The organism is Burkholderia cepacia (genome assembly GCF_001039005.1).
Taxonomy (GTDB): Bacteria; Pseudomonadota; Gammaproteobacteria; order Burkholderiales; family Burkholderiaceae; genus Burkholderia; species Burkholderia theae.
Genome location: NZ_LDWR01000017.1, coordinates 1 through 57,671, shown reverse-complemented (window position 1 = coordinate 57,671; position 57,671 = coordinate 1). Strand labels below are relative to the sequence as shown.

Annotated in this window: 48 protein-coding genes (1 of these 48 running past the window's edge); 20 read left to right on the top strand and 28 right to left on the bottom strand. The window is 68.0% G+C overall.

Translation table 11 applies throughout. The features are described from left to right. Positions 1-28: the start of a class II aldolase/adducin family protein gene (locus VL15_RS10330; protein WP_048245385.1), read on the bottom strand. The gene continues 812 nt to the left of window position 1, outside the view; the window shows 28 of its 840 coding nt (coding positions 1-28); the start codon lies at positions 26-28; its stop codon lies off the left edge, out of view. A 20-nt stretch (positions 29-48) separates the two neighbouring features. Next, on the bottom strand, positions 49-1,134 hold the full coding sequence (locus VL15_RS10325) for an LLM class flavin-dependent oxidoreductase (protein WP_048245384.1): 1,086 nt from the start codon (positions 1,132-1,134) through the stop codon (positions 49-51). Positions 1,135-1,403: 269 nt separating this feature from the next. Here VL15_RS10325 and VL15_RS10320 point away from each other — a divergent pair, with 269 nt between their 5' ends. Continuing rightward, positions 1,404-2,744, top strand: a complete 1,341-nt coding sequence (locus tag VL15_RS10320) for an acyl-CoA dehydrogenase family protein (RefSeq protein ID WP_048245508.1) — start codon at positions 1,404-1,406, stop codon at positions 2,742-2,744. Positions 2,745-2,805: 61 nt separating this feature from the next. Here VL15_RS10320 and VL15_RS10315 read toward each other — a convergent pair whose 3' ends face one another. Continuing rightward, positions 2,806-3,780: a LysR family transcriptional regulator gene (locus VL15_RS10315; RefSeq protein WP_196319568.1), complete on the bottom strand. Its 975-nt coding sequence runs from the start codon at positions 3,778-3,780 to the stop codon at positions 2,806-2,808. A gap of 17 nt (positions 3,781-3,797) precedes the next feature. Here VL15_RS10315 and VL15_RS10310 point away from each other — a divergent pair, with 17 nt between their 5' ends. Next, positions 3,798-4,364, top strand: a complete 567-nt coding sequence (locus VL15_RS10310) for a cysteine dioxygenase (protein ID WP_048245382.1) — start codon at positions 3,798-3,800, stop codon at positions 4,362-4,364. Between the two features lie 104 nt (positions 4,365-4,468). After that, complete coding sequence (locus VL15_RS10305; RefSeq protein ID WP_048245381.1) at positions 4,469-6,094, top strand: rhodanese-related sulfurtransferase; 1,626 nt, start codon at positions 4,469-4,471, stop codon at positions 6,092-6,094. A gap of 74 nt (positions 6,095-6,168) precedes the next feature. Here VL15_RS10305 and VL15_RS10300 read toward each other — a convergent pair whose 3' ends face one another. Further along, positions 6,169-7,314, bottom strand: a complete 1,146-nt coding sequence (locus tag VL15_RS10300; RefSeq protein WP_048245380.1) for a glycerophosphodiester phosphodiesterase — start codon at positions 7,312-7,314, stop codon at positions 6,169-6,171. A gap of 370 nt (positions 7,315-7,684) precedes the next feature. Between VL15_RS10300 and VL15_RS10295 the strand changes: the two genes are divergently transcribed. Further along, positions 7,685-8,749, top strand: coding sequence for a phytoene/squalene synthase family protein (locus tag VL15_RS10295; RefSeq protein WP_048245379.1), 1,065 nt, complete (start codon positions 7,685-7,687; stop codon positions 8,747-8,749). 477 nt (positions 8,750-9,226) lie between these two features. Then, positions 9,227-10,441 (top strand): porin, encoded by a 1,215-nt coding sequence (locus VL15_RS10290; protein ID WP_048245378.1) that lies wholly within the window; start codon positions 9,227-9,229, stop codon positions 10,439-10,441. A 226-nt stretch (positions 10,442-10,667) separates the two neighbouring features. On the opposite strand, the gene VL15_RS10285 is transcribed toward VL15_RS10290, so the two are convergent. From VL15_RS10285 to VL15_RS10250, 8 genes are all read right to left on the bottom strand, one after another. Continuing rightward, positions 10,668-12,158 (bottom strand): efflux transporter outer membrane subunit, encoded by a 1,491-nt coding sequence (locus VL15_RS10285; RefSeq protein WP_048245377.1) that lies wholly within the window; start codon positions 12,156-12,158, stop codon positions 10,668-10,670. A gap of 10 nt (positions 12,159-12,168) precedes the next feature. Then, positions 12,169-13,323, bottom strand: a complete 1,155-nt coding sequence (locus tag VL15_RS10280) for an ABC transporter permease (protein ID WP_048245376.1) — start codon at positions 13,321-13,323, stop codon at positions 12,169-12,171. Beyond that, on the bottom strand, positions 13,320-14,279 hold the full coding sequence (locus tag VL15_RS10275) for an ABC transporter ATP-binding protein (protein ID WP_048245375.1): 960 nt from the start codon (positions 14,277-14,279) through the stop codon (positions 13,320-13,322). Before VL15_RS10275 ends, VL15_RS10280 begins: the two co-directional genes overlap by 4 nt. Further along, positions 14,276-15,241: an HlyD family secretion protein gene (locus tag VL15_RS10270; RefSeq protein WP_080970786.1), complete on the bottom strand. Its 966-nt coding sequence runs from the start codon at positions 15,239-15,241 to the stop codon at positions 14,276-14,278. The genes VL15_RS10275 and VL15_RS10270 overlap by 4 nt, the downstream gene beginning before the upstream one ends. After that, on the bottom strand, positions 15,238-15,915 hold the full coding sequence (locus tag VL15_RS10265) for a TetR/AcrR family transcriptional regulator (RefSeq protein WP_048245374.1): 678 nt from the start codon (positions 15,913-15,915) through the stop codon (positions 15,238-15,240). The genes VL15_RS10270 and VL15_RS10265 overlap by 4 nt, the downstream gene beginning before the upstream one ends. Positions 15,916-16,161: 246 nt before the next feature. Continuing rightward, the gene (locus tag VL15_RS10260; RefSeq protein ID WP_048245373.1) at positions 16,162-16,581 is read right to left on the bottom strand and encodes a cupin domain-containing protein; all 420 of its coding nucleotides are present in this window, start codon (positions 16,579-16,581) and stop codon (positions 16,162-16,164) included. Between the two features lie 10 nt (positions 16,582-16,591). Beyond that, positions 16,592-17,029, bottom strand: coding sequence for a carboxymuconolactone decarboxylase family protein (locus VL15_RS10255; RefSeq protein WP_048245372.1), 438 nt, complete (start codon positions 17,027-17,029; stop codon positions 16,592-16,594). Between the two features lie 94 nt (positions 17,030-17,123). Further along, the gene (locus VL15_RS10250) at positions 17,124-18,608 is read right to left on the bottom strand and encodes a PLP-dependent aminotransferase family protein (RefSeq protein WP_048245371.1); all 1,485 of its coding nucleotides are present in this window, start codon (positions 18,606-18,608) and stop codon (positions 17,124-17,126) included. 164 nt (positions 18,609-18,772) lie between these two features. Here VL15_RS10250 and VL15_RS10245 point away from each other — a divergent pair, with 164 nt between their 5' ends. Then, positions 18,773-19,690: a LysR family transcriptional regulator gene (locus VL15_RS10245; protein ID WP_048245370.1), complete on the top strand. Its 918-nt coding sequence runs from the start codon at positions 18,773-18,775 to the stop codon at positions 19,688-19,690. A gap of 140 nt (positions 19,691-19,830) precedes the next feature. After that, complete coding sequence (locus VL15_RS10240; RefSeq protein ID WP_048245369.1) at positions 19,831-20,580, top strand: SDR family oxidoreductase; 750 nt, start codon at positions 19,831-19,833, stop codon at positions 20,578-20,580. A 92-nt stretch (positions 20,581-20,672) separates the two neighbouring features. Here the strand turns inward: VL15_RS10240 and VL15_RS10235 are convergent, their stop codons facing one another. Beyond that, complete coding sequence (locus tag VL15_RS10235) at positions 20,673-22,310, bottom strand: glycoside hydrolase family 32 protein (RefSeq protein ID WP_048245368.1); 1,638 nt, start codon at positions 22,308-22,310, stop codon at positions 20,673-20,675. 157 nt (positions 22,311-22,467) lie between these two features. Beyond that, the gene (locus VL15_RS10230; RefSeq protein ID WP_048245367.1) at positions 22,468-24,066 is read right to left on the bottom strand and encodes a glycoside hydrolase family 68 protein; all 1,599 of its coding nucleotides are present in this window, start codon (positions 24,064-24,066) and stop codon (positions 22,468-22,470) included. A 172-nt stretch (positions 24,067-24,238) separates the two neighbouring features. Here VL15_RS10230 and VL15_RS10225 point away from each other — a divergent pair, with 172 nt between their 5' ends. From VL15_RS10225 to VL15_RS10205, 5 genes are all read left to right on the top strand, one after another. After that, positions 24,239-25,267 (top strand): substrate-binding domain-containing protein, encoded by a 1,029-nt coding sequence (locus tag VL15_RS10225; protein ID WP_048245366.1) that lies wholly within the window; start codon positions 24,239-24,241, stop codon positions 25,265-25,267. Positions 25,268-25,668: 401 nt separating this feature from the next. Beyond that, positions 25,669-26,355: a type 1 glutamine amidotransferase domain-containing protein gene (locus VL15_RS10220; protein ID WP_048245365.1), complete on the top strand. Its 687-nt coding sequence runs from the start codon at positions 25,669-25,671 to the stop codon at positions 26,353-26,355. Between the two features lie 149 nt (positions 26,356-26,504). Further along, positions 26,505-27,614, top strand: a complete 1,110-nt coding sequence (locus VL15_RS10215; RefSeq protein ID WP_048245364.1) for an NADH:flavin oxidoreductase/NADH oxidase — start codon at positions 26,505-26,507, stop codon at positions 27,612-27,614. 107 nt (positions 27,615-27,721) lie between these two features. Next, on the top strand, positions 27,722-28,792 hold the full coding sequence (locus VL15_RS10210) for an AI-2E family transporter (RefSeq protein ID WP_048245363.1): 1,071 nt from the start codon (positions 27,722-27,724) through the stop codon (positions 28,790-28,792). A 233-nt stretch (positions 28,793-29,025) separates the two neighbouring features. After that, on the top strand, positions 29,026-29,394 hold the full coding sequence (locus VL15_RS10205) for a hypothetical protein (RefSeq protein ID WP_048245362.1): 369 nt from the start codon (positions 29,026-29,028) through the stop codon (positions 29,392-29,394). 32 nt (positions 29,395-29,426) lie between these two features. Here VL15_RS10205 and VL15_RS10200 read toward each other — a convergent pair whose 3' ends face one another. Beyond that, a complete protein-coding gene (locus VL15_RS10200; RefSeq protein ID WP_048245361.1) occupies positions 29,427-30,221 on the bottom strand; it encodes an SDR family NAD(P)-dependent oxidoreductase in 795 nt (264 codons plus the stop codon). A 171-nt stretch (positions 30,222-30,392) separates the two neighbouring features. On the opposite strand from VL15_RS10200, the gene VL15_RS10195 reads away from it, so the two are divergent. Next, positions 30,393-31,238 (top strand): AraC family transcriptional regulator, encoded by an 846-nt coding sequence (locus tag VL15_RS10195; RefSeq protein ID WP_048245360.1) that lies wholly within the window; start codon positions 30,393-30,395, stop codon positions 31,236-31,238. A 12-nt stretch (positions 31,239-31,250) separates the two neighbouring features. Here the strand turns inward: VL15_RS10195 and VL15_RS10190 are convergent, their stop codons facing one another. From VL15_RS10190 to VL15_RS10160, 7 genes are all read right to left on the bottom strand, one after another. Continuing rightward, positions 31,251-31,838, bottom strand: coding sequence for a LysE family translocator (locus VL15_RS10190; protein ID WP_048245359.1), 588 nt, complete (start codon positions 31,836-31,838; stop codon positions 31,251-31,253). A gap of 99 nt (positions 31,839-31,937) precedes the next feature. Then, complete coding sequence (locus VL15_RS10185; protein ID WP_048245358.1) at positions 31,938-33,395, bottom strand: heavy metal sensor histidine kinase; 1,458 nt, start codon at positions 33,393-33,395, stop codon at positions 31,938-31,940. Then, the gene (locus VL15_RS10180) at positions 33,392-34,087 is read right to left on the bottom strand and encodes a heavy metal response regulator transcription factor (RefSeq protein ID WP_048245357.1); all 696 of its coding nucleotides are present in this window, start codon (positions 34,085-34,087) and stop codon (positions 33,392-33,394) included. The genes VL15_RS10185 and VL15_RS10180 overlap by 4 nt, the downstream gene beginning before the upstream one ends. 22 nt (positions 34,088-34,109) lie before the next feature. Then, positions 34,110-35,624 carry an efflux transporter outer membrane subunit gene (locus tag VL15_RS10175; protein WP_048245356.1) on the bottom strand — a complete coding sequence of 505 codons (1,515 nt, stop codon included), beginning with the start codon at positions 35,622-35,624 and terminating at the stop codon, positions 34,110-34,112. Beyond that, positions 35,621-36,850: an efflux RND transporter periplasmic adaptor subunit gene (locus VL15_RS10170; RefSeq protein WP_048245355.1), complete on the bottom strand. Its 1,230-nt coding sequence runs from the start codon at positions 36,848-36,850 to the stop codon at positions 35,621-35,623. Before VL15_RS10170 ends, VL15_RS10175 begins: the two co-directional genes overlap by 4 nt. Before the next feature lie 36 nt (positions 36,851-36,886). Beyond that, positions 36,887-40,054: an efflux RND transporter permease subunit gene (locus VL15_RS10165; RefSeq protein ID WP_048245354.1), complete on the bottom strand. Its 3,168-nt coding sequence runs from the start codon at positions 40,052-40,054 to the stop codon at positions 36,887-36,889. Between the two features lie 226 nt (positions 40,055-40,280). After that, entirely contained in the window at positions 40,281-41,036 is a 756-nt protein-coding gene (locus VL15_RS10160; protein ID WP_048245353.1) for a Crp/Fnr family transcriptional regulator, read from the bottom strand. 168 nt (positions 41,037-41,204) lie between these two features. Here VL15_RS10160 and VL15_RS10155 point away from each other — a divergent pair, with 168 nt between their 5' ends. Continuing rightward, positions 41,205-42,857 carry an acyl-CoA synthetase gene (locus tag VL15_RS10155; RefSeq protein WP_048245352.1) on the top strand — a complete coding sequence of 551 codons (1,653 nt, stop codon included), beginning with the start codon at positions 41,205-41,207 and terminating at the stop codon, positions 42,855-42,857. A 24-nt stretch (positions 42,858-42,881) separates the two neighbouring features. On the opposite strand, the gene VL15_RS10150 is transcribed toward VL15_RS10155, so the two are convergent. Both VL15_RS10150 and VL15_RS10145 read right to left on the bottom strand, forming a co-directional pair. Continuing rightward, positions 42,882-43,313: a YqaA family protein gene (locus VL15_RS10150; RefSeq protein ID WP_048245351.1), complete on the bottom strand. Its 432-nt coding sequence runs from the start codon at positions 43,311-43,313 to the stop codon at positions 42,882-42,884. Between the two features lie 54 nt (positions 43,314-43,367). Next, positions 43,368-44,024, bottom strand: a complete 657-nt coding sequence (locus VL15_RS10145) for a LysE family translocator (RefSeq protein ID WP_048245350.1) — start codon at positions 44,022-44,024, stop codon at positions 43,368-43,370. 285 nt (positions 44,025-44,309) lie between these two features. On the opposite strand from VL15_RS10145, the gene VL15_RS10140 reads away from it, so the two are divergent. Beyond that, positions 44,310-44,792 (top strand): Lrp/AsnC family transcriptional regulator, encoded by a 483-nt coding sequence (locus VL15_RS10140; RefSeq protein WP_048245349.1) that lies wholly within the window; start codon positions 44,310-44,312, stop codon positions 44,790-44,792. Positions 44,793-45,581: 789 nt separating this feature from the next. Here VL15_RS10140 and VL15_RS10135 read toward each other — a convergent pair. Further along, a complete protein-coding gene (locus VL15_RS10135; protein WP_048245348.1) occupies positions 45,582-47,231 on the bottom strand; it encodes an IclR family transcriptional regulator domain-containing protein in 1,650 nt (549 codons plus the stop codon). 177 nt (positions 47,232-47,408) lie between these two features. Here VL15_RS10135 and VL15_RS10130 point away from each other — a divergent pair, with 177 nt between their 5' ends. The 3 genes from VL15_RS10130 to VL15_RS10120 all read left to right on the top strand — a co-directional run bounded on the left by VL15_RS10130 (position 47,409) and on the right by VL15_RS10120 (position 51,339). Next, positions 47,409-48,368 carry an MBL fold metallo-hydrolase gene (locus VL15_RS10130; protein ID WP_048245347.1) on the top strand — a complete coding sequence of 320 codons (960 nt, stop codon included), beginning with the start codon at positions 47,409-47,411 and terminating at the stop codon, positions 48,366-48,368. A 182-nt stretch (positions 48,369-48,550) separates the two neighbouring features. Further along, on the top strand, positions 48,551-49,903 hold the full coding sequence (locus tag VL15_RS10125; RefSeq protein ID WP_048245346.1) for an MFS transporter: 1,353 nt from the start codon (positions 48,551-48,553) through the stop codon (positions 49,901-49,903). A gap of 83 nt (positions 49,904-49,986) precedes the next feature. Next, positions 49,987-51,339: an MFS transporter gene (locus VL15_RS10120; protein WP_048245345.1), complete on the top strand. Its 1,353-nt coding sequence runs from the start codon at positions 49,987-49,989 to the stop codon at positions 51,337-51,339. A 57-nt stretch (positions 51,340-51,396) separates the two neighbouring features. Here VL15_RS10120 and VL15_RS10115 read toward each other — a convergent pair whose 3' ends face one another. Both VL15_RS10115 and VL15_RS10110 read right to left on the bottom strand, forming a co-directional pair. Next, positions 51,397-53,199, bottom strand: a complete 1,803-nt coding sequence (locus VL15_RS10115) for a sensor domain-containing diguanylate cyclase (protein ID WP_230684420.1) — start codon at positions 53,197-53,199, stop codon at positions 51,397-51,399. A gap of 381 nt (positions 53,200-53,580) precedes the next feature. After that, positions 53,581-54,381: an SDR family NAD(P)-dependent oxidoreductase gene (locus VL15_RS10110; protein ID WP_048245343.1), complete on the bottom strand. Its 801-nt coding sequence runs from the start codon at positions 54,379-54,381 to the stop codon at positions 53,581-53,583. Positions 54,382-54,517: 136 nt separating this feature from the next. Here VL15_RS10110 and VL15_RS10105 point away from each other — a divergent pair, with 136 nt between their 5' ends. Both VL15_RS10105 and VL15_RS10100 read left to right on the top strand, forming a co-directional pair. Beyond that, entirely contained in the window at positions 54,518-55,477 is a 960-nt protein-coding gene (locus tag VL15_RS10105; RefSeq protein ID WP_048245342.1) for a GlxA family transcriptional regulator, read from the top strand. 460 nt (positions 55,478-55,937) lie between these two features. Beyond that, a complete protein-coding gene (locus tag VL15_RS10100; RefSeq protein WP_048245506.1) occupies positions 55,938-56,678 on the top strand; it encodes a hypothetical protein in 741 nt (246 codons plus the stop codon). Positions 56,679-57,156: 478 nt separating this feature from the next. On the opposite strand, the gene VL15_RS39860 is transcribed toward VL15_RS10100, so the two are convergent. Further along, positions 57,157-57,549, bottom strand: a complete 393-nt coding sequence (locus VL15_RS39860; RefSeq protein WP_080970783.1) for a hypothetical protein — start codon at positions 57,547-57,549, stop codon at positions 57,157-57,159. Positions 57,550-57,671: the final 122 nt, after the last annotated feature.

Below are 57,671 nucleotides of genomic sequence, written 5' to 3'. Positions count from 1 at the left end.
GGACGGGCGAGGAAAGAACGGCGGACATGGCGTATCGCTCCGTTGGCGTCATGCGGCGCGCCGTGCCGCGTCGCGTTCCGCGACAGCGCTGCGCACGCGCGGAATCAGTTCGCGGCCGTAGTCGATCGCATCCTCGAGCGGATCGAAGCCGCGGATCAGGAACGTCGTCACGCCGAGGTCGTAGTAGTCGAGCAGCGCGTCGGCGACCTGTTCGGGCGTGCCGACCAGCGCCGTCGAATTCGAGCGTGCGCCGGTGAGCTTTGCGATCTCGGTCCACAGTCGCTTGTCGACGCGCGAGCCGCGTTCGGCCGCTGCCAGCAGGCGGCGCGCGCCTTCGCTCTGCTGCGGGCCGCCGGCGCCGAGGCCGGCCGCTTCGCGCAGCCGGCGCGTTTCGTCGAGGATGCGGTGCGCGCGCGCCCACGCTTCGTCCTCGGTCGCGGCGAGGATCGGGCGGAACGACACGGAGAACCGCACCTGCCGGCCGTGTTGGGCGGCTTCGGCGCGCACGCGCGTCGTCAGGTCGCGCACCTGGTCGAGCGATTCGCCCCACAGCGCATAGACGTCCGCGTGCTTGCCGGCCACCGCGAGCGCGGCTTCCGATGCGCCGCCGAAATAGATCGGCACGTGCGGCTGCTGGAGCGGCTTCACTTCCGAAAAGCCCTGCTTGAACCGGTAGTGCGCGCCATCGTGATCGAACGGCTGCGTTTCGGTCCAGATCCGCCGCAGGATGCCGAGGTATTCGTCGGTGCGTTCATAACGCGCGTCGTGGTCGAGGAAATCGCCGTCGCGCTGCTGCTCGCTGTCCGAGCCGCCGGAGATGAAGTGCACGGCGAGCCGGCCGCGGCTGAACTGGTCGAGCGTCGCGATCTGCCGCGCGGCGAGCGTCGGCGCGGTGAAGCCCGGGCGATGCGCGAGCATGAAGTGGATGCGCTCGGTCGCGGCCGCCGCGAACGCGATCGTCAGCGTCGCCGACGGGCCGGTCGAGTGATGCGGCACGAGGATACGGTCGAAGCCGGCCGTTTCGTGGGCGCGCGCAAAGTCGCGCACATAGTCGGGATCGACCACGGGGCCGGACGCCGGATGGATTTCCGACTGCTTCTGGCTCTGGATCATGCCGATGAATTCGACGCTCATCTGGGTCTCCGGTGCAGGGACGTCCCGGCGCACGGCCGGGCAGGAATGGAGCGCAGGTTAACGCCGCGATCATGCGGAATGGAAATAATCAATCCCGATTTGAATATCAGATTTGCATGGTTTGGGCGGGTGCGCGGTGCGCATACGCTGTGGGCTCACGAACGATCGGGCGCGCGTTGGCGCCGTATCGTGCGCCGCGCATCGCGCGCCGATCGATCATCGCCATGGCCGGCATTGCCGCGCTTGCACTACCCAGGGAATCCGTCTCGATGTCCGCCAGCCTTGCCGCTTCCTCGCCGTCGCCGCAGCCGCCTACGCTGCGCCTTCTGCCCACCGACGATACAGACGCTGCCGACGACGCGCGCGTCGTCGCGCTGCTCGATCGCCTCACACCGGAACTTGCCGCCGATGCGGCCCGCAACGACGTCGACGGCCGTTTTCCGCACGAGAACTTCGCGCGGCTGCATCGTGCGGGGCTGATCGCGCAGGTCGTGCCGCGCGAGCATGGCGGCGCCGGTGCGACGCTCGCGCAGGCGAGCCGAATCGTCGCGGCTGTCGCGCGCGCCGATCCGGCGACCGCGCTGGTGCTGACGATGACGTATCTGCAGCATCGCGCGCTCGGCCGTGCCGACAACCGCTGGCCGGCACCAGTGCGGCGCGCGGTGTTCGACAGCGCGGTCGCGCACGGCGCGCTGATCAACGCGCTGCGCGTCGAGCCCGCGCTCGGTTCGCCGTCGCGCGGCGGCCTGCCGGAAACCGTCGCGCGCCGCGACGGCGACGGCTGGCGGCTGTCCGGCCACAAGCTGTACAGCACCGGGATTCCGGCGCTGCGCTGGCTGGCCGTGTGGGCGCGCACCGATGAGCCGGAGCCGCGCGTCGGCGTGTTCCTCGTGCCGCGCGACCGCGATGCGGATGGCGACCGGATCCGCGTGATCGAAAGCTGGAATCACCTCGGCCTGCGCGCATCGGGCAGCCACGAGGTCGTGTTCGACGACGTGCGGCTGCCGGCCGATCACGCGGTCGACGTGCGTGCGCCGCAAGCGTGGGCCGTGTCGGCCGCGACGCATGCGGATGCCGACGCACAGGCCGACCAGCAGGCGTGGATGGTCGCGCTGCTCGGCAGTCTGTACGACGCGGTGGCACGCGCGTCGCGCGACTGGCTGACCGGATTCGCGACGACGCGTGCGCCGAGCGGGCTCGGTGCGCCGCTCGCGTCGCTGCCGCGCGTGCAGGAGGCAGTCGGCGAAATCGAGGGCTGGCTGCATACGAACCGCGTGCTGCTCGACGATCACATCGCGCGCACCGACGCGGGCGATGCGCCGTCGGTCACGACCAGCGGCCTCGTCAAGCGGACCGTGACCGAGCACGCGATCCGTGCGGTCGAACAGGCGCTGAAGCTGTCGGGCAATCACGGGTTGAGCCGTGGCAATCCGCTCGAGCGTCACTATCGCGACGTGCTGTGCAGCCGCGTGCATACGCCGCAGGACGACGCGATCGCGGTGGCGGCGGGGCGTGCGGCGCTTGAAGCGGCGGCGAGCCAGGGCGAAACCACAGTGGAGGCGGGCGGGACGTCACCCCACGCGGGCGAACGCGGTCGAAACGATGCGTGAGCGGTGCAGGGCTGCCGTGCGGGCAAACAGGGCGACGCCATGCAGGCGCCGCCCCGGACGGTCACGCAGCCTTGCCGTGCGTTTGTTCGGGCAACGCGAACGCGGTGCGCGCATGCGCGGCGACGGCCGCGAGCGGTGCGTCGAAACGGGCCGCGTCGTGCCGGCGCAGCAGCCACAGATCGATCTGCGGCTTGAAATCGGCGAGCGGCACGATGTCGAGCGCATCGCGCAGCGGGCTGCCTTCGACGATCGGCAGCGGCATCAACCCGACGCCGAAGCCGTTCGCGACGCTCTGCAGCTGCAGGTCGCGGCCGTAGGTGTCGAGCGTGACCGGCATCGGCAGGCCCTGTGCGTCGAGCGCGCGCCGCAAGCCCGCGCGAAAGCCGCAACCATCGGGATTGAGCACCCAGCCGCGCGCGTGGCAATCGGCGAGCCGGTAGCCGCGGCGCGGCCAGTCGCCCTTGCGGCCGACGACGACGAGCCGTGTGGCCAGCAATCGCTCGCCTTCGACCTGCGCCGGCAGCACCATCTCGCGCGCAAGGAACACGAGCGCCGCATCGAGTTCGCGGCGGGCGACGCGCTCGACCAGCGTGCCGCCCCACGCGGTCGTGACCTGCGTCGCGAGCGCCGGCCACTGCGCGGCGAGTTCCGCGATGAGCGCGGGCAGCATCAGCTCGCCGAGCCCTTGCGTGAGCCCGATCCGGAATTCGCCGGCGGGCGGCTGCTCGCCGGCCGTCAGTTCGCGCAGCGCATCGACTTCGCGCAGGATCGCGCGACACTGCTCGAATACCTGCCGGCCGATGTCGGTCGGGCGCGGCGGCTTCGTGTTGCGATCGAGCAGGATCACGCCGAGCGCTTCCTCAAGATTCTGGACGCGTCGCGTGATCGCGGGCTGCGTCATTCCGAGCTCGGCTGCGGCCTGGCTCAGGGTCTGGCAGCGGACGACCGCTGCAAAAGCGTCGATATCGCTAATTTTCATGTTTGTTCTGCATGGTCTTTCGGGTGCATCATGACGATCCATCATATTCGGCATCATATTCGAGGAGCCAGCCGATGAGTACGCTTTCGTTGCATCAGACGCCGCTGCGTCCGTTCGTCGACGGTCTGGGCGCGCTGCTCGCGTCCGGCGCGAACGAGGCGCGCATTCTCGACGAGGGCGGTGCGCTGCTCGCCGCGCTCGTCGCACACGACGACTGGTTGCCCGACGCGTTCGCCGAGCCCGATCCGGCGCGCTACCGGCAGTACCTGCTGCATCTCGACCCGGACGAGCGGTTCTCGGTCGTCAGCTTCGTGTGGGGGCCCGGCCAGACGACGCCGATCCACAACCACACGGTGTGGGGGCTGATCGGGATGCTGCGCGGCGGCGAGTTCTCGCAGCCGTACCGGTTTGGCAAAGCGGGCAAGCCCGTGCCGTTCGGCGAAGCCGTGCGACTGGAACCGGGGCAGGTCGAGGCCGTGTCGCCGCGCATCGGCGACGTCCATCGCGTGACCAACGCATTCGCCGATCGCGTATCGATCAGCATCCACGTGTATGGCGCGAACATCGGCAAGGTCGAGCGCGCGGTGTTCCTCGACGACGGCACCGTGAAGCCGTTCGTGTCGGGTTATTCGAACGCCTGACGCCGGGCCCGCTGGCGCGGCTCGTTGCGGGCGCGCGCCGGCAGGTTCAAGATTCATCCGTTTTGTTTTCTTCACCGACTTCAACAGAATCAGACAGAGACATCGTGACGCAATCCGCCGATTCCCCCTCCCGCTTTCCCGTCGCGTCGTACCAGGATGTTCGCGCGCGCCTGCTTGCCCGCGACGAGATCGCGCTGATCGACGTACGCGAGGAAGATCCGTACGCGCAAGGCCACCCGCTGTGGGCCGCCAACTTTCCGCTGTCGAAACTCGAACTCGACGCGTGGACGCGGATTCCGCGCCGCGACACGCCGATCGTCGTGTTCGGCGAAGCGGGCGGCGACGATCTCGCGCCGCGCGCGGCCGCGAAGCTCGCGCAGCTCGGTTATACCGACGTGCGGCTGCTCGACGGCGGCCTCGCGTGCTGGCTGACCGCGGGCGGCGAACTGTTCATCGACGTGAACGTGCCGAGCAAGTCGTTCGGCGAATGGGTCGAGGCCGAGCGGCATACGCCGTCGCTGTCCGCGCAGGAAGTGCAGGCGCTGATCGACGCGAAGGCCGATGTCGTGATCGTCGACGCGCGCCGTTTCGACGAATACCAGACGATGAACATCCCGACCTCGACGAGCGTACCGGGCGCGGAACTCGTGCTGCGCGTGCGCGCGCTCGCGCCGAACCCGGCGACGCAGGTGGTCGTCAACTGCGCGGGCCGCACGCGCAGCATCATCGGCACGCAGTCGCTCGTCAACGCGGGGCTGCCGAACCCGGTCGCGGCACTGCGCAACGGCACGATCGGCTGGACGCTCGCCGGCCAGACGCTCGAGCGTGGCGCCGCGCGCCGCTTTCCGGACGAGATCGACGCGACGCAGCGCGGAGATGCGCGCCAAGCTGCGCGCGCCGTGGCCGAACGCGCGGGCGTGCCGCGCATCGCGCTCGCGGACGTCGCCGCGCTCGACGAGCCGGGCCGCACGCTGTACCGCTTCGACGTGCGTACGCCGGAGGAATACGAGGCCGGCCACCTGCCGGGCTTCCTGAGCACGCCGGGTGGCCAGCTCGTGCAGGAGACCGACCATCACGCGGCCGTGCGCGGCGCGCGGATCGTGCTCGCCGACGACGACGGCGTGCGCGCGGACATGACCGCGTCGTGGCTCGCGCAGATGGGCTGGGACGTGCGGGTCGTCGAGCCGGTCGGCACGGCCGCGTTCGGCGAGCGCGGCCAGCCGCCGCGCGACGTGCCGGTCACGCCGTCCGCGACCGACGTGTCGCCCGCGACGCTCGCGGGCTGGCTGAAGGAAGCCGCGCCCGGCGAGCTGGCGATCGTCGACGTGACGGCCAGCGCGAACTACGTGAAGCGCCATATCCCGGGCGCGTGGTTCGTCGTGCGCGCGCAGTTGCGCGACGCGCTCGCGGCGATCCCGCCCGCGAAGCGCTACGTGTTCACGTGCGGATCGAGTCTGCTTGCGCGGTTCGCGGCCGACGACGCGCGCGCGCTGCTGCCGGCTTCCGCCGACATCTCGGTGCTGACCGGCGGCACGGCTGCCTGGATCGATGCCGGGCTGCCGCTCGAAAGCGGCGAGACGCGCCTCGCGTCGCCGCGCGTCGACCGCTACCGGCGCCCGTACGAAGGCACCGACAACGCGGCTGCCGCGATGCAGGCGTATCTCGACTGGGAATACGGGCTGGTCGACCAGCTGAAGCGGGACGGTACGCACCACTTCAACGTGATCTGACCGAAGCGGCACGACCGGGCGCGGCACGTCGTGCGCCGCGCCCGGTTACCGCATGCCCGGCACGTCCGGCGCGATCAGCGCTTGAACGTATCGACGGCCGTGCGGCCGACGGCCGGATCGTCGGTGAAGAAGCCGTCGATGCCCGCGCGCAGATAGGCCTGGATCTCGCGCACGGAGCCGGCGGTGTTGCGCGTGCTCGGCGTGCCGCCGTCCTTCAGCGATGCGGGCAGGAAGTTGTTCTCCGGGCGGAACGTGTACGGATGCACGACGAGGCCGGCCTCGTGCGCGTAGCGCACGTACGGCGTCGGCTGCTGCAGCGTGCCGTCCGCGGCAACCGCGATGATCGATGTCTTGTACGGGCCGACGCCGTTCGCATAGGTCGCGATCTCGCGCATGCCGTCGCGCGTCGACAGGTCGCCGTAGGTGCGCTTGTCGTTCGCCTTCACGAAGTCGTACGGGCGCTGGCCGGCTTCGTCCATCAGTTGCACGAGCTTCCAGTTCGGCTGGCTCGACTTGATCCGGTTGCGGATCGTCTTCAGGTTCGCGACCTCGAACGACTGGATGTAGACGGTCGCCGTGCGCGACGTATACGCATCCTTCAGCAACGCGTCGACGAGGCGGTCCTCGAGTGGCAGGTTGATCGACTGGAAGTAGGTCGGGTGCTTGGTTTCCGGATACAGGTGGATCGTGCGGCCGGTCTGCGCGGACATCTGCTTCGCGAGCGCGACGATCTCGTCGAACGTCGGGATCTCGAACTGGTCGTTGTACGCGGTGTTCGCGGGGCGGACCTGCGGAATGCGCTCGCGGGCGCGCAGCGTCTTCAGCTCGGCCAGCGTGAAATCCTCGGTGAACCAGCCCGTCAACTGCGCGCCGTCGATCGTCTTGGTCGCCTTGCGGCTCGCGAACTGCGGCAGCGCCGACACGTTCGTCGTGCCCGAGATCTCGTTCTCGTGGCGCGCGACGAGCACGCCGTCGCGGGTCGACACGAGGTCGGGCTCGATGACGTCCGCGCCGTCCTCGATCGCCTTGCGGTACGACGCGAGCGTGTGTTCGGGGCGCAGCGCGCTTGCGCCGCGATGGCCGACCACCTGGACCTTCGCGGAAATCGGCTGCGTGGGATCGGACGTCAGATCGTCGTTGCCGCCGCACGCGGCGAGCAGGAAAGCGGCGGCACAGGCGAACGGGACGTAGCGCAGGGCGCTCGGGCGCTTGAGGAGCATGTCGATGAACCTTCGAAACGGGAATCGGAAAAGGGCGGTCGCTCCGCCGGTACGGCTGTCGTGTCGCACCGAACGGAATCGAACGGGACGCGATCGTCGCACCGAATAATTACATATGTATTACTTGTGTCTTTCTATTTTGTTCGGGGCGTGATGCACGCAGTAGAAGGGGGCATGGCGGCCGTGCGCGCGCCGCAAACCGGCCGTCGCCGGCGGTTCGCGCGCCGGATGCACTAAACTTGCGGGAATTTTGCATCGCCGCACCGGGGCCGACGCCCGGCTGGCGCGACGATGCGGCGACTCGCGGCCGGCGCGGGCGCCCGGCGCCTCGGTGCGTCCGAGGCGCGCGCCGGCCGATTTTTTCCGACCCATGACGACCCATACCGATCCCGCCTATCTGCTCGGCGAGCTGCTGAAGAACGTTTCCCGCTCCTTCTACCTGACGCTGCGCGTGCTGCCCGACGGCATGCGCGCCCCGGTCGGCCTCGCGTACCTGCTCGCGCGCGCGGCCGACACGATCGCCGACACGGCACTGGTCGCGCCCGACCGCCGGGCGGCGTTGCTGACCGGCCTGCGCGACGAGATCGAGCGGCTCGGCGACGGCGCGGCGCTGTCGCGTTCGCTCGAGGACGTGACGCGGATGCAGACCGATTCGCACGAGCATGTGCTGCTCGGCTCGATGGAGCCGATGCTCGCGCTGCTGCGCGCGCAGCCCGACGCGGACCGCGCGTCGATCCGCAAGGTCGTCGCGACGCTCACGTCGGGTATGGAATTCGACCTGCGCACGTTCCCCGACGAGCAGTCGGGGCAGGTCGCGTCGCTGCCGACGCGCGACCTGCTCGACCGCTACACGTATCTCGTCGCGGGCTGCGTGGGCGAGTTCTGGACCGACATGACCGGTGCGCACACGCGCGCCGCACGCCACTGGGACCTGCCGGACATGCGCGAGAAGGGCATCCGGTTCGGCAAGGCGCTGCAGATGACCAACATCCTGCGCGACTGCGCGAAGGACCTGCGCATCGGCCGTTGCTACCTGCCCGACGACGTGCTGGGCGCGCACGGAATCGGCATCGCCGACCTGATGCAGCCCGATGCGTCGGCGCGTACGCGCGGCGTGCTGGTCGACCTGCTGCGCGTCGCGCTCGATCAGTATCGCGACGCCTGCCTGTACACGCTCGCGATCCCGCGCCGCTTCGTGCGGCTGCGGCTCGCGTGCCTGTGGCCGATCATGATCGGCCTCGAAACGCTCGAGCTGCTGGCCGGCCACGATGCGTGGCTCGACCCGGCGCAGCCGGCCAAGGTGCCGAGAAAGCGCATCTACCGGATCATGGCGTCGTCGCTCGCGCTCGTCGGCTCGAACGCGGCGATCCGTGCTCGCATGACCGCGCTCACCGATGCGGTGAGCGCGCGGCTCGGCCAGCCCGCATCGCGTTGAATCTCGCCGGCGCGGCGCGCCGGCATCCCCTTCGGCCCGCGTTCGCCGGGCCGCGCCTGTCCGATCTCCCGCGCACGAACTGAAACGTTTTCATGATTTCGTTTCCCGAAATGTGGGTGTCATGAATGTCAGCGATCCTGCGCGGCGGCGTGAATCGGATGTCAGGTCCCGATCGCGCATTTGTAAGATGAATGTGTGCCGAAGGCGTCTGACGACATCGGACGGTCGTGTTACACCAGTAAAAATGTAAAGCTAGGGTTTTCACCGGGAAAGGCCGGAAATGCCCGTCGCGTAAGCGTTTTCAGGTGTTATGTAACCGCTTGGTGAACCCGCGCGTTGCGTCGATCATACGATGACCGACTGCACATGTTGGGAAACAATCGGTAATCCGTCAGAATTGCGCCGGCATGTACTCGCACATGTGTCAGTCATAAAACCACACCAGAAAAGAAATCATTCTTTGAGGACGGAGAATCAATGAAAAAGCGCGTCGCTTTCGCCATGACGGCAGTTGGCCTTGCAGCCGCTACCGCCGCCCACGCCCAGAGCAGCGTGACCCTGTACGGTATCGTCGATAACGGTATCGCTTGGCAGAACAACTCGTCGGCAGTCGGTGCGACCACGGGCGGTCACTCGAAGGTGCAGATGTCCACCGGCGTGTGGGCAGGCAGCCGCTTCGGCCTGAAGGGCAGCGAAGATCTCGGCGGCGGCACGAAGGCGATTTTCCAGTTGGAAGCCGGCGTCAACACGGCTAACGGCTCGTCGCAGTGGACCAACGGCATCTTCACGCGTCAGGCATGGGTCGGTATGACCAACGCCTCGTACGGTACGCTGACGGCCGGCCGCCAGTACACCGCGTACTACACGCTGCTGTCGCCGTACAGCCCGACGACCTGGCTGACCGGTTACTACGGCGCGCACCCGGGCGATATCGATTCGCTGGATACCAGCTACCGCGCGAACAACTCGCTCGTCTACATGTCGCCGAAGTTCTACGGCTTCACGGTCGGCGGTTCGTACTCGTTCGGCGGCGTCGCAGGCGCGACGAACCGTGGTTCGACGTGGAGCGCGGCGATCCAGTACCTGAACGGCCCGGCAGGCATCGCAGTCGGCTACCAGAAGGTCAACAACGCGACGCTCGGCGGCGGCGTGTGGGGCGCGAACTCGACGGTCCAGAACGGCCTGACGGCGACGGGCGACGGCAACCAGCCGGCCGTGTCGTCGATCAACAACGGCTACGCGACCGCGCAATCGCAGCAGCGTATCGCCGTGACGGCGGGCTACCAGTTCACGCCGGCATGGGACATTTCGGCTTCGTACTCGAACGTCCAGTACACGCCGGGCGTCGGTTCGTCGTTCCGCAACACGGCAATCTTCAACACGGCTGGCGCTGTGCTGCACTGGAAGGCAGCGGCTCAGTGGGACTTCGCCGCAGGCTACTCGTACACGGCGGCAACGCAGTCGAACGGTATCTCGAGCTCGGCCAAGTACCACCAGGTCACGGTGTCGCAGTACTACAGCCTGTCGAAGCGCACGGGCCTGTACGCGGTTGAAGCTTGGCAGCACGCCAGCGGCAACACGCTGAACGGCGGCAAGATCATCGCTGCAACGACGTCGATCGGCGACGGCGTGGGCGCAGGTTCGAAGCAGAACCAGATCGGCGTCGGCGTCGGCATGATCCACCGCTTCTGATGTCGCGCGGCGCGCGAGCGCCGCTTACGGCATGCGGTATGAAGAAACCGGCCTTCGGGCCGGTTTTTTTATTGGCGGTACGCATTGTGCGCAGTGCGGGTTCCGTCACCGGAGGGCATTGAATGGAATGGAAGCGGGCGGCGACGGCAGTCGAGTCTGACGGGCGCGCGCATCATGCGATGCATAGCGGCGAAGTGTTCGGCCAGTACCGACGCCGTCCTATCCGTCACTGCGCAGCCTCATCCGTCCAGCTCCCCGCCAGCGCCTGGAACAGCGCCGCCGTATCGGCAAGCCGGTCGGCCTGCGCGCGGGTGCGGTCGAGCGACGTCTGCAGCGCCTGCCGCTGCGCGTCGAGCAGGTCGAACGTGCTGATCCCGCCCGCCGCGTAACGGTCGCCGGCGATCGCGTTGCTTGCCGCCGCTTCCCGCGCGGCGCTATCTCTCGCCTGCAGTTCGGCCGCGTCGTGTTCCACCGCGCGCATCGCGTCGGCCACTTGCTGCAACGCCTGCAGCACGGTTTCCCGGTAACTCGCGAACGCGGCATCGTATGCCGCTTCGGCCGCGCGTTTCTTCGCACGCAGCTCGCCGCCGTGAAAGAGCGGCTGCGTTAGACCGAGGCCGACATTCCAGACATTGAGCCCGCTCACGATATCCGCGACACGCGTGCGCTCCGAGCCGATCCCCGCCGTAATCGAAAAACGCGGATACAGGTTCGCGGTGGCCACGCCGACGTTCGCGCTCGCCTGGTGCAGCATGGCTTCCGCCGCCCGGATGTCGGGCCGTTCGCGGGCCAGCGTCGACGGCAGCGCGACGGGCAGCGTGCGCGGCAGCGCGAGCGCATCGAGCGCGAGATCGGGCAGCACGGCGTCGGACGGCGGCGCACCGAGCAGGATCGCGAGCCGGTGATCGGCCTGCGCAAGGCGAGCCGCGAGCGGCGGCAGCGACGCCTGCGTCTGCGCGAGCAGCGCGCGTTGCGCATGCACGTCGGCTTGCGATACGCCGCCCGCCGCGAAGCGCGCTTCGACGATGCGCAACTGCCGCGCCTGCGCGTCGACGAGCTGCCGCGTGAGCGTGACCTGCTGCGCGAGCGACGCGCGCAGGATTGCCGTGGCGACGACGTTGCCCGCGAGCGTCAGGCGCGCGGCGTCGAGCGTGAATGCCTGATAGTCGACCTGCGCGCGCAGCGCTTCGAGTGCGCGCCGGTTGCCGCCGAACACGTCGAGCGCGTACGACACGCTCACCGATGCGTCATACAGCGTGAACGGCCCCGGATTCGGCACGTTGGCCGGCAACCCGAACGCGGTGGTGTCGACTTGCTCGCGCGTGGCGGACAGGTTCGCGTCGACGCGCGGCAGCATCGTCGCGCCGGCTTCGGCCGCATGGTTCTGCCGCGCTTCGTCGAGCCGCGCGCGGGCTTCGGCGAGCGTCGGGCTGTTTTGCCACGCGGTGTCGACGAGCCGGTTCAGCGGGTCGGAGCCGAACTGCGTCCACCAGCGTTGCGGCGTGTGCGCGGCGGATGCGAACGTCTGCGCGTCGCCGGCTGAACCGCCGGCTGCGGCCGTCGTCGCGGGCGGCTCGCCGCGCGTGTAGTGCTGCGTGGCCGGTGCATCGGGCGTGCGGAAATCCGGGCCGACCGCACATCCGCCGACGAGCAGCGCCGCAGCGGCCAACGTCAAGCCGTGGGCAGCGATGAGGGCGCGATACGAAGCCGGTTTCATCGCGTGCAGCCTAATCGAGCGTGCGCCGGTAAAAGCGCAGTGCGACGCCCATCACGACCACGGTGAACAGCGCGACCGGCCACACGGACGGCCACAGGTCGGCCCAGCCGTTGCCCTTCAGCAGGATGCCGCGCACGAGGCGGTTGAAGTAGGTGAGCGGCAGCAGGTTGCCGACGAACTGCGCCCACTTCGGCATCCCGGCGAACGGGAACATGAAGCCCGACAGCAGGATGTTCGGCAGGAAATAGAACACCGCGAGCTGCATCGCCTGCAACTGGTTCTGTGCGAGCGACGACAGCGTGATGCCGACCGTCAGGTTCGCGGCGATGAACAGCAGCGCGGACAGGTAGATCGCGAACACGCCGCCGACGAACGGCACGTCGAACACGAACCGCGACGCGGCGACGATGATCGACACCTGGATCAGCCCGATGAACACATACGGGACGATCTTGCCCGTCATCACCTCGAGCGGCCGCACGGGCGTCGCGAGCAGGTTCTCCATCGTGCCGCGCTCGCGTTCGCGCGTGATCGCGAGGCCCGTCATCATCACCATCGTCATCGTCAGGATCACGCCCATCAGGCCCGGCACGACGTTGTACTGCGTGATGCCTTCGGGGTTGTACAGCCGGTGCAGCACGACGTCGAACGCGGCCGGGCGGCCGTTCAGGTGCGCGAGCGGCCCCGTCAGGTCCTTGTCCGCGACGGGCTGCACGAGGCCCGGCAGCGCGCCGATCGCCGATGCGGTCGCGACGGGGTCGGTCGCGTCCGCTTCGACGAGCAGCGACGGATGCTCGCCGCGCAGCAGCCGTCGCGAGAAATCGGCGGGCACGCTCAGCACGAACTGCACGTCGCCGCGTGCGAGCGCATGCCGGCCGGCCGCCTCGTCGGGCAGCGTCTCGACGATGTCGAAGTACGCGGAATTGCGCATCGCGGCGATGAAGCTGCGCGCGAACGGGCTCGAATCGGCGACGATCACCGCGGTCGGCAGGTGCTTTGGATCGGTGTTGATCGCGAAGCCGAACAGCGCGAGCTGGATGATCGGCACACCGACGATCATCGCGAACGTCACGCGGTCGCGGCGAAGCTGCAGGAATTCCTTCAGCACGATGCTCCACCAGCGCGCGACCGAGAACGATTCGCGCAGGCCCGCCCACGCGTTCATGACGACGCTCCGCCGGGCGGCCCGGAGGCGCGGCCCATCATGTAGATAAAGACATCTTCGAGCCCGGTGTCGATCGGCGCGACCTGCAGCGCGCCATTCCCGTCGGCCCGCGCGGCGACCTGCGCGAGCGTCGCGTCGAGCAGCGCGCGATCGCGGCCGCTCACGTGCAGTGCCGAGCCGAACACGACCGTCTGGTCGACGCCCGGCATCGCGTGCAGCCGCGCGGACAGTTCGGTCAGGCGCTCGCCGGTGATCGAGCGGGTCGACAGCCCCTGCGACGCGACGATCTCCGCCGACGTGCCCTGCGCGAGCAGTTCGCCGTACGCGATATACGCGAGCTTGTGGCAGCGCTCGGCCTCGTCCATGTAGTGCGTGCTGACGAGCACCGAAATCCCTTGTGCGGAGAGCCGGTGCAGTTCCTCCCAGAAGTCGCGGCGCGCGGCCGGGTCGACGCCGGCGGTCGGCTCGTCTAGCAACAGCAGTTCCGGCTCGTGCAGCATGCAGGCGGCCAGCGCGAGACGCTGTTTCCAGCCGCCCGACAGCGCGCCCGTGAGCTGGTCCGCACGGCTCGCGAGGCCGAGCCCGTCGAGCGCGCGCGCGACGGCCGCCTTGCGGTCGGGCATGCCGTACACGCGTGCGACGAAATCGAGATTCTCGCGGATCGACAGGTCTTCCCAGTACGAGAAGCGCTGTGTCATGTAGCCGACGCGCCGCTTGATCTGTGCGCTGTCGCGCACGATGTCGTAGCCGAGGCAGGTGCCGCTACCCGAGTCGGGCGTGAGCAGGCCGCACATCATCCGGATCGACGTCGTCTTGCCGCTGCCGTTCGGCCCGAGAAAGCCGAAGATCTCGCCGCGCGCGACGCGCAGCGAGACGTCTTTCACGACGTGCTTGTCGCCGAAACGCTTGTTCAGGCGATCGACGTCGATCGCGTACGGAGCGGCCGGCGCGTTCATTGCATCCTCACGGCGACGGGCTGGCCCGGATGCAGCTTCGGCGCGTCGGCAACGGCCGGACGCGCCTCGATCATGAACACGAGCTTGGTCCGGCTCTCGTTGCTGTAGATCACGGGCGGCGTGTATTCGGCCTCGCTCGACACGTAGGTGATGCGCGCGGGCACGTCGGCCGCGCAGCCGTCGCAGCGGATCGCGACCGTGCGCCCCGGCGCGAGCGACGCGATGGCGGCTTCCGGCACGAAGAAGCGCACCTTCAGGTTTTGCGGCGGCAGCATCTGCACGACCGGGTTGCCCGCCTGCACCCATTCGCCGATGCGGTACAGCGTGTCGTACACGCGCCCGGCGGCGGGTGCGGCGACGCGCTTCTGGTCGAGCTTCCATTGCGCAGCGGCCACCGCCGCCTGCGCGGCCTCGACCTGCGCGGCCTGCGCGGCGAGCTGCTGCGCGCGGCCCGGCAGGCGCGCGACGTCGACTTGGTTGCGCAGCTCGCGCGCCTGCGCGGCGGTGGTCTGCGCGGACGTGCGTGAATCGTCGAGCTGCTGCTTCGACAGGCCGCCCGCCGCGTACTGGCGTTCGTCGCGCGCGAGTTGCGCGGCGGCCCGTGCGGCTTGCGCGGTGGCCTGGGCGAGCTGCGCCTGCGTGACCGCGACTTCCGGCGGGCGCTTGCCGGTCTGCAGGTCGGCAAGCTGCGCGCGTGCCGCCGCGAGCTGATGTTGCGCCTGCAGCAGCGCGTCCGTTTCGCTGGCGGCTTCGAGCGAGAACGCCGGCGTGCCGGCGGCGACGGCCTGGCCGCGCTCGACCGACAACTGCGTCAGCGTGCCCGATTGCGACGACGACAGGTACACGAATTCGCCTTCGACATAACCCTGGTAGGTCGTGGCGTGGTCCGTCGACCGTCCGCAACCGGCGAGCAGCGCGACGGCGGCGGCCAGTACGAGCGGCAACGCGCGGGTCGCGTTCATGACGGACTCCGCGGCGCGGCGGCCGGCGGCTGCAGGCCGGAACCGAGCAGCGCGCGGACGTGCCGGTGCAGCACGTCGCGGTCGATCGGCGGCAGGCCGCGCGCGCTTTGCCACAGTTTCGCGGTCGCGAGCGGCAGCATCACGAGCGCGATGATCGAATGGAACAGGAACGCGGGTTCGAGCGCGGGGTTCAGCGTGCCGGCCTGCTGCGCGCCGCGGATGCGTTCGGCGAAACGCCCGACATGCTCGAGCGGAATGCGCCGGACCATCCGCTCGCGCAGCAGCCCGCCTTCGTGGATGATCTCGCGCAGCCAGATCGACGGCAGCCACGGCATGCGGTGCGTGACGTCGAAGAAGCGGTCGACGAGTTCGGCGACGAGCGCGAACGGATCGTTTTCGATCCGCGGCTCGGTCGGCCGCCACACGAACGCGATGGCCTGCGCGATCCGTTCCTCGACGATCGCGTCGAGCAGTTGCTCGCGGTTCGTGAAGTAGTAGTGGACCATCGCCGACGTGACGCCGGCGGCGGAAGCGATCTGCGCGACCGTCGTCGCGGCGATGCCGCGTTCGGCGAACAACTGCGTCGCGACGTCGAGCATGTGGTCGCGCAGGTCGAAATCGCTCACCGACGGGCGGCGCCCGCGCGGCTTGGCGACGGTGGATTTCGCGTTCATGCAGTCGACGCTAATTGATGAGTTAGTTAATTTCAAGGAAGGGTTTTCGCCGCCCTTGATCGGGATCAGGCGAGCGTCGAATGGCGGCGCGGACAAGCGGGGACGCGACGGGGCGGCGGGCAGGGTGCCGCGGGCAGCGTGTAGGGAGCGGTTAACGAGAAATGGTGGGGAACTTGCGAAACCGGCGGGGAAGCCGGCCGCGAAGCAGGGGCGCGGGCCGGGCCTGGCGCGCGCCCCGGAGCGGGGTTACTGATCGATCGGCGACTTCAGCGGCACGTGTTCGCCGGTCAGCCCGAACACGACGAGTTGCGCGGGTTCCGTCGCGCTCGCGTTGCGCGATACCTGGTGGCGCGAGCCGGGCGCCTCGTACCAGCCTTCGCCGGCGCGGTAGCGGCGCAGCGGGCCGCCGTTCACCTGCGACAGCACTTCGCCTTTCGACACGACCGCGAACACCGAGCCGAGGTGCTTGTGCGCTTCGGAAGCCTGGCCGGGCGCATAGTCGACGGTCGCGACGACGGCGAACTTGCCGGGCGCTTCGGGCACGGCCTGTCGCATGATTGCGTGCACATTGTCGCCGTCGTCGTGCGCATGGGCGGCGGCCGGCAGCGCGGCGGTCAGCACGAGCCCCGCACACAGGGCGGCTCGATGGAGCGTGGAGCGGATCATCGTCGTCTCCTTACTCGGGCATCTTGCGGAACGCGATCGCGAAGCGGTTCCACGAGTTGATCGTCGCGATCAGCATCGACAGGTCGAACAGCTCCTCGTCGCTGAAGTGCGGCTTCACGGCTTCCCAGACGGCGTCGGGCACGTGATTGCTGGCGACCAGCGTCAGCGCCTCGGTCCACTCCAGCGCGGCACGTTCGCGCTCGGTGAAGAACGGCGTTTCGCGCCATGTGACGACGGTCGCGAGACGGCGATCGGTTTCGCCGCCCTTGCGCGCGTCGGTCATGTGCATGTCGACGCAGAACGCGCAGCCGTTGATCTGCGACGCGCGCAGGCGGACGAGTTCGGCGAGCGGCTTCTCGATCGAGCTCTTCGCGAGGAATTCCTCGGCGTTGCGCATCACCTTGATCGCGTTCGGGCTGGCGGTATAGAAGTTCAGGCGCTGTTGCATGGCAGGTCCTTGTTCGGTTGGAGCGCACGGTGGCGCGACAGGACCCACTTTAAGTCGTGCATTGGCCTGCTTGAATGACCAATTTTTGGAAAATTCAGGTAACCAGTGTCGAGTCGCCGAGACTGCCCGAACCCAGCAATCCGGCCAGCTTCGCGAGTGCCGTGTCGATGCGCAGCGCGTCGATCCCGCCATAACCGAACAGCAGCCCCGCGCGGACCGGCACGCCGACGTGGAATGCCGAGATCCCGTACAGGCCGATGTCCTGCGCGCGTGCCGCGCGGACCAGCGCCGCCTCGTCGAGCCCCGGCTTCAGGTGCGCGGCGAGGTGGATGCCGGCGGTCGGCACGATCGCGTCGAACCATGGCGCGAGTTCGCCGCGCAGATGCGCGATCAGCATCTTGCGGCGCGCGTCGTAGTGCTTCTGCACGCGTTTCAGGTGCCGGGCGAAATCGCCTTCGAGCATGAAGCGTGCGAGCGCCGCCTGGGTCAGCGCGCAGGTGTGCCAGTCGACGATCTGCTTTGCCTTGGCCAGCGCGCCGCGCAACGCGCGCGGCGGAATCGCGTAGCCGATCCGCAGTTCGGGAAAGATCGTCTTCGAGAACGTGCCGACGTACGCGACGAGGCCCGTGCGGTCGAGGCTCTTCAGCGATTCCACCGGCCGGCCTTCGAAGCGGAATTCGCCGTCGTAGTCGTCCTCGATGATCAGCGCGCGGCGGCGCTGCGCCCATTCGAGCAGCGCGATGCGTCGCTCCAGCGTCATCGGCATCCCGAGCGGGAACTGGTGCGACGGCGTCACGTAGACGAGGCGCGCATCGTCGGGCAGCCGCTCCGTGACGAGGCCGTGCGCGTCGACCGGCACGCCGATCACCGTCGCGCCGAGCGATGCGAACGCGGCGCGCGCGGGCGGATAGCCGGGATCCTCGACCGCGACGACGTCGCCGGGCCGCACGACGACGCGCGCGAGCAGGTCGAGCGCCTGTTGCGCGCCGTGCGTGACGAGCACGTCGTCCCAGCTGCACGCCACCGCGCGGCTGAACGCGACGTAGCGCGCGATCGCGCCGCGCAGCTGCGGGTCGCCGGCCGGATCGTGGTACTGGCCGGGGCCGCGCGCCTGCTGGCGCAGCGCGTGGTGCAGGCAGCGCCGCCACGCGTCGAACGGAAACAGCGCCTTGTCGGTCACGCCGCCGCGGAAATCGAAGCCGGGCGAATCCTGCGGCGCGGGCATCGCGAGCGCGTCGGGCAGCTCGTTCCACAGCGCGCGCGCGTCGACCGCGTCGATGCGCGGGGTGTCCTCGACGAGCGACGGTGCCGACATCGCGGCGGCATGCGGCACGCGCGCGAGGCCGTCGGCGACGAACGTGCCGTCGCCGGCGCGCGTATTCAGGTAACCCTCGGCGACGAGGCGCTCGAACGCATCGAGCGTCGTCTTGCGCGACACGCCGAGCTGTTTCGCGAGATCGCGCGTCGACGGCAGCCGCGCGCCGCCCTCGAGACGCCCGTCGACGATCGCGGTGCGCAGTTGCCGGAAGATTTGCCCGGTCAGGTCGTGACGGCCTTCGATGCGGATCGCGATGTCCATCGCAGTGGTTACCTCGATTGGGGTGATTTTTCGTCGATCAGCATACCGGAAGTCGGCATACTCCCGTCACCGGTATCGGCCGACGCCGAAGCCCCCGTCGCCCGATTGGACCGCGGCCCGCGGCTGCCTTACGATCCACGACAACCCCAAACCGGAGCGTCCCCATGCTGTCCGAAGACGAACTTGCGCTGCTCGACGCGATCCGCGCCACCGGCAGCCTGTCGCGCGCCGCCGCGCGGCTCGGCAAGGCGCCGTCGACGGTGTCGCACGCGGCACGCCAGCTCGAAACGCGTTTCGATGCGTTGCTGTTCGACCGGCGCGGCTATCGGCTGCAGCTCACGCCGGCCGGGCAATTGCTGGCCGACGAGGCGTCGCGGCTGGCGCTGGACGTCGCGCGGCTGACGCAGCGCGTGCGGCAGGTCGCGAGCGGCTGGGAGGATCGGCTGTGGATCGTCAGCGACGAAGTGCTGGAGTTCGACACGCTGCTGCCGGTGGTCCGCGCGTTCGACGCGCTCGACTCGGGCGTGTCGTTGCGCTTCACGTACGAAGTGCTCGGCGGCACCTGGGAAGCGCTGCGCGACGGTCGCGCGGACCTGGTGGTCGGTGCGACCAACGAGCCGCCGGCGATTCAGGGCTTCAAGTGGTTCGAACTGGGCGCGATGGAGTGGGTGTTCGTGGTGTCGCCGCGCCATCCGCTGGCCTCCGCGAACGACGTGCTGACGCGGGAGGCGATCGGCGCGCATCGCGCGGTCGTCGTCGCCGATTCGTCGCGGGGCACGGCCGGCCGCGCTTACGGCCTGCTCGGCGGGCAGGCCATGCTCGCGGTGCCGTCGATGCGCGCGAAGATCCTCGCGCAGCGCGACGGGCTCGGCGTCGGCTGGGTGCCGCGCCGGCGCGTGGCCTCGCTGCTCGCGCGCGGCGATCTCGTCGAGAAACGGACGGCCGATCCGCGCGAACCCAACCTGCTGTATGTCGCATGGCGCGGCGACCGCGACGGCCGTGCGCTGCAGTGGTGGCTGGAACAATTGCGCGAGCCGAGACTCGCGCAGCGCCTGCTCGACGGGATCGATGTGACCGGCTGAAACGGAGAAAGGCGGGCGCGGCATCCGCTCGAACACGTTCGACGATTTCGAACATGTTCGCCACGCGCGTCGTACGGCAACGCATGGTGCCGCGCGCATCCTGTGTTCACGGTCAACTCACCGGTTCACAGGAGAACATCATGCAACGCTTCGAAGGGAAAACGGTCCTCGTCACGGGCGGCAACAGCGGTATCGGCCTGGCGGCCGCCCGCGCATTCGCGGCCGAAGGCGCGCGGGTCATCATCACCGGGCGCGACGCGCAGACGCTCGAGACCGCACGGCAAACGCTCGGCGAAGGCGCGCTCGCGATCCGCAACGAGGCCGGCAGCGTCGCGTCGGCCCGCGCGCTGGCGGACGCGATCGCGACGGCGGGCGTGCGGCTCGACGCCGTGTTCATCAACGCGGGCGTCGCGAAACTCGCGCCGTTCGCCGACAGCGACGAGGCCATGTGGGACCTCGTGTTCAACACCAACGTGAAGGGCGCGTATTTCCAGATCCAGTCGCTGGTGCCGCTGCTGAACCGCGGCGCGTCGATCGTGATCAACGGCTCGATCAACGCGCACATCGGGATGCCCGGCTCGTCGGTCTACGCGGCGAGCAAGGCGGCCGTCAATTCGTTCGCGAAGACGCTGTCGACGGAATTGCTGCCGCACGGCGTGCGCGTGAACGTCGTGAGCCCGGGGCCGGTGCAGACGCCGCTGTACGGCAAGCTCGGGCTCGATGCGGCGACGCTCGATGCCACGGCCGAAAAGATCAAGGGGCTCGTCCCGATCGGCCGGTTCGGCACGCCGGACGAAATCGCGTCGACGGTGCTGCACCTCAGTGCGTCGGAGTCCGCATTCATCGTCGGCGCGGAAATCATCGCGTCGGGCGGGATGGGGTTGCTCTGATCGGTGACACCGGCGGGGACCGCAACCGACCGACGCAACGCCGGGCGGGCGGTCCCCGTCACATGCCGGAAGGAGGCAAGTGCGAACCGCACCTACCGCGCCGCACAGGCGCGACGCGTATCGCTGCCGGCTTCGAGTTGCGTCACCGTGAGCCCGGAGAACGTCGCGCGGCCCTGCTCGGCAAACACGGCGACGCCGTCCGCGTCGAGCGGCGGAAAGACCAGGTCGGTGAGCGCAACTCGACCACCGTTCGCGAACACTTCGACCGACCCGCGATCGACGACGATCTCGAGCCGCAGTTGTCCGCGCTCGAGCGGCAGATCCACGATGTGCTCGCGGCTGAACGTGCCGGCGAAATCCGATTCGCCGGATCGGGAGCGGTCGAGCGTCAACGTGCGTTGCGCCGTGTCGTACACGATCCGGGTGCCGATCGAGCCGGCCGCCGACCGCCGGACGATCAGGCCCGCGCGCGCCGCGTGCTGCGGCGCGATCGTCACCGTGATGCGCTGGACGACGCCGCGCGTCGCGGCCGACAGCGCGCGTGTGGCGGATTCGACCGTGAAGTCGCCTTCGTGTACGGCGGGCCTCCCGTCCGCCCAGGTGTCGAAGGCGGCGGCCGGCGCGACGACAAGCGTCGGTTCGCCGTCGATCGTCTTCAGCGACAGTTCGCGCGGCAGGGTCGTCGCGCCGCGCCACGGCGTCGTCGGCACTTTCGCCGCGTAATCCCAGTTGCTCATCCACGCGATCGCGACAGGGCGTGCGCCGGGCGCGCCGGAGAACGTGCCGGCCGCATAAAAGTCGGCGCCGTGATCGACCCAGCGGAATCGGGCGGGATCGGAGCCGGCCGGCGCGACGCGGTCGGGTACGAACGTGCGGCCGTCGAAGTTGCCGACGAAGTACATCGCCCCGGAACCGCCGGCTATCGACCACGGGTTGACGTTGACGATCAGCACCCACTTGATGTGCCGCGGATCGCCGTCGACCGGCAGCGGGACGAGATCGGGCATCTCCCACAGGGCGCCCGCATGCGGTACGTCCGGCAACGTGAAGTCGCTCAGGAACGACCAGTGGATCAGGTCATCGGAACGGTAGAGCTTCACGACGTGGGCATCGGCGACGACCGTCGTCATCAGCCAGTGGCGCCCGGGCGCATACCACGACACTTTCGGGTCGCGGAACTGCGTTGATTCGGGGTCGAGCGTGAGCACCGGGTTGTGCGCATAGGGCCGCCACGTGGTGCCGTGGTCGACGCTGTAGGCGAGCGACTGCGCCTGCGTGCCGGGTGCGTGGCCGGAGCCGGCCTTGTAGACGCTCGTGTAAAGCGCAACGAGCGGTGCTTGTCCGGGGGCGCCGAGGCCCGACGTGTTGTGCGTATCGGCAACGATCGAGCCGGAGAAGATTTCCTCGGTGGCGTTCGCGCGCATCGCGACCGGCTGCTCGCGCCAGTGGACGAGATCGGTGCTGGTCGCGTGGCCCCACGACATGTTGCCCCAGTCCTGGCCGACCGGGTTGTACTGATAAAACAGGTGGTAGCGGCCGTTGTCGTAGACGAGCCCGTTCGGGTCGTTCATCCAGTTGCGTTGCGGCGAGTAATGCAGCGCGGGCCGCCACTGCGGCGTGCCGCTGTCGGGCGGTGCGCCGCAGGTCGCGGCGGCGACATGCGTGCAGGTCAGGCAGGCGAGCAGCAACCGGGGGATCCGGACGGAAAAGCGGAAAGGCATCGATTTCATGCGGGGTTTCGTGCTCCGTCGGACGGAGCGGGAAAGGAGGGCGCACGCCGCTGTCGACGGCGGCATGCGCATTAGAAAGAAGGAAAAAAGAGAGGCGTGCACGCGACACGCGCGATGCGCGCCTCCTCAACCTCGTGCCTTTACCAGCGATTGCTTTTTATTGTTGGTTATCCTGATTGCCCTGGCCGTTGCCGTCGTTGTGGCCGGCCCCGGTCGCAGGCAGGTTCGCCGGGATGTCGCCGTAACCGCCGAGCCCGCCGCGTCCATAGACGCGATCGACCGCCGTCGACGTGCCGTTGATGCGGACCTTCACCGTCGGCGCAAGCGTGCCGCCGCGACGCGGGCCGATCGCATCGATGAACGATTCGACGAGCCCGCCCGGCATGACGTAGTGCGAATACGACTGGAATTCGCGCGGGTTCTGGTTCGGGTCCTGAAAATACGGCTGGCCGGCCGGCGCCGAGAAATCGGTCGGGTTGCCGAGCACGAGGCCGCTGCCGCCGTTCAGCGGCAGGAAATCGCTGCGGATGCCGTTGCCGACGAAGCCGTACACGCCGTCCGGGCCGTCGACGCCCGCCGCCATCGTGTTGCGGTGGCTGATCGTGAACAGGTAGTACTTGCCGTCCTTCAGATAGATCTGCGGGCGCTCGGTCTGGTCGTCGACGCAGTTCGCCGACAGGATCGGCGGCAGGAACTTCCACTCGGTCAACTGCGGGTTCGTCGCGATCGCGAGGCCGACATTCGCCTTTTGATACACTGCGCCCGAATTCATCACGGCGTTCAGGTCTTCCTTGTACGGATCGTTCGGCGCGTAGCCGAGATCGGCTTCGGTGCAGGACCGTGCGCCGCGCGGGCCACCGGTGTTGCCCTCGAAGACCATGTAGGTCTTGCCCGGGTGCGCGGGATCGGTGAACACGAACGGATCGCGGAACGAGAAGTAAGTGTTCTGCTGACCGGTCTGGTAGTACTTGCCGTCCGGTTGCAGCAGTGCCTTGTGATCGTCGAAGCCGGTGAACCACACGTGCTTGTCGTCGGCGTGGATATGGCCGTCGGCGCGCGTGATGATCGCCTGCGGCGGCGTGATGTCGGCGCCGCCGGGCGCGGAGCGGTTGAACGACGTCGCGGTGTAATAGAGGCTGACGTTGCTGCCGTGCGTGAGGCGCGCGGAGCCCGACCATTCGGCGTTGTCGGTCATCGGCGAGGTACCGAACACCTTGACGCTCGCGCCGTCGGGGAACAGGTGGCCGCCCCAGGTCCAGCCGCCGTTCGCGGGGCGCTGCGCCGCGGGGACGCCCGCGCGACGGTAGAAGAAGCCGATGCGCGCATGGACGTGGCGGTCATCGAACGTGTAGCCGGCGTGGGGATCGGCGGTGAGCGAGAAGATCACTTCCCAGCCCTTGTAGCTGAGCTGGTTCGCGCGCAGGTCGGCCAGCGGCCACGTGTCCCACACCCACACGTTCGGGTTGATCAGCGGGAAATCCTGCGGGATGTTCGGCATCGTCAGCGCTTGCGGCAGCGAATTCCGGTCGGCGCCGGCGGTGTGCGATTGCGCGACGATCTGGCGGATGTCCGCGCGGGTCCAGCGCATCGTGAAGTTGCCTTCGGGATCGTAGGCTTGCTGCGAATGGGGCGTGGGCACCGGCGCGCCCGTACCGCCGGACTGCGCGTGCGCGACGGACGCGAAGGCGGCGAGTGCGCCGCCAGCGAGGAGCAAACGTTTGGCCGCGGTCGAGCGGAAAAGGGGAAAGTATGTCATCTCGTCGTTGTTTCCAGGAAAAGTGAAAGTGAACGGCTGAGTGGGTATCGATATCCAAACCGGTTCGGATGCTATTTCAAACCGGTTTGGACGTCAAAAGATAAATATTTGACGGTAATAGCTACCGAGCGGAAACAATTGCCGCCAATCGGCATGCCGTGCGGCACATGAAGTGCGAGGAACGACGGTGAAGGTGAATCTGAAGGCGCTATCGGACGCGCTGGGGCTGTCGAGGACGACGGTCAGTCGCGCGCTGAACGGTTACGACGACGTCAGCGAGGCGACGCGCGAACGCGTGGCGAAGGCTGCACGGGAAATGGGCTATGTGGCGGATCCGACCGCACGCCGGCTGGCGACCGGGCGGGCGGACGTGATCGGGATCGTCTACCCGTTCGGCGCGGGCGATCTCGGCGATCCGCGTTTCGGCGAGGTGGTCGCGGGCATTACCGAGCGGCTCGCCGAGCGCAATCTCGATTTCATCATCGCGTCTGCGCGGCCGAACGCTGAACTGGACACCTATCGGCGGGTCGTCGACGGCAAACTCGTCGACGGATTGATCGTCGCGCGCACGCTCGTCGACGATCCGCGCATCGCGTACCTGCAGTCGAGCGCGTTTCCGTATGTCGCTTACGGCCGCACGCAGGCCGCCGAGCCGTATGCGTGGTTCGATTTCGACAACGAGGCGGGCGCGCGGGATGCGGTTCGCAGGCTGATCGGCTTCGGCCATCGGCGCATTGCGATGATCAGCGCGCCGCTTGCGCTGAATTTCGCCGCGCAGCGTCGTGCAGGTTATCTCTCGGCACTGCGCGAAGCCGGTATCGAGCCGGATCCGGCGCTGCTCGTCGAGTGCCCGTTCACGCACGACGGCGGGCTGCAGGCCGTGCGGACGATGCTTGCGCGCGCCGAACGGCCGACGGCGCTGCTGGTCGACAACAATATCGCCGGCGGCGGTGCGTTTCGGGCGCTGGTGGACAGCGGGCTGCGCCTGGGGCAGGACATGTCGCTGATCGTCTACGACGGCGTGCCCCCGGACATCGCGCATCCCCATCGCGTAACGGCGGTCGTGCAGCCGACCGGGCATGCGTCGGGGCGCGCGCTGGCGGAATTGATGCTGCGGCTGCTGAGCGACGGTGTGCGCGAACAGCGACTCGAAGCGCCGGCCATCGAGGTCGGCGACACGGACGGTCCGTTGCGCGGCTGACCGGCGCGGTGGAGGCGAGGGGCGCTGCCGGCAACGGACGTTACCGGAGCGCGCCCCATCGAAAAGGCCATGACGACGGCAGGGGCGAATCCCCGTTTTCTAGACGACCGGTCTAATCCGGGGATATCATCCGTTCTCGTGAATGCGACGACGTCCCCAGCTGGGGCAACAAAGACGCGAAAATGCCATTTCGCGGTGCGATGCTGTCCGTGCGGCGAGATGACGTCGTTTTATTTCGATTTTTTCTAGACGACTGGTCTAATAGGTGCGTACTGCATTCGGATGCATGAGTCGCACGTTGACGCGTCATCGCTGACTAACCGACAGGCGTGCGGCGTCGACCGGCCGCCCCCGGTTGTTCGGCCCCGTTCCCCCCGTCAATTTTCGAAGGAGTTCCGATCATGAAGATTCTGGTTGTCCTGACCTCGCACGACACGCTCGGCGATACCGGCAAGAAGACCGGCTTCTGGCTCGAGGAACTGGCCGCGCCGTACTACACGTTCAAGGATGCAGGCGTCGAGCTGACGCTCGCGTCGCCGAAGGGCGGCCAGCCGCCGCTCGACCCGAAAAGCAGCGATCCGGCCTCGCAGACCGACGCGACGCGCCGTTTCGAAGCTGATGCGGCGGCCAAGGCCGAACTCGCGTCGACGCACAAGCTGGCCGACGTGTCGGTGGACGACTACGACGCCGTGTTCTACCCGGGCGGCCACGGCCCGCTGTGGGATCTCGCCGAGGATCTGCATTCGATCCGCCTGATCGAGCATGCGCTGGCGGCCGGCAAGCCGGTCGCGGCCGTCTGCCACGCGCCGGGCGTGCTGCGCCACGTGAAGAACCCGAAGACCGGCGAATCGGTTGTGCGCGGCAAGCGCGCGACGGGCTTTACCAACAGCGAGGAAGCGGCCGTCGAACTGACGGAAGTCGTGCCGTTCCTCGTCGAGGACATGCTGAAGACCAACGGCGCGGAATTCGAGCGCAGCGCCGACTGGGCGCCGCATGTCGTCACCGACGGACTGCTGATCACGGGGCAGAACCCCGCGTCGTCGGAACCCGCCGCCGAGGCGCTGCTCGCGAAGCTCGGCCGCCAGTAAGCACGCAAGCACATGGCGCCGGCCGGGCCGGCGCCGTTCCGTATCCGTCGCCGGGCGCGACCTGCCCGCCGACGGCCCGAATCGTTCCGCCGCGCGCGTCGCGCGGCGCGTTCCCAGTCGTTTTGCAGAACCAAGCAAAGGAGTCGTGGATGTCTGCCCTGTTCGAACCGTTCAAACTCAAGGATGTCACGCTGCGCAACCGCATCGCGGTGCCGCCGATGTGCCAGTACGTCGCCGAAGACGGCGTCGTCAACGACTGGCATCACGTGCATCTGGCCAGCATTGCGCGCGGCGGCGCGGGCCTCGTGATCGCGGAGGCGACGGCCGTGTCGCCGGAAGGGCGCATCACGCCGGGCTGCGCGGGGCTGTGGAACGATGCGCAGGCCGAAGCGTTCGCGCCGTCGGTCGCGGCGATCAAGGCGGCCGGCTCGGTGCCCGGCATCCAGATCGCGCACGCGGGTCGCAAGGCGAGCGCGAACCGTCCGTGGGAGGGCGACGACCATATCGCCGAAGGCGATCCGCGCGGCTGGCAGACCATCGCGCCGTCGGCCGTGCCGTTCGGCGCGCATCTGCCGAAGGTGCCGCGTGAAATGACGCACGACGATATCGCCCGCGTGCAGGCCGACTTCGTCGCGTCGGCGACGCGTGCGCGCGACCTGGGCTTCGAATGGCTCGAACTGCACTTCGCGCACGGCTATCTCGGCCAGAGCTTCTTCTCGGTGCATTCGAACCAGCGCGACGACGAATACGGCGGTTCGGCCGAGAACCGCGGCCGCTTCCTCGTCGACACGCTCGCAGCCGTCCGCAAGGTGTGGCCCGAGCATCTGCCGCTGACCGCGCGCCTGGGCGTGATCGAATACGACGGCCGCGACGACGAGACGCTCGCCGAGTCGATCGCGCTTACGCAGCGGATGAAACAGGCAGGGCTCGACATGCTGAGCGTGTCGGTCGGTTTCTCGACGCCCGACGCACGGATTCCATGGGGCCCGGCGTTCCTCGCGCCGATCGCCGAGCGCGTGCGCCGCGAGGCCGGGCTGCCGGTGTCGTCCGCGTGGGGGATCGACACGCCGCAACTGGCGAACCGAGTCGTCGCCGAACAGCAGCTCGATCTCGTGATGGTCGGCCGCGCGCATCTCGCCGATCCGCACTGGCCGTACTACGCGGCGAAGCAGCTCGGCGTCGAGCGCCCGTCGTGGACGCTGCCCGCGCCGTACGCACACTGGCTCGAACGTTACCGGATCGCCGACAAGGTGGCCTGAGCGGGTGAGATAACGCGCCGCCGATCCGGCGTCGATGGATAGAATGGCGGTTCGCGCAGGCCGGTGGCTTGCGCGAACCGCCATTTTTTCATTTCGACAGAGGTGCCATGGGCGTACATGTCCCGTCGTCTCACGATCCCGCCGCGCGGCCGCGCGGGCAGCAGATCGCCCGCGCCGTGCTGTATGCGGCGCTGCTGGTGCTCGCGCTGTGGGTGATCCGCGACTTCATTCCCGCCATCGCGTGGGCCTGCGTGAGCGCCATCGCGATGTGGCCGCTGCTGAAGCGCTTCGAATCGCACCGGCTGTTCCGCGACCGGCCGACGGTCATCGCGCTCGTCATCACGGCGGCGATCTCGCTGCTCGTCGTGCTGCCGGTCGCCATCGCGGCGACCGAGGCGGTCGGGCAGGCGCATGATCTGCGCGTGTGGCTGCACTCCATTCAGGACAACGGCATTCCGCTGCCGGACGTGATCGGCCGGCTGCCTTACGGCGCCGCGCAGATCACCGAATGGTGGCAGGCCAATCTCGGCCATCCGCTGCATGCGTCCAGCGCGATGCACGGCGTCAACAGCGAGAAATTCCTCGCGTACGGCCGGCAATTCGGCACGAAGCTCGCGCATGCGCTGCTCGAATTCGGCTTCATGCTCGTCACGCTGTTCGTGATCCTGCGCGCGGGCCACAAGCTGTCGGGCGCATTGCTGCAGGGCGCGCGACGCGTGTTCGGGCGCAACGGCGCGGAGCTGATCGAGCGGATGGTCGCGGCCGTGTTCGGCACGGTGACGGGGCTCGTCGTCGTCGGGCTCGGCGAGGGCGCGCTGCTCGGCATCGCCTATGCGCTCGCGGGCGTCCCGCATGCGGCGCTGCTCGGCCTCGTGACGGCGGTCGCCGCGATGCTGCCGTTCTGCGCGCCGATCGTGTTCTGCGGCGCGGCGCTCTGGCTGTTCGTGCAGGGCGCGACCGTGTGGGCCGTCGTGGTGGCCGTGCTCGGTTTCGTCGTCGTGTTCGTCGCCGAGCATTTCGTGCGGCCGGTGCTGATCGGCAATTCGGCGCGGCTGCCGTTCCTGCTCGTGCTGTTCGGCATCCTCGGCGGCGCCGAGACGTTCGGCCTGATCGGGCTGTTCGTCGGTCCCGCGCTGATGACGGTGCTGACGGTGCTGTGGGTCGAATGGATCGCGTGACGATGCACGCCGTTGCGCCGGTTTGAAGCATCGGCGCAGCGGCACGGTTGCGCGGGCAAGCCTCCGCCGGCTGCCACGGTCGGCAACGCCTGAGCTTGCGCAGGGGCATGCAAAGTGCGTGGAAACCAGGGATTCGGATGCGGATCTCTACATTTCTTTTCGATCCGGACCCAAAGGTCGAGTAGCATGAGGCTTTCGGTCACGCCGGCACGGCGCATCAGATTTCCCCAAGCATGCGATTGATTACGATGTCCCGTCCCGCAGCGACGCTGTCCCTGGCCGCCAGCTGCCTGATGTTGCATGGCTGCGCGTGGTTCGACTCGTGGCTGCCGTTTTCGTATTCGCGCACGCCGCTGGCAAGGGCCGCGTCGCGGCATGGCGCGACCCGCGCCGATGTCGTCCGCGCCGGCGGCAACCCGCGCAGCGTCTGGATGGTCCGCAACGGCAGCGGCGTCTGCTACAACTACTTCATCGAACACGGCAACGATCACCGGACTTATTTCGTCGTGTTCGACAGGGCCGGCGTCGTCACGCAACACGGCTTCGATACCTGCATGGACGCCGACCGCAACGGCACGCTGCAGCCGGGCAAGGGCAGCTAGTCCGTACGGCCGCCGCCGGCGGCATCACGCGGTCACGCGATCGTGTCGACCACGCCGCCGTCGACGCGCAGCGCGGCGCCGGTTGTCGCCGAAGCCTGCGGCGAGCACACGTATACCACCAGGTTTGCGACTTCCTCGGGCGTCGCGGGCCGCTGGATGATCGAGCTCGCGCGATGGTTGCGCACGAAATCCACGGCCACGTCTTCGACGCTGCGGCCGGATTCGTCGGCCGTTTCCTTCAGCAGCGCTCGCACGCCGTCCGACATCGTCGGCCCCGGCAGCACCGAGTTGACGGTCACGTTCGTGCCGGCCGCGAGCTTCGCGAGGCCGCGCGCGATCGACAGTTGCGCGGTTTTCGTGAAGCCGTAGTGAATCATGTCGACCGGGATGTTCAGGCCCGATTCCGACGAAATGAACACGACGCGCCCGGCGTTGCGTTCGATCATCCCTTTCAGGTAGTGCCGCGCGAGGCGCACGCCCGACATCACGTTCGTCTGGAAGTAATGCTCCCATTCGGCGTCGTCGATGTCGAAGAACGCCTTCAGGCCGTAGATGCCCGCGTTGTTGACGAGGATGTCGGCATCGGGCGTGTGCTGCGCGATGCGCGCGACGCCGGCTGCAGCGGACAGATCGGCGGCGACGCCGTCGACGCTTGCGCCGGGCACGGCGGTGCGCAGGTGCGCGAGCGCGGACTGCACCGACGCGTCGCTGCGGCCGTTGACGACGACGCGTGCGCCGGCGCGCGCGAGGCCTTCGGCGATCGCGAGCCCGATGCCGGCGGTGGAGGCGGTGACGACCGCGGTCTTGCCTTTCAGGTCGATGTGCATGTAGGTGACGGGAGAGGAGTGAACAGGAACCGCCGCGCATGCCGCGGCGAGCGGAATTCAAAGCTTAGGTCAAACCGCGCGATCCGGTATCGAAGCTGCAAAGTGCCGGTTGCATCGGCCCGCACAGTCTTGTACGGTGAGCGTTCGCCGTCCGAACCGGGAGCCCGCCGCGTGAGCCGTACCGCCAACCGATCCGCCGTACCTTCGCCGTTTTGGCGCGATGCCGCGCTGCCGTTCATCGAGGCACGCACCGTCGACGACGGGCGTTCGATCTGCTACGCGAAGCACACGCACGACACGTTTTCGGTGGGCGCGATCGTCGGTGGCACGAGCACCTACGTGAACGGCGCGACGAACGAACACGTCGGGCGCGGCGTGCTCGTGATCATCGATCCGGAACAGGTGCACGCGTGCAATCCGTACGGCCCCGATGCGTGGGCGTACCGGATGGTCTACGTCGACGTGCCATGGCTCGCGCGGCTGCAGCATTCGCTGGGCCGCGATCCGAATGGCGATTTCCACGGGTTTTCGCCGAAGTTGACGGAACGGCGCGACCTGTTCACGCAATTTGGCGGTTTCTATCGCACGCTCGTGTCGCCCGCGATCGATCCGCTCGGCAAGGAGAGCGCGGCGGTCGAATTCTTCACCGCGCTGCACGGCGCGCTCGATCGCGAGCTGCCCGACCCGCGACCCGGGGACGACAACGCAAAGCTCGCACGCGCGGCCGACTATATCGCCGCGCATTGCCGCGAGGGCGTCACGCTCGATGCGATCTGCGCGGCGGCCGACCTGTCGCCGTCGTATCTGATCCGCGCATTCAACGCGCGCTACGGCATGACGCCGCATGCATTCCTGATCGATCGCCGCGTGCAGTACGGCCGCACCGAGCTGCGCCGCGGCCGGCCGATCGCCGACGTCGCGCTCGACGCGGGTTTTGCGGACCAGGCGCATTTCCAGCGCGCGTTCCGGCGGATCGCGGCCGCGACGCCCGGGCAGTACCGCAGCGCGATGAGTTGAACGGGCGCGCGGCTACACGTCGAGCAGAAACAGCGCGCTGCCCGCGAGCAGCAGCGCCATCAGCCGGTTGAACAAACGCATGCGCCGCGCATTCGCGAGCCGGTGCCGCAACGACGCGCCCGCATACGCCCAGCACGCGATCGACGCGAAACAGATCACCAGATACAGCCCGGCGAATAACCAGACCTGCGTGCGGTCGCCATCGGCCGCATACGCACCCATCGCGGCCACGCACGCGAGCCACGCCTTCGGGTTCAGCCACTGCATCGCCGCGCCGGCCGCCGCCGTCGGGCCGGCCACGTCCGGGTCGGCCGACAGCCGGCCGTCATCGAGCGCGAGCCGCAGCGCCATGTAGAGCAGGAACGCGATCCCCGACCACTGCGTGGCGGTCGTCAGCACGGGCCAGCGCGCGAGCGCCGCGTGCAGGCCGAGGCCGATCAGCAGGAACAGCGCGACGAAACCGAGCGTCGCGCCGGCCGCATAGCGCAGGCTCGCGCCGAGCCCGTGGCGCGCGCCGGCGCTGAGCGCGACGATGTTGACGGGACCGGGGGTGATCGACGAGGCGAGCGCGAACGCGGCCATCGAAACCAGCATGCTCATCGGATATCTCCATGCGAAATGTCGAAAGTCGCATCGAGATTACGGAAGCCGCACCGGCCCGTATTGAAGAAAACTGCCCTCGGCGGCGCGCGGCCGCCGTCAGTGCAAGGCGCGCGGCGTGTGCGCCGGTTGCGCGTCGTGCGGATCGGCGGGGCCGTTTGCATCGGCCGGGCGCAGCGGGACGCCCGCGCAAGGTTGCGTCGATACCGAGAAGCCGAACGTATTGACGCCGCCCGAGCAGGCGACGAACACGCCGCCGCCATGCATCTCGGCCACAGCCTTGACGATCGACAGCCCGAGCCCGTGGTTCTCCTTGCTGTTCGCGCGCGCTTCCTCGAGCCGGTAGAAGCGTTCGAACACGTGCAAGCGCTGGCCAGGGTCGATCGGTTCGCCGGGGTTCGCGACGGCCATTTCGACGAGCGCGTCGCGGCGCGTGATCGTCACGCTCAGCGTCGCGCCGGGCGCCGAATGCTGGATCGCGTTGATCAGCAGGTTCGTCATCGCGCGGCGGAACAGCGACGGATCGACGGCCGCGCGCGCATCGCCGTGCAATTCGGCGCGCAACTGCGCTTCGTCGAGCGGGATTTCGAGGAAGTCGAGCATGCGCCGCACCTCGCCGGCGAGCGACACGTCCTTCAGGTCGGTCGCGCGTTCGCCACGGTCGCTGCGCGACAGGAACAGCATGTCGTTGATGATCACGCGCAGCCGCTCGAATTCCTCGAGGTTCGACTGCAGCGTCTGGCGCATCCGGTCGACCGAGCGGTCGCGGCTCGTCAGCGCGACCTGGGTCTGGCCGATCAGGATGCTGACCGGCGTGCGCAGCTCGTGCGCGACGTCCGCGTTGAATGCCTCGAGCCGCGCGTAGGTTTGCTGGATGCGGTCGAGCGCGCCGTTGAACGACGCGGCGAGGTCGCGCAGCTCGGCCGGCAGCGCGTCGGTCTGTAGCCGCTGGCGGCGGTTCGTGGCGCTCACGGTTGCCGCATCCTGTGACAGCCGGTCGAGCGGCGCGAGCCCGAAGCGCGCGACCGCGCGGCTCAGCAGCAGCGTGATGACGGTGGCCGTCGCGATCAGCGCGGCGAGGGTCCAGCCGAAGCGGCGCAGCATCCGCTGCGTGCGCTCGCACGAACTGGCGACGACCAACTGCAACGTCGGCCGCTCGCCGCTGCCGGCTACGGTGACGGTTTTCGTCATCACGTCGTAGCTGCTGTCGTTCAGCGCGTAGCGCTGGAACGCGCCGTTCGGCGGCTCGATGGGCACGCCGTTCACGGGATTGCCGAAGCGGAAGGCGGGATCGGGACTGACGATCTGGTAGTGCGTCGAGCCGTCGGGCGGTTCGAAATCGCTGAGCTTCTCCTGCAGCAGGCGCCCGCGCGCGGCCGTGGTGGCATGCGACACGATCAGTTCGGCAACCTTCGAACGCGTGTCGAGCGTCGCGCGCAGTTCGGCGAACAACTGGCGCTCCATCATCACGAACAGCCCGCAGCCGACCAGCGTGAACACGAGCAGCGACACGATGCCGAACATCGCGGAGAGCCGCAGGACGATCGAGCGTTTCATGCCTGCCTCTCGGCGTCGCCTTCCTCGCGCGCCTCGAGTACATAGCCCATGCCGCGGATCGTGTGCAGCAGCTTCTCCGCGAACGGGCCGTCGAGTTTCGCGCGCAGGCGCTTGATCGCCGTCTCGACGACGTTCGCGTTGCTGTCGAAGTTCACGTCCCACACGAGTTCGGCGATCGTCGTCTTCGACAATACCTCGCCGCTGCGCCGCGCGAGCACGCCGAGCAGCTGGAATTCCTGCGCGGTCAGGTCGAGCCGCGTGCCGTCGCGGGTCGCGCGCCGGCCGATCAGGTCGACGCGCAGGTCGCCGATCGAGATCAGCGTCGATTCCTGCACGCGGGCACGGCGCGTCAGCGCGCGCAGCCGTTCGATCAGTTCGAGGAACGAGAAGGGCTTGGTCAGATAATCGTCGGCGCCGCCGCGCAGCCCGCGCACGCGATCGTCGACGCGGTCGCGGGCGGTCAGCATGATGACGGGCGTCTGCTTCTGCGCGCGCAACGCGCGCAGCACGCCGAAGCCGTCGAGCTTCGGCAGCATCACGTCGAGCACGACCACGTCGTAGTCGAATTCGACGGCTTTCCACGCGCCGTCCTCGCCGTCTAGCGCGGTGTCGACGACCCAGCCTTCCTCGGTCAGGCCGCTCTTCAGGTATTCGACGACTTTCGGTTCGTCTTCGACGATCAGCACTTTCATATTGTGTGTCCGCGTAACCGGGTTAAGGGCCGACGCCCGCGGTGCGCTGCGGGCCCGCCGCCGCGACGTCGGACGGCGCGGGGCCGTGCGTCGCATCGCCGTCCCAGCCGCCGCCGAGCGCCTTCGCGAGAAAGACGACGAGCGCCGCACGCTGGCCCTGGATCTGCACGGCCTGGCGCTCGCTCGTCAGCAGTTGCTGCTGGGCCGTCAGCACGTCGATGAACGGCGTCAGGCCGCCCGCATAGCGATCCTGCGCGAGCGACACGAGCTTGCGCGCATCGTCGACGGCGGCCGAGGCCTGCTGCGCGGCTTCGGCCAGCACCGACAGGCCCGTCACCGCATTCTGCACCTCCTGGAACGCGGTGAGCACGGTCTGCCGGTAGCTGGCCTGCGCGGCCGTATAACCGGCCTGCGCGAAATCGACGCCGGCCTTCAGCTTGCCGCCTTCGAACAGCGGCTGGCTGACCGACGCGCCGACCGACCACAGCAGCGCCGGCACGGTGAACAGGCCCGCGAAGCGCGTCGCATCCCAGCCGAGGTCCGGCGACAGCATGATGCGCGGGAAATACGCGGCGCGCGCGACGCCGATCTGCGCGTTCGCGGCGGCCATCGCGCGCTCGGCCGACGCGACGTCGGGGCGCCGCTGCAGCAGGTCGCTCGGCATGCCGGTCGGCAGCGCGGGCGCGTTGATCGGCACCACGCGCGGCGGCAGCGAGAATGCGGGGGCCGGCGTGCCGACCAGCGTCGCGATCGCGGTTTCGACCTGCGCACGCTGCTGGAGCAGCAACTGCGCCTGCGTGCGCGTCGCGTCGAGCTGCGCGCGCTGCTGCAGCAGGTCGAGACCCGACACCGCGCCGAGTTCATGGCGCGCGTCCACGTAGTCGAGCGCCTTCTGCTGCAGGTCGATCGAACGCTTGACGACGTCGATCTCGGTGTCGAACTCGCGCAGCGCGAAATAGCTCGACGCGAGATCGGCGGTCAGCACGAGGCGCGCGTTCACGAAATCGTCGTGGGCCTGCTCGGTGCTCGCCTGCGCGGATTCGACGCTGCGCCGCACGCGGCCGAACAGGTCGAGCTCGTAGCTGACGCTCGCGCCGACCTGAATGTCGTTCTGCACGGTCGACGCGTTCACTGTCGCGTAGTTGGTCCGCGGCCGGTCGGCGGAGATCTTGAAGCGCTGGCCGCTCGCGTTCAGGCCGACCGCCGGATATTGCGCGGACGCGACCGACGCGAGCGTCGCCTTCGCCTGGTCGTAGCGCGCGGCGACGGCCTTGAGGTTCTGGTTGTTGCGCAGCGCGTCGGTTTCGAGCGCATCGAGCTGCGGATCGCCGAACGCGGTCCACCACGCCGGATCGAGCGGCGCGCGGGCCGGCGCGGCCGGATGCCAGTACGCGTCGGCCGGGTCGAGCCGCCACGCGGCCGGCGTATCGACGGCCGGGCGCCGGTAGTCGGGGCCGACCGTGCAGGCGGCGAGGGCGGTGGCCGCCACGACGGCGGCGAGCGCCGCGGGCCGCACGCGAACGCGTGTCGCGATCACGACTTCGCTCCCGCGGCGCCGGATGCGGGTTTCGCCGCCGGCGCCGACACGATGACCTGGTCGCCATTGGCGAGCGCGTCGCCCGGGTTCGCGACGAGCCGGTCGTTCGGCGTGAGCGGCCCGTCGACTTCGAGCGTCTGGCCGATCGTGCGCACGATCGTCACTTGTTTCAGGCGGACCTGACCGTTCGCGTCGACGGTCGCGACCGTCGGGCCTTCGGAACGGAACAGCAACGTATTGGCCGGAACCTGCAGGCGGCCGATCGGCGTCATCGGCAGCGTCGCCTGCACGTATGCGCCAGGCAGCAGCCGTCCGTCCGGGTTCGGCAGCGTGATCTCGATCTGCAGCGAGCGCGTCGCGACGTCGATCGCCTCGGACGTGCGCGTGATCGTGCCGTCGAAGGTCTGGCCCGGCAGCTCGGTCTGCGCGACGCTCACGTGCTGGCCGACCTTCACCTGCTGCGCGTAGGCCTGCGGCACCTGCACGTAGAGGCGCAGCCGGTCGGCCTGCACGACCGTAAACAGCGAGCGGCCCGCGTTGCCGGAACTGACGAGGTCGCCGACGTCGACGTTGCGCTGCGTGACGATCCCGTCGATCGGCGCGACGATCCGCTGGAAGCCTTTCAGCTCCGTGAGCCGGCGCATGTTCGCATCGGCCGCGGCGAGGTTCGCGGTGCCCTGGTTGAACGCGCCTTGCCGGTCGTCGAGCTCCTGCTGCGAGACGGCATCGCGCTGGCGCAGCTGCTGCGCGCGGTCGAACGACGTCTTCGCGAGTGCGAGCGTCGCCTGCGCCTGCTGGCGCTGCGCGGTGGCCTGCGCGAGTTCCTGGTTCAGTTCGGGCGTGTCGAGTTCGGCGAGCACTTGCCCCTGCTTCACGTGCGCGCCGATATCGGCCTGCCAGCGCAGTACGTAGCCGCTGGCGCGCGCGTAGATCGGCGCCTCGACGAAGCCGCGCAGCGTGCCGGGCAGCGTCAGCTTGCCGCCGGTCGCGGCGTCGACCGGATGCACGACGTTCACGTACTGGCGCGTGTTCTGCTCCGCGACCGCGTCGAGCCGGTTGCGGTTCAGCACGTTGACGACGATCGTGCGCGCGGCGCCGGCGGCCAGCAGCACGCCGATCACGATCAGGACGATCCGTCCGCGCCGCGACACCGACGTGCGCGTCGGCAGGTGCATGCCGTGTTCGTCCACCTGGATGCCGACGGAGCTGTGATGTTTCTCTTCCATGAATTCAACCAATTCAACCGGGTCTATAGGCGAAAGTCAGTGTCCGGCCTGGCGCGCGCGCCGTCGGGCCAGCCGCGAATGCACACCGCCGAACACGAGCGGCACGAACAACAACGTCGAAATGGTCGCAAACAGCAGCCCGCCGATCACCGCGCGGCCGAGCGGCGCGTTCTGCTCGGCGCCTTCGCCGAGACCGAGCGCCATCGGCACCATCCCGATGATCATCGCGAGCGCCGTCATCAGCACCGGCCGGATCCGCGTCGCGCCGGCCTCCAGCGCGGCCGTGAGCGGCGGCGCGCCGGCCGCGAGGCGCTGGCGCGCGAACGACACGACCAGAATGCTGTTCGCGGTCGCGACGCCCACCGTCATGATCGCGCCCGTCAGCGCGGGCACGCTCAGGTGCGTGCCGGTGATGAACAGCATCCACGCGATGCCGGCGAGCGCGGCCGGCATCGCGCTGATGATGATCAGTGGGTCGAGCCACGACTGGAAATTGACGACGATCAGCAGGTACACGAGCACGATCGCCATCGCGACACCCGCGCCGAGGCCGATATACGACGTGCGCATCGTCTCGATCTGCCCGCGCATCGTCAGGTCGGTGCCGCGCGGCAGCGTCGCGCGCGCGTCGGACACGATGCGGTCGATCTCGCCCGCGACCGAACCGAGGTCGCGGCCCTCGACGCTCACGTACAGGTCGATCGCCGGGCGGATGTTGTAGTGCGTGATCACCGCCGGGTTCGCACCGCTGCGCATCTGCACCAGGTTGCCGAGCAGTTGCAGCGGCGCGCCCGTGCGGCCGCTCGCCGAGATCGGCGTGCCGAGCAGGTCGTCGACCGACGAGATGTTGTATTGCGGGGTCTGGATCTGCAGCGGGTACTGGACGCCGGTGCGCGGGTTGATCCAGAACGACGGGGTCGTCTGCGAACTGCCGGACAGCGAGATCAGCATGTTCTGCGCGACGTTCTGCGCGGAGAGATTGAGCTGCTGCATGCGCGTGCGGTCCATGTCGGCCAGCAGGGTCGGCTCGTCGTTGCGTTGCTGCACGTGCACGTCGACGGCGCCGGGGATTTGCCTGACCTTTTTCATCAGGCTGCTTGCGATTGTCATGTTACTCGCGAGATCGTTGCCGAGCACCTGCACGTCGATGGCCGCTGGCTGACCGAAGTTCAGGATCTGCGTGATGATGTCCGACGGCTGGAAGAAGAACTCGACGCCCGGGAAGCGTTCGGGCAGCAGCGTGCGCAACGTCTGCACGTAGTGCTGGGTCGCGCGGTGGCCCGGCTTCAGTGCGATCAGCAGTTCGCCGTCGAGCGTGCCGATCGTGCCGGCGTTGCTGTACGACAGGTTGATGCCGCTCACCGGCAGGCCGAGGTTGTCGACGATCGCACCGAGCTCGTCGGGCGGCACGGCTTCGCGGATCACGCGTTCGACCTGGTCGGCGAGGCGCGCGGTTTCCTCGATCCGGTAGCCGGTCGGCGCGCGCATGTGCAGCCGGATGTTGCCGGAATCGGCGTTCGGGAAGAAGTCGCGGCCGAGTACGAATACGAGGCCCGTCGACAGCACGCAGAAGCCGAGGAAGCACATCGCGTAGAAGCGGCGGCGCACGAGCAGCATGCTGAGCAGCACGATGTACCACGCGCGCAGCCGCTCGAACGCGTTGTTGAACGCGTGATGAATGCGCGCGAAACGCGACGTCGCATGGTCGGGGCCGGTGCTGGCCTGCTGCGGGCGGAACAGCAACATCGCGAGCGTCGGCACCAGCGTGCGCGACAGCACGTACGACGCGAGCATCGCGAACACGACCGCTTCGGCGAGCGGCACGAACAGGAAGCGCGCGACACCCGTCAGGAAGAACATCGGCACGAACACGATGCAGATGCACAGCGTCGACACGAACGCGGGCACCGCGATCTCGCCGGCGCCTTCGAGGATCGCCTCGTGCAGGTTCGTACCGAGATGCAGGTGCCGCTCGATGTTCTCGATCGTGACGGTTGCGTCGTCGACCAGGATCCCGACCGCGAGCGCGAGCCCGCCGAGCGTCATGATGTTGATGGTCTCGCCGAGCGCGGATAGTGCGATCAGCGACGTGAAGATCGACAGCGGGATCGAGATCGCGATGATCAGCGTGCTGCGCCAGTTGCCGAGGAACAGCAGGATCATCATCGCGGTCAGCACGGCGGCGATCAGCGCCTCGTGGATCACGCCTTGCACGGCCGCGTTGACGAACACCGACTGGTCGAACAGCGGTGTGATCGTGAGCCCTTCGGGCAGCGTCGGGATCACTTTCGGCAGCAGCGCCTTCAGGTCCGACACGACCTTGAGCGTCGACGCGTCGCCGGTCTTCAGGATCGAGATGAGCACGCCGCGCTGGCCGTTCTGCCGCACGACGTTGGTCTGCGGCGCGAAGCCGTCGCGCACCGCGGCGACCTCGCGCAGGTAGGTCGTCGCGCCGTTGACGGTCTGGATGGGCAGGTTGTTGATGTCGGCGACCGTGTCGGCCGACGCGTTCGTGTCGATCCGGTATTCGGTCTGGCCCATCTTCGCGGTGCCGGTCGGCAGCACGAGGTTCTGCGCGTTGACCGCGTTGACGATGTCGGCCGGCGTGAGGCCCTTCGCGAGCAGCGCCTGCGGATCGAGGTCGACCGCGACCACGCGCGTGCGGCCGCCGTACGGGAACGGTATCTGCGCGCCTGGAACCGTGATCAGTTGCGGGCGCAGGAAGTTGAGCGCGATGTCGGCGAGCGACTGTTCGCTGAGCGTCGTGCTCGACAGCCCGAGCTGGATCACCGGGATGCTCGACGCGGAATAGGTGATCACGAGCGGCGGCGTCGCGCCTTGCGGCATCTGCCGCACGATCGCCTGCGCGGACGACACCGTCTGCGCGATCGCCGTCTGCACGTTCGCGCCCGGCTGCAGGAACACCTTCACGACCGCGATGCCGGGCAGCGACGTCGATTCGACATGCTGGATGTTGTTGACGGTCGTCGTCAGGATCCGTTCATGGACGGCCGTGATCCGGTTCGTCATCTCCGTCGCGGAGAAGCCGCTGTAATTCCAGATCACGCTGATCACGGGAATGTTGATCGCGGGCAGCACGTCGACGGGCGTGCGCATCAGCGCAAGCGGGGTGGCCAGCACGATCATGATGGCCATTACGATGAACGTGTAGGGGCGCCTGAGCGCGAGATTGACGATCCACATGGAGGCAGCGGGACAGGCGGTGATCAGGCGTCGGTGAAGGGAACCCGAATGATAGGCGTTGGGGCCGAACGGGTTACTGACATGAAACTGGCGGAATTGTCAGGTTGCCGCGCGGCGGCCGATCGCCGATTCCGCAGAGGAAATGCATGCGGACGAGACGGCGAATAAACGGCTGCGGGACCGGACGGGCCAGCCGCGTCGGCGACGGTTTCGTTCATCGCGCCGCTCAAATCTGTTCCATCCCGACCCGCGCGAGCGCACCCAGATCGACGACTTCGATCTGGTTGTACGCGAGCCGCAGCACGCCGCGCTTTTCGAGCTGCTGCAGCGCCTGGTTGATCCGCTGCCGCGACACGCCGACGAGCATCCCCAGTTCCTCCTGCGAGATCGACAACGACGGGCCGGTGTCCGGATACAGGTCGGGGTTGAAGAGCTGCGCGAGCGCCTGTGCGACGCGCGCATCGACGTCGAGCAGCCGGCTGTTCTGGATCGATGCGATGAACTCGCCCATCCGGTTGTTCAACTGGTGGATCACGAAGCGCGTGAACGGCAGGCTCGTGTCGAGCAGCGCATGGAACGTGTCGACCGGCACGAACAGCACGGTCGAGCGCTGGATCGCGACGACCTCGTACTTGCGCAGCTCGCGCTTGATCACGCTGCCTTCGCCGAACCAGCCGCCCGACGGCACGCCGGAGAACGTGCAGCCGCGCCCCGACACGTTGAAGATCGCGAGCTTCAGCAGCCCGCGATGCACGCCGATCCAGTATTCGGACGGCGCGAGCCGGTGCGCGATCACGTCGCCGGCCTCGCACTGCTCGACGCGCGACTGCGCGAGCACGAGCGCCTGGTGTTCCGGTGCGAGCGTGCGGAACCACGCGCACTGGCCGAACAGCGTCGACAGCGCCGGCATCGGGCCGGGTTCGGGAAGCGCGTCGGCCGGGTGGGCAGCCGCGTCGGGCGGCGCAACGAGAGGGTCGTGCATGGGTGCGGGTTTGCGAGGATAGGGATTACGCGCGGCGCTCGAAGGGCACTCTGTCGTTTCGATGACAGACGGCCCACAATAACGACCGTTAGGCTGTCGGCAATTGAACCACATCAAAACGATTCGGGGTGCATGCACGCCGGTCGACAGAACACGGGAGACAGGATCATGACGCAGATGTTCGAGGCCGGGCTCGGCCGCCGCGACGCCAATTACGTGCCGCTCACGCCGATCGACTTTCTGGTCCGGACGGCCGAAGTCTATGGCGAGCGCCTCGCGATCGTGCACGGCGACGTGCGGCGCACGTGGGGCGAGACCTACACGCGCGCGAAGCAGCTGGCGAGTGCGCTCACGCAGGCCGGTGTCGGGCGCGGCGACACCGTTGCGGCGATGCTGCCGAACATCCCGGCGATGGTCGAGGCGCACTTCGGCGTGCCGATGGCCGGCGCCGTGCTGAACACGATCAACACGCGGCTCGACGTGCCGTCGGTGCTGTTCATGCTGCGTCATGGCGAGGCGAAGGTGCTGATCGTCGACACCGAATACGCGGAGCTCGCGCATCGTGCGGCGCTCGAGGTGCCGGGCCTGAAGATCGTCAGCGTCGCCGACGCGATGCCGGCCGATCCCGCCCGCTTCGCGGGTGCGATCGACTATGAAGCGTTCGTCGCCGGCGGCGACGCCGACTACGCATGGACGCTGCCGGCCGACGAGTGGGACGCGATCGCGCTGAACTACACGTCCGGCACGACCGGCGATCCGAAGGGCGTCGTCTACCACCATCGCGGTGCGTATCTGGCGGCGATCAGCAACCTGCTCGAATGGGACATGCCGAAGCACGCGGTGTATCTGTGGACACTGCCGATGTTCCACTGCAACGGCTGGTGCTTCCCGTGGGCGGTCGCGGCGCGTGCCGGCGTGAACGTGTGCCTGCGCAAGTTCGATGCGAAGACGGTGTTCGACCTGATTCGCCGCGAGCGCATCACGCACTATTGCGGCGCGCCGATCGTGCAGAGCGCGATCGCGAACGCGCCGGCCGAATTCCGCGAAGGCATCGACCACACGGTGCACGCGATGGTCGCGGGCGCGGCGCCCGCGCCGGCCGTGATCGCGAAGATGAAGGAGATCGGCTTCGACCTGCTGCACGTGTACGGGCTGACCGAGGTCTATGGTCCCGCGACCGTGTGCGCGCAGCAGTCGCACTGGGAAACACTGCCCGATGAAGAGCGCGCGCGGCTCAATGCGCGCCAGGGCGTGCGCTACCACCTCGAAGCGGGCGCGACGGTACTCGATCCCGACACGATGGCGCCGGTGCCGGCCGACGGCGAGACGCTCGGCGAGATCATGTTCCGCGGCAACATCTGCATGAAGGGTTACCTGAAGAACCCGAAGGCGACCGACGAGGCGTTCCACGGCGGCTGGTTCCATACGGGCGATCTCGGCGTGCTGACGCCGGACGGCTACATCCGCATCAAGGACCGCCGCAAGGACATCATCATCTCGGGCGGCGAGAACATCTCGAGCATCGAGGTCGAGGACGCGTTGTACCGGCATCCGGCCGTCGCGGTCGCGGCTGTCGTCGCGATGCCCGATCCGAAATGGGGTGAGGTGCCGTGCGCGTTCGTCGAGCTGCGCGAAGGCGCGAGCGCAACCGAGGAGGAGATCGTCGCGCACTGCCGGCAACTGCTCGCGGGCTTCAAGGTGCCGAAGGCCGTGCGCTTCGGCGAGCTGCCGAAGACATCGACCGGCAAGATCCAGAAATTCCAGCTGCGCAATGCGGTCGGATCGGACAAGGCGATCGACCTGGCGGGCGGCAAGAAATAAAAGACGCGTGGCGCGTCGCGCGGCTCAATGCACGACGAGCCACGCGACGGCCAGGTAGCGGCCGACCTTCGCGATCGTGACGATCGCCAGAAAGGTTGGCAGCGGTTCGCGCAGCACACCGGCAATCATCGTCAGCGGATCGCCGATCACCGGCGCCCAGCTCAGTAGCAGCGACCAGCGGCCGTAGCGCGCATACCAGCGCTCGGCGCGCGCGAGTGCAGAAGGCTTGACCGGAAACCAGCGGCGGTCGCGGAAGTGCTCGATGCCGCGCCCGAGCATCCAGTTGATCGCGGAGCCTGCGACGTTGCCGATGCTGGCGACGAGCACCAGCGCCCACACGGGTTCGCGCCCGGCAAGCAGCAGGCCGGCGAGCACGGCTTCGGACTGGAGCGGAAACAGGGTCGCGGCGACCATCGACACGGCGAACAGGCCGCCGTAAGTGAGCAATTCGGACATCGCGCGATTGTACCGGCCGCACGATGGCCGACCCGGGTCACACTGTCCGGTCGCTCAGTTCCAGCCGACCATGATCGCGCCCATCCCGACGAGCAAGCCACCCGTCACGCGGTTCATCGCGCGCATCCGCGCCGGCCGCTGCAACGCGCGGCTCAACCGGTGCGAGAACAGCGCCATCGACGCGACGCCGCCCGCGAACAGCAGCGCGAACGTCGTGGCAAGCAGCAGGAACTGGAGGTTCAGGCTCCAGTCGGCCGTCGGACTGATGAACTGCGGAAAGAACGACGGGAAGAACAGCAGCGTTTTCGGATTGAGGCCCGACGTCGCGACGCCGCGCCAGAACAGCGCGCGTCCGGTATCGGCGTCCGGCTCAACGATGACGGCACCGGCACCGGATTCGGCCGATGCGGCGGGCGCGCTTGCCGGCGCGCGGCTGAGCCATTGCTTGCCGCCGAGCCAAACGAGATACGCGGCGCCGGCCCAGCGCAACACAGTGAGCGCGTGCTCGTTGATGTGGACCAGCGAATTCAGGCACAGCGCGGTCAGCGCGAGTTGCAGCAGTACGGCGAGCGTGCCGCCCCACACGCACGGCAGCGCACGGCGCCAGCCGGCGCGCAGCGCCTGGTTCATCGTGAGCAGGTTGACGGGGCCGGGGGCGTAGATGAGAACGACGGAAGCAGCGAGGAACGACAGATAAAGCCTGAACGACATGACGGGAAGTGCAAGAGCGGGGAGCAGGCACCGGCTCCGCACGCGGTGGATAGGCGTGCGGGCGGCGGGGAATCGCATGCCTGCTTGTCCGGCACCGCAACTCGTGATTGCGGCCGTGCGTCCCGGTGCGAAGGGGTTGTCGCGGGGAGCGTGCCGGGCAACAGGCATGATGAAAATGTATCAAGCGGGTCGGTTAAAAGGCTTCCTGTTTTCTGGCAAAACGGACCTGAAACCGGAATCCTGTTCAGATAGAATGCCCATTTTCAGTAGAAGATTCTTCTCATCATGGCTACCCGCGAACGCTCGCCGAAAACCCTCGACAATCAGGACCGCAAGATCCTCGGTGCACTGCAGAAAAATGCGCGCCTGTCGAACGCCGAACTGGCCGAACAGATCGGCATGTCGACCACCGCATGCTGGAACCGCACGCGGCAACTCGAAGTCGACGGCTACATCGATGGTTATGTCGCGCTGGTCAACCAGCGCATGCTCGGCTACGCGGACATCGTGATCCTCGAAGTCACGCTCGATCGCCACGAGGACGACGCGCTCGCGCGTTTCGGCTCGGAACTGGCGGCGCTGCCCGAAGTGCTGGAGGCTTATCTGGTGTCGGGCGAATACGACTACTGGATCAAGGTCGCCGTGGACGGCACGGCCGGCTACGAGCGTTTCCTGCGCGAAAAGCTCTACAAGATCTCGAGCATCCGTCACAGCCGCTCGATGTTCGCGCTGCGCTGCATGAAGGACGTGCCGTCGATTCAGGTGTGAAGGCGGGGGCGGGGATGGGGCGCGCGGCCGTCATCGAACGGGTCGCGCATGCGGCTGCGCAATCGCGCGGAGACAGCCTGCGATCGACCGGTGCGGAAGGCGCCCGGCGGGGTACTGCACGCGGGCAGGCAAAACGGATGAATCTTCCGTCAGGGATGATCTGACGCAATTGCACGTCGTCGGGATGACGGTGGCCCGCTCGGGCAACTTGCCGACAAAACCGCGCCGATACCGATCGGCGGCGGCGCAGACCTCAACGCGCTCCCGACGTGATGAGCGCATTCAACCGGGACCAGCCCGGCTCGTTACCACGACACCACCCAACTCCGATGCCGGACGCGGCGGCCTTGCGGCGCGCGTTCGGGCAAGCGGATCAGGCAGGTCGTCGTGCGGTCGTTCCGCTTAGTGCGGCAGACGCGCGTGTGCTTCAGCGATGACTTCGCAGTTATCGAGGTGGAGTTGCCAAGCTTCTGCAATCAGCTCGCCAACACGTGCGAGCCAGCCGGCGGATTCGGTGGAACGATCGGAGACATTAGACGTTTGCATGACGAAGCCCCATATAGGTGGCGAGTTAGGGATAACCCTGATCATAGCGAAACATCACCGCCTTGTGAAATGCGATTTCGTTATATGAGAATTACTGGCAATTTGTGTTGCTGCTGCGCAACATGAATATCGGCCGCCGTTTCGTCGCGTGCAGGCGCGACGAGGCCATGCGTGCACGGCCTCGCGTGGAGCAAAAGAGGGGATTCGAGCGGCGGGGAGGACGGGGGCGAGGCGGCGCGGCGATTACCGGCCGATCCACCCGAACCGCCACGACAGCCGCCGCGTCGCGGCGAGCAGCGTCTGCGCGAGGTTGCTGTCCGGCCCGCGCGGGAAGCCGCGCGACGAGCCGATGATCGCGATCACGAGCCGGATGCTGCCGGTGTGATCGAACACGGGCGCGGCGACCGTCCCGATGCCCGGCACCGGCGCGTCGAATGCGAAATCGAGCCCGGCCGCGCGGATCGCCGCGAGCCGCGCGCGGAACGCGTCGTCGGCCTGCGTGGCGGCACCGCCCGCCAGACGCACGGGCTCGTTGGCGAGCAAGTCGGCCAGCACGTCGTCGGACATGCCGGCCGCGAAGATCCGGCCGATCGCCGTATTGACGAGCGACATCACGGTGCCGACCTGCAGGCTGACGTGCTGCGGCCGCGCCGATTCCTCCAGGCGGATCACGGTCGGGCCGAGCGGCCCGAGCGTCGCGGCCGCCACGCTCATGTCGGTCGCGCCGGCCAGCGCGACGATCTCGGCTTCCGCGTCGCGCGTCGGCGACACGCGCTGCATCGCGATCAGGCCGAGCGCCTGCCCGAGCGGGCCGCCGTCGAAGCAGCCGGCGTCGTCGCGGCTCAGCAGGCCGATCTTCTGCAGGCTGACGAGATGCGGAAACGCCTTCGCGGCCGGCATGCCGGCCGCCGCCGCGAGATCGCGCAGCGGCAGCGCGCGGCCCGCCGACACCAGCGCGAGCAGCAGCTCGCCGGTGCTGTCGAGCGCATTGATCCCGCGCTGCGCTTTCGCATCGTCGGCCAGCGCCGGCGGCACGTGCGGTGCGCCTGCTTCCGGTGCGGGCGCCGGTTCGGCAGGTTCCGCGCCGAGCGACACGGTGGCCTGTCGCGCCGTATCGCGCAGGGCGGCCGCGATCGGGCCGTCCCAGCCGACATCGATCGATCCCGTCGAACCGATTACCGTCAACGCGAGCTGCAGGCGCTCGTGTGCGTCGAATACGGGCACGCACATCGCGCTGACGCCGGGGCTCGGTCGGTCGACGCTGCGTTCGATGCCGCGCGCACGGATCGCGTCGAGTGCGGCCTGTTGCCCGTCGGCGTCCGGCGCGGGCTGCGTGCCTTCGGCGCCCGCGAGCGTGTCGCCCGCGCCGGCCTGGCTGGCCGCCATCGCATCGAGTTGCGCGGAATCGCCGAACGCGCGGAACACGCGGCCGGTCGCCGTCGTGTCGAGCGACATCACCGAGCCGACGTGCAGGTTCACGTGCAGCGGATAACCGCCGTGCTCGATGCGCACGATCGTCGGGCCGAGCGCGCCCGGCACCGACAGCGCGACGCTCAAGCCCACCGCTTCCGCGAGCCGCACCGCGTGCGGCAGCGCCGCGCGGTAGGCCGGCTGGCGCTCGATCGACATCAGCCCGAGCCGCAGCGACAACGGGCCCGGCTCGTAGTTGCCGGTGATCGCGTCGCGCTTCACGAGCGCGAGCCGCGTCAGGCTGACGAGATAGGTGTGCGCCTGCGCGGTCGACAGGTCGGCCGCCGCGGCCAGCTCCGACAGCCCGAGCGGCTTGCGCCGGCGCGCGAGCGCGTCGAGCAGCCGGCCGCCGACCTCGACACTCTGGATCCCGCGCTGCGCCTTGGGGGGCGCGTCGTCTGCGCTGACTTCGTGGTTCTGCACGCGATGATTCTTCCGTTGACGAAACCCCGCATGGTATCCGACGCCATTTATCGCGCCAGCCCGCAGGTTTACCCGCATTAGACAATAGCAAGCGACTTTGTCATTGACAAATAATCGACGCGGGAAGATGATCGGCTCACTCCCCTCAACACATGGCTCGCAGCCACGGAACGCAACATGGCCAAAGCATTCGCCTCCCAAGCCGATCTGGAAGAGAAGAAAGTCACCTGGACGAAGCTGTCCGAGAACGCGTACGCGTACACCGCCGAAGGCGACCCGAACTCGGGCGTGATCATCGGCGACGACAGCGTGCTGATCGTCGACACGACCGCGACGCCCGCGATGGCGCAGGACCTGATCGCGAAGATCCGCAGCGTGACCGACAAGCCGATCAAGCACGTGGTGCTGTCGCATTACCACGCGGTGCGCGTGCTCGGCGCGTCCGCGTATTTCGACGAAGGCGCGCAGCATGTGATCGCGAGCCGCGGCACGTACGAGATGATCGTCGAGCGCGGCGAGGCCGACATGAAGTCGGAGATCGAGCGCTTCCCGCGTCTGTTCGCCGGCGTCGAGACGGTGCCCGGCCTGACCTGGCCGACGCTCGTGTTCGAGCGCGAGATCACACTGTTCCTCGGCAAGCTCGAAGTGAAGATCATGCATGTCGGCTCGGGCCACACGAAGGGCGACACGATCGTCTGGCTGCCGTCGCAGAAGGTGCTGTTCTCGGGCGACCTCGTCGAATACGACGCCGCGTGCTACTGCGGCGACGCGCAGCTCGAACAGTGGCCGGCCACGCTCGAGGCGCTGCGCGCGCTCGGCGCCGAGAAGCTCGTGCCGGGCCGCGGCCCCGCGCTGCTGAATCCGGCCGAGGTCGACAAGGGCCTCGACTACACGAAGGATTTCGTCACGACGCTGCTCGCGCAGGGCCGCAAGGCGGTCGAACGCAACCTCGACCTGAAGGCGTCGATGGCGCTCACGCGCGAAGCGATGGATCCGAAGTTCGGCCACGTGTTCATCTACGAGCACTGTTTGCCGTTCGACGTGTCGCGCGCGTTCGACGAAGCGAGCGGCATCACGCATCCGCGCATCTGGACCGCGCAGCGCGACAAGGACATGTGGGCCGCGCTGCAGGACTGAGCGGCGCACGGCGGCGGGGCGTTCTCGTGAACGTGCCGCCGTTTCCCTGAAGGCGGCGGTTTCCGCGGCGGCGTTGCGCCGCGGTGCCGGCAGCCGTATCCGGTCTCACAAGAAAGCAGGGCGCATGCACGCCCTCGGAGACTGCCGCGCGCTCGATTCGCGCGGCCCGTTTGGAGAGAGACATGCCCCAATCGCTTCCCGCCGAAGCGACGATCGCGCACGCGAGCGTTTCGGTATCCTCATCGACGTCCGAATCCGGCGACGCGCTGCTGTTCCGCAAGATCGCGTGGCGGATCGTGCCGTTCCTGTTCCTCTGCTACGTCGTATCGTTCCTCGACCGCATCAACATCGGCTTCGCGCAGTTGCAGATGAAGCACGATCTCGGTTTCAGCGATGCGATGTACGGCCTCGGCGCCGCGGTGTTCTACGTCGGCTACGTGTTCTGCGAAGTGCCGAGCAACATGCTGCTGGCACGTTTCGGCGCGCGCCGCACGTTCACGCGGATCATGCTGCTGTGGGGCATCGCGTCGACGGGCATGATGTTCGTGTCGCAGCCGTCGCATTTCTATGTGATGCGTTTCCTGCTCGGCGTGTTCGAAGCCGGCTTCTTTCCCGGCATCGTGCTGTATCTGACCTACTGGTTCCCGGCGAACCGGCGCGCGGCGGCGATCTCGGTGTTCTTCGCGGGCGTCGCGGTGGCCGGCGTGCTCGGCGGCCTGATGTCGGGCTGGATCATGCGCGACATGAGCGGCGTGCTCGGGCTGCACGGCTGGCAATGGATGTTCGCGATCGAAGGCGCACCGGCGATCCTGCTCGCGTTCGTCGCGTTCACGTGCCTCGTCGACCGGCCGCAGGACGCCGCGTGGCTCACGTCCGATGAAAAGGCGCGGGTCGCTGCGCTGTGCGCGGACGGTCGCGGGCACGGCAGCGCGCACGACGGGCGCAGCGTCGCGGCGGCGCTCGCGAATCCGCGCGTGTACCTGTTCGCGTTCATCTATTTCTCGCTGACCTGCGCGTCGCTGACGCTCAACTTCTGGATGCCGCTGATGATCCGCGACTTCGGCGTGACCGATGTCGTGGCCGTGAGCCTCTACACGGTCGTGCCGAACGCGGTCGGCGCGGTGGGGCTGATCCTGATCGCGCGCCGCTCGGACCGCACCAGCGAGCGCCGCAAGCACTTCGCGTGCTGCACGATCGGCGGCGGGCTCGCGCTCGCGGCGCTGACGCTGCACCTGCACAGCTTCGCGGCGATGCTCGCGTGCCTGTCGATCGCGGCGACGCTGATCTTCGCCGCGCTGCCGATCTTCTGGGCCGTGCCGACTCGCTACCTGTCGGGCAACGCGGCCGCGGCCGGGATCGCGCTGATCAGCAGCATCGGGATCACGAGCGGCATCGTCAGCCCGTGGGTGATCGGGATGATCCGCACCCGCACGGGCAGCATGGATCTCGCCGTGTACCTGCTGGCCGCGCTGCTGGTCGTGAGCGGCGCCGCGCTGATGCTCGGCGTGAAGGGCGAAGCCGCGCAGCGCGACTGAACCACGGCCGGTCGCTGCCCGCGGGCGGCGGCGAGCGGCGCACCATGCCCGCCCCGTACCTGAATCCATCGAGGAGACGATCGATGTCAGCCCCTCTTCAAGCGGACGCCGCGCGAGCCGTCGCGTCCGGCGCCGGTTCGACGGACGACGACGCGCTGTACCGCCGCATCGGCGCGCGGATCGTGCCGTTCCTGTTCATCTGCTACATCGTGTCGATCCTCGATCGCAGCAACATCGGCTTCGCGCAGTTGCAGATGCGCCAGGATCTCGGCCTGACCGACGCGATGTACAGCCTCGGCGCGGTGCTGTTCTTCGTCGGCTACGTGCTGTTCGAGGTGCCGAGCAACGCGTTGCTGCGCCGCTTCGGCGCGCGCCGCACGTTCGCGCGGATCATGTTCCTGTGGGGCGCGGTGTCGGTCGCGATGATCACCGTCGACAGCGCGAAGCATTTCTACGTGCTGCGCTTCCTGCTCGGGCTGTTCGAGGCCGGGTTCTTTCCGGGCGTGGTGTTCTACTTGACGTACTGGTATCCGGCGCGGCGGCGCGCGTCGGTGCTGTCGATCTTCTACGCGGGCGTCGCGGTGGCCGGGATGGTCGGCGGGCTGCTGTCGGGCTGGCTCATGCGCGGGATGTCGGGCGTGCTCGGGCTGCACGGCTGGCAATGGATGTTCGCGATCGAGGGCGCGCCCGCGATCCTGCTCGGCGTGATCGCGTGGTTCTGGCTGTGCGATCGTCCCGAGCACGCGCGCTGGCTGTCCGACGCCGACCGGCAGCGGCTCGCGGCCGACCTGGCCGCCGACCGCGCCGGTGCGGGCGCGGATGCGCCGCGTTCGCTGCGGCAGGTGCTGGCCGAGCCGCGCACGTACCTGTTCGCGTTCATCTATTTCTCGCTGACCACCGCGTTGCTGATGCTGCTGTTCTGGATGCCGCTGATGATCCGCGAATTCGGCATCCACGACGTCGTGCAGATCAGCCTGCTGTCGGTCGTGCCGAACGCGATCGGCGCGGTTGGCCTGATCGCGATCGCGCGGCGCTCGGACCGCAAGCGCGAACGGCGCCGGCACTTCGCCGCGTGCGCGTTCGGCGGCGCGGTGGCGCTCGCGCTGCTGACGCTGCACCTGCCGAGCATCGTCGCGATGATGGCGCTGCTGTCGGTCGCGGCGATGCTGATCTTCGCCGCGCATCCGGTGTTCTGGGCCGTGCCGTCCGCGTATTTCTCGGGCGCCGGCGCGGCAGGCGCGATCGCGCTGATCAGCAGCATCGGCGTGTCGAGCGGGATGATCACGCCCTGGCTCGTCGGGCTGATCCGCACGCGAACCGGCAGCATGGATCCGGCGATGCTGATGATCGCGGCCTTGCTGGCCGCGTGCGCGGTCGCGATGCTGTTGGGGGGGCCGCGCGGCGACGCGGGTGCGAGAGCGGAAGCGCCGCATTGAAGGCGAGGTCGGGGCGCGTTGCCTTCGTCCCGTTCGAGGCAGAAGCGGGCGCTGCCGCTACGCCCGATACACCTCGATCCGGTTGCGGCCGCGCTCCTTCGCGAGATAGAGCGCCTTGTCGGCGCGCGACAGCGGCTGGTACGCACCGAAGTCGGACTCCCGCATCGCGTCGATGCCGATGCTGACGGTCAGCTCGACCTGCTGATCCTCGTGCATCAGCCGCGCCTGCATCGTGCGTTGCTGCACGCGCCGCGCAAATGCCAGCGCCGTATCGAGGTCCGACCTCGGCAGCACGATCGCGAATTCCTCGCCGCCGACGCGCCCGACGATCGCCTCCGGCCGCGTTTCCGCGAGCAGCAGCCGCGCGAAATGCCGGAGCGCGCGGTCGCCGAGCGGGTGGCCCCAGCGGTCGTTCAGCGCCTTGAAGTGATCGAGATCGAGCATCAGCACCGCGGCGGGTAGGCCGGTCGCGCGCACGTCGCGCAGCGCGGCTTCGCTTTGCCGCATGAACGCATGGCGGTTCGACAGTTGCGTCAGATGGTCGGTCGTCGCCATCCGGTGCAGTTCGGCCTCGATGTGCTTGCGCTCGGTCGCATCGGTGATGAAGCCATGCCACACGGTGCCGCCGTCGGCCATGCGTTGCGGGCGCGCATCGCCTTCGCGCCATCGCAGGCCCTGGCCGGGCAGCAGCACGCGATATTCGAGACGCCACGGCGTCAGCCGCAGCGACGAGTCATGCAGCGACTGCCGATAGGCAACCAGGTCGGCCGGATGAATCCGGGTCTCGACCGCCTCCGCGTTGCGGGCAATCTGGTCCGGCGTCAGTTCGTAGATGTCGCTGATACCCGCACTCGCATAGGAAAAGTAGCGGCGCCCGTCGGCTGCCTGCCGCAACTGAAACACCAGCCCGGGAACCTGGTCGGTGAGATCCGTGACGAGCGCGGCCGAGTCGCGCAGCCGCGCGGCCAGCTCACGCAGCGCCGTGATGTCGGTGGTCGTGCCGACCATGCGCAGCGCGCGGCCGTTGTCGTCGCGGTTGATCACCTTGCCGCGGCTGCAGATCCATTTGTACGTACCGTCCTTGCAGCGGATACGGTGCTCGACCTCGTAGCTGTCGGTGCGGCGTTCGAAGTGCGCGAGCATGGCCGCCTTCACGTCGTCGACATCGTCCGGATGCAGCCGTTCGTACGCATCCTCGATCCGGCTGCCCAGCTCGTGCGGCGCATACCCGAGCATCGCTTTCCAGGTCGGCGAGTAATGGATCTCGCCGGTTTCAACGTTGCGATCCCACACGCCGGTGCCGCTTTCGGTCAGCGCAAGCTTCGTCAGCGTGCTGTGCTCCTCGACGCGGCCGAGCCGGTCGCGCAACGCGGCTTCGTCAATGGCGCGGGCGAGCGCGCGTTCGGCCAGTGTGGCGAGGTCGCGCAGCACCGCGCATTGCGCCGCATCGAGCGTCAGGCGGGAGTCGTGGGTGATGCACAGCGTGCCGAGTGAGGTGCCGTCGGGCGCGGCCAGTTCGCACGCCGCGACGATCTGCGGCGCGTGAAGCGGGCTGTCGTCGCATTGCAGGCTGCCGTTCGCGCCGTGCACGACGTCTCGTCGGTCGGCAGACGAATCGCGTTCGACATGTGACGGAAAGAAGTCGGCGGGAAGCGGGTCGGGCAACGTGCCGTCGGCCGCCAGCACGTGTTGCGTACCGGCTTCGGCGCGCGCCACGAATGCGCCGGCCGTGCCGAAATGGGCACGCGCGACGCGGCAGACGGCCTCCAGTTCGGGGGGCGGCGCCGGTTGACTGTCGGCCGAACCGCGCGCGGAGGCCGGCGCGTCGCCGGTCTCGGTAATGAACATACGGAACCGCATGGTCGAATTCCGCAACGTACGATTGACGATTGCTCTTGCGATCGGACGAACGCCGGTCGAATGAGACTGCTCTGGAAACTGCAATCGTAGAGCTTACTGTTGCGCGGAATGCATGGCAAGCGAACCGGAATCGGCTTTTGGTGTGACGTATTTGCGCTGACCAGGAAATAATCCGGCGTGCGTTCTCGGTACGCGGGCGGCAGGCCGGCATGCGTCGCCGGCGCCTTCCCGCAGACAAATGAAGCGATCGGCGCGCGCCCGGAAACGTGCCGCCGAACACCGGACGACCGCCGCCCGATTCGCCGCGCGTCGGGTCGTCCGGCGGCACACTCCGGTGTTCGACGCGCCTGCCGCCGTCGATCAGCCGGCTTTCCGGTGCGATCAGCGCGCCGGCGCGTAGCGCAGTGCCGGCGTATCGGTCGACAGGTGCGGCGCCATCGTGCGGCGCGCGGCCTCGTACGCCTCCCATTCGTCGCCTGCATGCAGCGACGGGATCGTCACGAGTTCGCCGCGATCGAAGCCGACCAGCGCCGCGTCGACCAGGTCGGACGCCGGCATCACGATTTCCTTCGGCAGGTGTTCGACCGGCAGGCCGGCCGTTTGCCAGAAATCGGTGGCGGTGGCGCCGGGCAGCACGGCCTGCACCTGCACGCCCTTGTCGGCGAGTTCGTGATGCAGCGACTGGCTGAACGCGAGCACGAACGCCTTGCTGCCGCCGTACACGCCGTTCAAAGTTTCCGGCGAGATCGCGACGATCGACGAAATGTTGATCACCGCGCCGCGGCCGCGTGCGACGAAACCGGGCACGGCCGCATAGGTGAGGCGCGTGAGCGCGGTCACGTTCAGGTCGATCATCCGCGTCATCGCGTCGACGTCGCTGTCGAGCAGCGGCGCATGCGTGCCGACACCCGCGTTGTTCACGAGCAGCGTGATGCTCGCGTCCTGCTTCAGCTTCGCCTCGACGGCGGCGAGCGCCGTGCGGTCATTGAGGTCCGCGTCGACGATCTCGACACTGCGCTGCGTGTCGTTCGTGATGCGCTCGGCGAGGGCGGCCAGCCGGTCGCGGTTGCGCGCGACCAGGATCAGGTCGTAGCCGCGGCGCGCGAGCCGGTCAGCGTAGAGGGCGCCGATGCCCGACGAGGCGCCGGTAATGAGGGCGGTACCGCGATGCGTTTGCGTCATGATGTGCTCCGTTTCGATGAAGGTAGCCGAATGGCGTGAATGCATTCTGGCCTCGGATCGCCGCGACACAAATGACGTAGATGGGTATGATTCGGGACATCGGGCCGACCGACCCGCCCGGGACTGGGGAACACACATGCACCGAATCGGCTTTCTGATCAGCGACGGCTTCCAGATCATGGCGCTCGCCGCGCAGTCGGTGTTCGAGTACGCGAACATGGGCGCGGGCGAGCCGTTCTACGTGATGGACAACTATTCGGTCGAAGGCGGCGACGTGCGCTCGTCGCTCGGGCTGTCGGTCGCCACGCGCACGCTGCGCGGCCGGATCGACGTCGATACGTGGATCGTCGCGGGCGTTAACGATCCGGTCGCATCTCCGGCGCCGGCCGGCGTCGTCGCGTTCCTGCGCCGCGCGAACGTGCGCGCGCGGCGGGTCGCCGGCATCTGCACGGGCGCGTTCGTGCTGGCCGAGGCCGGGTTGCTCGCGCAGCGCCGCGCGACGACGCACTGGGCGTACGGTCGCGACATGCAGCGGCACTATCCGGAGATTCGCGTCGAGGAAGACCGGATCTATATCGTCGACGGTCCGATCTGGACGTCGGCCGGGATGACGGCCGGCCTCGACCTCGCGCTCGCGATGGTGGAAAAGGATCTCGGCGCCGAGGCCGCGCGCTCGGTCGCGCACAAGCTCGTGATGCACCAGCGGCGGGCCGGCGGCCAGTCGCAGCATTCGGAAATGCTGGAGCTCGCGCCGAAATCCGACCGGATCCAGAACGCGCTGAACTACGCGCGGCAGAACCTCGGCCGCGCGCTGACGGTCGAGGACCTGGCCGAGGCGGTTCATCTGAGCCCTCGGCAGTTCAGCCGCGTGTTTACGCTCGAAACGGGGCAATCGCCTGCGAAGGCGATCGAGCGGCTACGGCTGGAGTCCGCACGGTTGATGATCGAACAGAGCCGCCATCCGCTCGATGTGATCGCGAAGGAGAATGGTTTTCGCGACCGGCGGCATATGCGCGAGGCGTTCGTGCGCGGGTTCGGCGTGCCGCCGCAGGCGATGCGGCGCGATGCGCGCGTGGACGACCGGGGAGGTCGTTAGGCTGGTGGTCGCCAAAAGAAGGGGCAGGTGGATGAATCGGGGCGGCTTGGGTGGGGGGCTGTTGCCGGCTGGATTCGGCCACATTGAGACGTTCGACAGTGCGGCTTGAATCGCTGACAATCGACGCGTTGACGCCGGAAGCCGCGATGCTAGGACGTAATATGCCAAACGATCTGAACTAGGCAGCCTATTGGGTTTCGTTTATACATGAGCACTGCCCGTTTCCAAATCGAGACGCGCTTGCGGCGCAGTTCGCGAATGCAGAGATACTCAGACTCTGTGCTTATAACGTCTTCGTCAGCGAATCGCTCATTGAGAATTAAGCGGGAATTGCGCATGCCGGTCCGGGCGGTGAATGACCGCTATTGAGCAGATCGAGTGGCTGCAATGGGTCCGGGAAGCGCCATTCGCTGGCGCGAGATGGCACGGCGACCAAGGTAGCCGCTTTACACTGCGACAAATGAGCTACTCTTCCCTGCAACCCCAGCCCCAAAACGTCCTCACCTCCTATTTCTGGAGCGGCGACACCATCCGCAGTCGGCGCGTAAGTGACATCGTGCTGTCCGGCACGGTCGACGTGCCAGAGCCGCCGGCGCGTCTGCTCGCGGATTGGGCTAGGGAGATTTCGTCCCGCATGACCCTGGAACCTGGGGATGTTGAGGCGTTACCTCTGGCACGAGCACGAGCGCGCTGGCCGGACTACTCGCACTGCGTGCAGGCAGTGGCTGATTGGGCGAGCAAGCTTGGACTGCCCGGAGTACTTGCCTCCAGTGACGTCGCTCTAATGGCTTGCCGCGGCGCGAGGTATCACCACGACGGAGAGCAGTATGGCGGCGCGGCCTTCTGCAATCTCTTCCTGAGCGAGGATAAGGGTCAGGACGTACACTTTCCATCGTTGGGTCTTCGAATCCCCCTGACCCGGGGTTCGGTTCTGATATTCGATACCTGCCAGTCTCATGGCGTCATTCGGCGCGGCAGCAGCGGTTTTGATGTGGACGACTTCCCGCCCGGCCAGGATGGCACTCAGGTATTCCTGACCTGGGAGCTTCCCGTTGAGGCTATCCATGTCAGGCAGGCGCTCAACGTCGCCTTTGACATTGATCTTTCGACCTCGCTGAAGGTAAATGAAGAGCACGTCCGGCTGAATGATGAAAGAGTCAGCGTGTGTGACAAGTCAGGTCGGTGGCACCGAGCTGACTAATCGCCAGGACTAATCGCGATCCCACCTGGTCGGCTGCATCGATCTCGCCGTCGCCTGCCGGCCAGGAAGAGACACTCGACCCAAGCACGAGGATGGTTGACAATGCCTTGCGCAAGAGTGCGATTGCCACGCGCTCGCGCATGGCGGCCGAATCACCAATCCATGGGGCACGGAAATGAGACACTCCCTCGGATATCTGCATGAGGTTTGGCTATGTCCCGACGGGCCCGGACAATCGCTTCCTGCATGCATTCCATATGGACCAGATGGCGACGCAGCACGTGCGCTTAATGAGTCTGGAAGTGAATGGGTCTGGACATTCTGGACGAGTTCACATGCAGAGACTATGGCCGTCTACTATGAATTTGTAGGCTACGGAGAATATAGCGTGCAGGACGATCTCGATCGGCAACCCTATTCACTCGCTGCGTACGAGCGCCAGACGACGTACTTGCTTCGAGACGGCTCGCTTAGGGTCTCATGCTCGGAAGTCCGGCGCTAACCGCCAGTGAACAAATGGCGGATACGATGTTCCGCCTAGGAAGGCCAGAAATACTTCCACGACCTGATCGGCCATGAACCATTCATCTGAGCGCATCGGAATGTTGCCCGCTCGGAAGACCAGGATCGTGCCATCAGGGCGTACAGGCGAAGGCTTGTTATGGAAGGCTCTCCATTGTTGCGCGCCGAATTCAACGCGCTCGATCATACAGCTGGCGCCACCGCCGGCTACTTGCACGTAGTTGCCTGTGTCGTCAGTCAACGAAGCATAAGATGACTTGCCGTAGCTTCGCAGCGACTTGAGCGCACGTGTGATCTGTGCGGGAGTCGGCGCAGTGTTTACTGGTCTGCCCTCGATTTCGAGTTTCATCGTTGATCTATCTTGACCCCTCTCAACCAGATGCGAATCATACCAACGCGGAAAACCAATAACGAATGACCACTATCGGTGCATTCGAAGGGCCGCTCCGGGTTGCGGATTCAACCGGTCGA

Bases quoted from the DNA above. Each gene is read 5' to 3' on its own strand.
- VL15_RS10325 (WP_048245384.1), bottom strand. From the start codon at position 1,134: ATGAGCGTCGAATTCATCGGCATGATCCAGAGCCAGAAGCAGTCGGAA.
- VL15_RS10320 (WP_048245508.1), top strand. From the start codon at position 1,404: ATGTCCGCCAGCCTTGCCGCTTCCTCGCCGTCGCCGCAGCCGCCTACG.
- VL15_RS10315 (WP_196319568.1), bottom strand. From the start codon at position 3,780: ATGATGCCGAATATGATGGATCGTCATGATGCACCCGAAAGACCATGC.
- VL15_RS10310 (WP_048245382.1), top strand. From the start codon at position 3,798: ATGAGTACGCTTTCGTTGCATCAGACGCCGCTGCGTCCGTTCGTCGAC.
- VL15_RS10300 (WP_048245380.1), bottom strand. From the start codon at position 7,314: ATGCTCCTCAAGCGCCCGAGCGCCCTGCGCTACGTCCCGTTCGCCTGT.
- VL15_RS10295 (WP_048245379.1), top strand. From the start codon at position 7,685: ATGACGACCCATACCGATCCCGCCTATCTGCTCGGCGAGCTGCTGAAG.
- VL15_RS10290 (WP_048245378.1), top strand. From the start codon at position 9,227: ATGAAAAAGCGCGTCGCTTTCGCCATGACGGCAGTTGGCCTTGCAGCC.
- VL15_RS10285 (WP_048245377.1), bottom strand. From the start codon at position 12,158: ATGAAACCGGCTTCGTATCGCGCCCTCATCGCTGCCCACGGCTTGACG.
- VL15_RS10280 (WP_048245376.1), bottom strand. From the start codon at position 13,323: ATGAACGCGTGGGCGGGCCTGCGCGAATCGTTCTCGGTCGCGCGCTGG.
- VL15_RS10275 (WP_048245375.1), bottom strand. From the start codon at position 14,279: ATGAACGCGCCGGCCGCTCCGTACGCGATCGACGTCGATCGCCTGAAC.
- VL15_RS10270 (WP_080970786.1), bottom strand. From the start codon at position 15,241: ATGAACGCGACCCGCGCGTTGCCGCTCGTACTGGCCGCCGCCGTCGCG.
- VL15_RS10265 (WP_048245374.1), bottom strand. From the start codon at position 15,915: ATGAACGCGAAATCCACCGTCGCCAAGCCGCGCGGGCGCCGCCCGTCG.
- VL15_RS10260 (WP_048245373.1), bottom strand. From the start codon at position 16,581: ATGATCCGCTCCACGCTCCATCGAGCCGCCCTGTGTGCGGGGCTCGTG.
- VL15_RS10255 (WP_048245372.1), bottom strand. From the start codon at position 17,029: ATGCAACAGCGCCTGAACTTCTATACCGCCAGCCCGAACGCGATCAAG.
- VL15_RS10250 (WP_048245371.1), bottom strand. From the start codon at position 18,608: ATGGACATCGCGATCCGCATCGAAGGCCGTCACGACCTGACCGGGCAA.
- VL15_RS10245 (WP_048245370.1), top strand. From the start codon at position 18,773: ATGCTGTCCGAAGACGAACTTGCGCTGCTCGACGCGATCCGCGCCACC.
- VL15_RS10240 (WP_048245369.1), top strand. From the start codon at position 19,831: ATGCAACGCTTCGAAGGGAAAACGGTCCTCGTCACGGGCGGCAACAGC.
- VL15_RS10235 (WP_048245368.1), bottom strand. From the start codon at position 22,310: ATGAAATCGATGCCTTTCCGCTTTTCCGTCCGGATCCCCCGGTTGCTG.
- VL15_RS10230 (WP_048245367.1), bottom strand. From the start codon at position 24,066: ATGACATACTTTCCCCTTTTCCGCTCGACCGCGGCCAAACGTTTGCTC.
- VL15_RS10220 (WP_048245365.1), top strand. From the start codon at position 25,669: ATGAAGATTCTGGTTGTCCTGACCTCGCACGACACGCTCGGCGATACC.
- VL15_RS10215 (WP_048245364.1), top strand. From the start codon at position 26,505: ATGTCTGCCCTGTTCGAACCGTTCAAACTCAAGGATGTCACGCTGCGC.
- VL15_RS10210 (WP_048245363.1), top strand. From the start codon at position 27,722: ATGGGCGTACATGTCCCGTCGTCTCACGATCCCGCCGCGCGGCCGCGC.
- VL15_RS10205 (WP_048245362.1), top strand. From the start codon at position 29,026: ATGCGATTGATTACGATGTCCCGTCCCGCAGCGACGCTGTCCCTGGCC.
- VL15_RS10200 (WP_048245361.1), bottom strand. From the start codon at position 30,221: ATGCACATCGACCTGAAAGGCAAGACCGCGGTCGTCACCGCCTCCACC.
- VL15_RS10190 (WP_048245359.1), bottom strand. From the start codon at position 31,838: ATGAGCATGCTGGTTTCGATGGCCGCGTTCGCGCTCGCCTCGTCGATC.
- VL15_RS10185 (WP_048245358.1), bottom strand. From the start codon at position 33,395: ATGAAACGCTCGATCGTCCTGCGGCTCTCCGCGATGTTCGGCATCGTG.
- VL15_RS10180 (WP_048245357.1), bottom strand. From the start codon at position 34,087: ATGAAAGTGCTGATCGTCGAAGACGAACCGAAAGTCGTCGAATACCTG.
- VL15_RS10170 (WP_048245355.1), bottom strand. From the start codon at position 36,850: ATGGAAGAGAAACATCACAGCTCCGTCGGCATCCAGGTGGACGAACAC.
- VL15_RS10165 (WP_048245354.1), bottom strand. From the start codon at position 40,054: ATGTGGATCGTCAATCTCGCGCTCAGGCGCCCCTACACGTTCATCGTA.
- VL15_RS10160 (WP_048245353.1), bottom strand. From the start codon at position 41,036: ATGCACGACCCTCTCGTTGCGCCGCCCGACGCGGCTGCCCACCCGGCC.
- VL15_RS10155 (WP_048245352.1), top strand. From the start codon at position 41,205: ATGACGCAGATGTTCGAGGCCGGGCTCGGCCGCCGCGACGCCAATTAC.
- VL15_RS10150 (WP_048245351.1), bottom strand. From the start codon at position 43,313: ATGTCCGAATTGCTCACTTACGGCGGCCTGTTCGCCGTGTCGATGGTC.
- VL15_RS10145 (WP_048245350.1), bottom strand. From the start codon at position 44,024: ATGTCGTTCAGGCTTTATCTGTCGTTCCTCGCTGCTTCCGTCGTTCTC.
- VL15_RS10140 (WP_048245349.1), top strand. From the start codon at position 44,310: ATGGCTACCCGCGAACGCTCGCCGAAAACCCTCGACAATCAGGACCGC.
- VL15_RS10130 (WP_048245347.1), top strand. From the start codon at position 47,409: ATGGCCAAAGCATTCGCCTCCCAAGCCGATCTGGAAGAGAAGAAAGTC.
- VL15_RS10125 (WP_048245346.1), top strand. From the start codon at position 48,551: ATGCCCCAATCGCTTCCCGCCGAAGCGACGATCGCGCACGCGAGCGTT.
- VL15_RS10120 (WP_048245345.1), top strand. From the start codon at position 49,987: ATGTCAGCCCCTCTTCAAGCGGACGCCGCGCGAGCCGTCGCGTCCGGC.
- VL15_RS10115 (WP_230684420.1), bottom strand. From the start codon at position 53,199: ATGCGGTTCCGTATGTTCATTACCGAGACCGGCGACGCGCCGGCCTCC.
- VL15_RS10110 (WP_048245343.1), bottom strand. From the start codon at position 54,381: ATGACGCAAACGCATCGCGGTACCGCCCTCATTACCGGCGCCTCGTCG.
- VL15_RS10105 (WP_048245342.1), top strand. From the start codon at position 54,518: ATGCACCGAATCGGCTTTCTGATCAGCGACGGCTTCCAGATCATGGCG.
- VL15_RS10100 (WP_048245506.1), top strand. From the start codon at position 55,938: ATGAGCTACTCTTCCCTGCAACCCCAGCCCCAAAACGTCCTCACCTCC.
- VL15_RS39860 (WP_080970783.1), bottom strand. From the start codon at position 57,549: ATGAAACTCGAAATCGAGGGCAGACCAGTAAACACTGCGCCGACTCCC.